This is a genomic window from Methylobacter sp. Wu8, assembly GCF_036440755.1.
In the GTDB taxonomy this organism is placed as follows: Bacteria; Pseudomonadota; Gammaproteobacteria; order Methylococcales; family Methylomonadaceae; genus Methylobacter_A; species Methylobacter_A tundripaludum_A.
The window spans coordinates 1-44,531 of the sequence record NZ_JAZGVT010000060.1 but is presented as its reverse complement, the minus strand read 5'-3'; the positions used below and the strand labels follow the sequence as shown (position 1 = coordinate 44,531).

Annotated in this window: 43 protein-coding genes; 26 read left to right on the top strand and 17 right to left on the bottom strand. The window is 49.4% G+C overall.

Annotation, left to right across the window (positions count from 1 at the left end; translation table 11 throughout):
* Nucleotides 1–30: 30 nt before the first annotated feature.
* The 4 genes from V3O24_RS09190 to V3O24_RS09175 form a co-directional block, all read right to left on the bottom strand.
* On the bottom strand, nt 31–561 hold the full coding sequence (locus tag V3O24_RS09190; RefSeq protein WP_331307026.1) for a WbuC family cupin fold metalloprotein: 531 nt from the start codon (nt 559–561) through the stop codon (nt 31–33).
* Between the two features lie 399 nt (nt 562–960).
* Entirely contained in the window at nt 961–2,169 is a 1,209-nt protein-coding gene (gene nifS / locus V3O24_RS09185) for a cysteine desulfurase NifS (RefSeq protein WP_104424941.1), read from the bottom strand.
* Complete coding sequence (gene nifU / locus V3O24_RS09180) at nt 2,169–3,074, bottom strand: Fe-S cluster assembly protein NifU (protein WP_331307025.1); 906 nt, start codon at nt 3,072–3,074, stop codon at nt 2,169–2,171. Before nifU ends, nifS begins: the two co-directional genes overlap by 1 nt.
* Before the next feature lie 136 nt (nt 3,075–3,210).
* Entirely contained in the window at nt 3,211–3,567 is a 357-nt protein-coding gene (locus V3O24_RS09175) for an iron-sulfur cluster assembly accessory protein (RefSeq protein WP_331307024.1), read from the bottom strand.
* Between the two features lie 202 nt (nt 3,568–3,769).
* On the opposite strand from V3O24_RS09175, the gene V3O24_RS09170 reads away from it, so the two are divergent.
* The 3 genes from V3O24_RS09170 (at nt 3,770) to V3O24_RS09160 (ending at nt 7,130) form a co-directional block, all read left to right on the top strand.
* Entirely contained in the window at nt 3,770–4,033 is a 264-nt protein-coding gene (locus V3O24_RS09170; RefSeq protein WP_104424944.1) for a nitrogen fixation protein NifZ, read from the top strand.
* Between the two features lie 270 nt (nt 4,034–4,303).
* On the top strand, nt 4,304–5,995 hold the full coding sequence (locus V3O24_RS09165; RefSeq protein WP_331307023.1) for a SagB/ThcOx family dehydrogenase: 1,692 nt from the start codon (nt 4,304–4,306) through the stop codon (nt 5,993–5,995).
* A gap of 514 nt (nt 5,996–6,509) precedes the next feature.
* On the top strand, nt 6,510–7,130 hold the full coding sequence (locus V3O24_RS09160; RefSeq protein WP_104424946.1) for a DedA family protein: 621 nt from the start codon (nt 6,510–6,512) through the stop codon (nt 7,128–7,130).
* A gap of 126 nt (nt 7,131–7,256) precedes the next feature.
* Here the strand turns inward: V3O24_RS09160 and V3O24_RS09155 are convergent, their stop codons facing one another.
* Nucleotides 7,257–7,964, bottom strand: a complete 708-nt coding sequence (locus tag V3O24_RS09155; RefSeq protein WP_104424947.1) for a ComF family protein — start codon at nt 7,962–7,964, stop codon at nt 7,257–7,259.
* A 66-nt stretch (nt 7,965–8,030) separates the two neighbouring features.
* Here V3O24_RS09155 and bioB point away from each other — a divergent pair, with 66 nt between their 5' ends.
* The 11 genes from bioB (at nt 8,031) to V3O24_RS09100 (ending at nt 19,678) form a co-directional block, all read left to right on the top strand.
* Nucleotides 8,031–8,999 carry a biotin synthase BioB gene (gene bioB, locus V3O24_RS09150; RefSeq protein ID WP_331307022.1) on the top strand — a complete coding sequence of 323 codons (969 nt, stop codon included), beginning with the start codon at nt 8,031–8,033 and terminating at the stop codon, nt 8,997–8,999.
* A 104-nt stretch (nt 9,000–9,103) separates the two neighbouring features.
* Entirely contained in the window at nt 9,104–10,273 is a 1,170-nt protein-coding gene (gene bioF / locus V3O24_RS09145) for an 8-amino-7-oxononanoate synthase (RefSeq protein WP_331307021.1), read from the top strand.
* Entirely contained in the window at nt 10,270–11,046 is a 777-nt protein-coding gene (bioH, locus tag V3O24_RS09140) for a pimeloyl-ACP methyl ester esterase BioH (protein WP_331307020.1), read from the top strand. The genes bioF and bioH overlap by 4 nt, the downstream gene beginning before the upstream one ends.
* A complete protein-coding gene (gene bioC / locus V3O24_RS09135) occupies nt 11,046–11,819 on the top strand; it encodes a malonyl-ACP O-methyltransferase BioC (RefSeq protein WP_104424951.1) in 774 nt (257 codons plus the stop codon). The genes bioH and bioC overlap by 1 nt, the downstream gene beginning before the upstream one ends.
* Nucleotides 11,819–12,478: a dethiobiotin synthase gene (gene bioD, locus V3O24_RS09130; RefSeq protein ID WP_104424952.1), complete on the top strand. Its 660-nt coding sequence runs from the start codon at nt 11,819–11,821 to the stop codon at nt 12,476–12,478. The genes bioC and bioD overlap by 1 nt, the downstream gene beginning before the upstream one ends.
* Nucleotides 12,479–12,606: 128 nt before the next feature.
* A complete protein-coding gene (locus V3O24_RS09125; RefSeq protein ID WP_104424953.1) occupies nt 12,607–14,460 on the top strand; it encodes a hypothetical protein in 1,854 nt (617 codons plus the stop codon).
* Nucleotides 14,461–14,634: 174 nt separating this feature from the next.
* Nucleotides 14,635–15,033 carry a bacteriohemerythrin gene (locus V3O24_RS09120; RefSeq protein WP_104424981.1) on the top strand — a complete coding sequence of 133 codons (399 nt, stop codon included), beginning with the start codon at nt 14,635–14,637 and terminating at the stop codon, nt 15,031–15,033.
* A 243-nt stretch (nt 15,034–15,276) separates the two neighbouring features.
* Nucleotides 15,277–16,422, top strand: a complete 1,146-nt coding sequence (coxB, locus tag V3O24_RS09115; RefSeq protein ID WP_331307019.1) for a cytochrome c oxidase subunit II — start codon at nt 15,277–15,279, stop codon at nt 16,420–16,422.
* A 65-nt stretch (nt 16,423–16,487) separates the two neighbouring features.
* On the top strand, nt 16,488–18,101 hold the full coding sequence (ctaD, locus tag V3O24_RS09110) for a cytochrome c oxidase subunit I (protein ID WP_104424955.1): 1,614 nt from the start codon (nt 16,488–16,490) through the stop codon (nt 18,099–18,101).
* A gap of 158 nt (nt 18,102–18,259) precedes the next feature.
* On the top strand, nt 18,260–18,802 hold the full coding sequence (locus V3O24_RS09105; protein ID WP_104424956.1) for a cytochrome c oxidase assembly protein: 543 nt from the start codon (nt 18,260–18,262) through the stop codon (nt 18,800–18,802).
* A gap of 12 nt (nt 18,803–18,814) precedes the next feature.
* A complete protein-coding gene (locus V3O24_RS09100; protein ID WP_104424957.1) occupies nt 18,815–19,678 on the top strand; it encodes a cytochrome c oxidase subunit 3 in 864 nt (287 codons plus the stop codon).
* Nucleotides 19,679–19,752: 74 nt separating this feature from the next.
* Here the strand turns inward: V3O24_RS09100 and V3O24_RS09095 are convergent, their stop codons facing one another.
* On the bottom strand, nt 19,753–20,007 hold the full coding sequence (locus V3O24_RS09095) for a twin transmembrane helix small protein (RefSeq protein WP_104424958.1): 255 nt from the start codon (nt 20,005–20,007) through the stop codon (nt 19,753–19,755).
* A 104-nt stretch (nt 20,008–20,111) separates the two neighbouring features.
* Here V3O24_RS09095 and V3O24_RS09090 point away from each other — a divergent pair, with 104 nt between their 5' ends.
* The 6 genes from V3O24_RS09090 to rpoH all read left to right on the top strand — a co-directional run bounded on the left by V3O24_RS09090 (nt 20,112) and on the right by rpoH (nt 26,397).
* A complete protein-coding gene (locus V3O24_RS09090; protein WP_104424959.1) occupies nt 20,112–20,834 on the top strand; it encodes an SURF1 family protein in 723 nt (240 codons plus the stop codon).
* Nucleotides 20,815–21,411, top strand: coding sequence for a hypothetical protein (locus V3O24_RS09085; protein WP_104424960.1), 597 nt, complete (start codon nt 20,815–20,817; stop codon nt 21,409–21,411). Before V3O24_RS09090 ends, V3O24_RS09085 begins: the two co-directional genes overlap by 20 nt.
* Nucleotides 21,412–21,422: 11 nt before the next feature.
* Nucleotides 21,423–23,441, top strand: coding sequence for a signal recognition particle-docking protein FtsY (gene ftsY, locus V3O24_RS09080; protein ID WP_331307018.1), 2,019 nt, complete (start codon nt 21,423–21,425; stop codon nt 23,439–23,441).
* A gap of 360 nt (nt 23,442–23,801) precedes the next feature.
* Nucleotides 23,802–24,458 (top strand): cell division ATP-binding protein FtsE, encoded by a 657-nt coding sequence (gene ftsE / locus V3O24_RS09075; protein ID WP_104424961.1) that lies wholly within the window; start codon nt 23,802–23,804, stop codon nt 24,456–24,458.
* A gap of 3 nt (nt 24,459–24,461) precedes the next feature.
* Nucleotides 24,462–25,457 (top strand): permease-like cell division protein FtsX, encoded by a 996-nt coding sequence (gene ftsX, locus V3O24_RS09070; RefSeq protein ID WP_104424962.1) that lies wholly within the window; start codon nt 24,462–24,464, stop codon nt 25,455–25,457.
* 82 nt (nt 25,458–25,539) lie between these two features.
* Entirely contained in the window at nt 25,540–26,397 is an 858-nt protein-coding gene (gene rpoH, locus V3O24_RS09065) for an RNA polymerase sigma factor RpoH (protein WP_104424963.1), read from the top strand.
* A gap of 165 nt (nt 26,398–26,562) precedes the next feature.
* On the opposite strand, the gene V3O24_RS09060 is transcribed toward rpoH, so the two are convergent.
* The 9 genes from V3O24_RS09060 to V3O24_RS09020 all read right to left on the bottom strand — a co-directional run bounded on the left by V3O24_RS09060 (nt 26,563) and on the right by V3O24_RS09020 (nt 35,068).
* Nucleotides 26,563–26,799: a TIGR02647 family protein gene (locus V3O24_RS09060; RefSeq protein ID WP_104424964.1), complete on the bottom strand. Its 237-nt coding sequence runs from the start codon at nt 26,797–26,799 to the stop codon at nt 26,563–26,565.
* 70 nt (nt 26,800–26,869) lie between these two features.
* Nucleotides 26,870–27,559 carry an O-methyltransferase gene (locus V3O24_RS09055; RefSeq protein WP_104424965.1) on the bottom strand — a complete coding sequence of 230 codons (690 nt, stop codon included), beginning with the start codon at nt 27,557–27,559 and terminating at the stop codon, nt 26,870–26,872.
* 303 nt (nt 27,560–27,862) lie between these two features.
* Nucleotides 27,863–28,744, bottom strand: a complete 882-nt coding sequence (locus V3O24_RS09050; RefSeq protein WP_331307017.1) for a fructosamine kinase family protein — start codon at nt 28,742–28,744, stop codon at nt 27,863–27,865.
* The gene (locus tag V3O24_RS09045; RefSeq protein WP_331307016.1) at nt 28,744–29,247 is read right to left on the bottom strand and encodes a M48 family metallopeptidase; all 504 of its coding nucleotides are present in this window, start codon (nt 29,245–29,247) and stop codon (nt 28,744–28,746) included. Before V3O24_RS09045 ends, V3O24_RS09050 begins: the two co-directional genes overlap by 1 nt.
* Nucleotides 29,248–29,250: 3 nt before the next feature.
* Nucleotides 29,251–30,186, bottom strand: coding sequence for a hypothetical protein (locus V3O24_RS09040; RefSeq protein ID WP_104424968.1), 936 nt, complete (start codon nt 30,184–30,186; stop codon nt 29,251–29,253).
* Between the two features lie 203 nt (nt 30,187–30,389).
* Complete coding sequence (locus V3O24_RS09035; protein ID WP_331307015.1) at nt 30,390–31,274, bottom strand: carbon-nitrogen hydrolase; 885 nt, start codon at nt 31,272–31,274, stop codon at nt 30,390–30,392.
* Between the two features lie 161 nt (nt 31,275–31,435).
* Nucleotides 31,436–32,467 (bottom strand): agmatine deiminase family protein, encoded by a 1,032-nt coding sequence (locus V3O24_RS09030; RefSeq protein ID WP_331307014.1) that lies wholly within the window; start codon nt 32,465–32,467, stop codon nt 31,436–31,438.
* Between the two features lie 5 nt (nt 32,468–32,472).
* Nucleotides 32,473–34,179: a DNA repair protein RecN gene (gene recN / locus V3O24_RS09025; protein WP_331307013.1), complete on the bottom strand. Its 1,707-nt coding sequence runs from the start codon at nt 34,177–34,179 to the stop codon at nt 32,473–32,475.
* On the bottom strand, nt 34,163–35,068 hold the full coding sequence (locus V3O24_RS09020) for an NAD(+) kinase (protein ID WP_331307012.1): 906 nt from the start codon (nt 35,066–35,068) through the stop codon (nt 34,163–34,165). Before V3O24_RS09020 ends, recN begins: the two co-directional genes overlap by 17 nt.
* A gap of 230 nt (nt 35,069–35,298) precedes the next feature.
* Here V3O24_RS09020 and V3O24_RS09015 point away from each other — a divergent pair, with 230 nt between their 5' ends.
* The 5 genes from V3O24_RS09015 to V3O24_RS08995 all read left to right on the top strand — a co-directional run bounded on the left by V3O24_RS09015 (nt 35,299) and on the right by V3O24_RS08995 (nt 38,191).
* Complete coding sequence (locus V3O24_RS09015) at nt 35,299–35,904, top strand: MBL fold metallo-hydrolase (RefSeq protein ID WP_104424971.1); 606 nt, start codon at nt 35,299–35,301, stop codon at nt 35,902–35,904.
* A gap of 63 nt (nt 35,905–35,967) precedes the next feature.
* Nucleotides 35,968–36,402, top strand: a complete 435-nt coding sequence (locus V3O24_RS09010; RefSeq protein WP_331307011.1) for a secondary thiamine-phosphate synthase enzyme YjbQ — start codon at nt 35,968–35,970, stop codon at nt 36,400–36,402.
* 49 nt (nt 36,403–36,451) lie between these two features.
* Nucleotides 36,452–37,465, top strand: a complete 1,014-nt coding sequence (locus tag V3O24_RS09005) for an NAD-dependent epimerase (RefSeq protein WP_331307010.1) — start codon at nt 36,452–36,454, stop codon at nt 37,463–37,465.
* A gap of 274 nt (nt 37,466–37,739) precedes the next feature.
* On the top strand, nt 37,740–37,940 hold the full coding sequence (locus V3O24_RS09000; protein ID WP_104424974.1) for a hypothetical protein: 201 nt from the start codon (nt 37,740–37,742) through the stop codon (nt 37,938–37,940).
* Nucleotides 37,937–38,191, top strand: a complete 255-nt coding sequence (locus V3O24_RS08995) for a hypothetical protein (protein WP_104424975.1) — start codon at nt 37,937–37,939, stop codon at nt 38,189–38,191. Before V3O24_RS09000 ends, V3O24_RS08995 begins: the two co-directional genes overlap by 4 nt.
* Before the next feature lie 69 nt (nt 38,192–38,260).
* On the opposite strand, the gene V3O24_RS08990 is transcribed toward V3O24_RS08995, so the two are convergent.
* Both V3O24_RS08990 and V3O24_RS08985 read right to left on the bottom strand, forming a co-directional pair.
* A complete protein-coding gene (locus tag V3O24_RS08990) occupies nt 38,261–40,417 on the bottom strand; it encodes a zeta toxin family protein (protein WP_104424976.1) in 2,157 nt (718 codons plus the stop codon).
* A gap of 133 nt (nt 40,418–40,550) precedes the next feature.
* A complete protein-coding gene (locus V3O24_RS08985; protein WP_331307009.1) occupies nt 40,551–42,791 on the bottom strand; it encodes a fused MFS/spermidine synthase in 2,241 nt (746 codons plus the stop codon).
* A gap of 479 nt (nt 42,792–43,270) precedes the next feature.
* On the opposite strand from V3O24_RS08985, the gene V3O24_RS08980 reads away from it, so the two are divergent.
* Complete coding sequence (locus tag V3O24_RS08980) at nt 43,271–44,332, top strand: hypothetical protein (RefSeq protein ID WP_331307008.1); 1,062 nt, start codon at nt 43,271–43,273, stop codon at nt 44,330–44,332.
* Nucleotides 44,333–44,531: the final 199 nt, after the last annotated feature.

The window sequence follows — 44,531 nt, the reverse complement described above, 5'->3', positions numbered from 1 at the left end:
TCAACCATCGCCCTCGAAAAACACTCAATTTTAAAACACCTCATGAGGTCTTTTTTCCTGAACAAGAGAGGGATGCCGCATGATTACTAGGATTGCACTTCGGAGTTGAATCCGCCTAAGATAACTTGTAACTAAATCATCGCCTTCGGCTGGAGCCCATGGCGCCTGCTCTTCAGCTTTAATCGGAACAAATGGCCCGGCTTTAGCTTCAAAGAACACTGTTCCATTTTTCAGTGCGAGGACCGTGTGAAAAATACCGTAAGGAATGTCAACGCCAACAGTCTTGCCGCCTGCTTCCAATGTTAGCTGTTGCTCAACGTTACCTGTTGAGTCGAAAACGATTAAGCCCAGTTTACCAGAAAGGCAAATTATAGTTTCCCCTTTGTTTGGGTCGTTATGCTTGTGTGGCCTGACATAGGAATTTGGCTCTATAGCATTCAATAATCGGTGCGCTTGAGCTTCACTGTTTTCATGAAAATTGCGGTTCTTACGACGGCGCGGGGACTCTATAGCCTCCAGACTAAGCTTTTGGAGCAGTTGCTGATCGAGGGGTGTAATCATACGTTTTGATCCTATCTTAATCTTCTCCGTGGATTAATTAAGATTCCAAAAATCAAAACTATATCATTTCTCGGCATCCACAGCTAATGCACTCACCTTGGGGTTTAGCGGCTTAAGCAATATTCAAAACATTTGTTCAAACGATAGTACCCGTCAGCTAATAACGGGCTATAAGCGCTAAGCGCTTAACAACAAATCGCCGTGCGTTTTTGTCAGACTCGTAATATGGTCTAAATGGAAGCGTATCAAATTCATTAGCAAATATGGACTTAGCTTCATTCAGGTCGCCATCCTCCGCGCAAAAATGTGCGGAGGATGGCGAAGCTCTAGCTTCGCGAGACGGGAAGTTAGAGCTTGGGAACGATAACACCGATGTGTGTTGTGTGCTTATTGGGCGTTCTACGAATACGTCGGCGCAAACGCCTGCTCAGGATTAGCCACCGGCCCGTCACCCTCCCAATACGGCGACAGCTTGCGCAAGGTTGCCACAATGCCGGGCATCACTTTCAATACCTCATCCACTTCATGCATCGTGTTATAGCGCGAAAACGAAAAGCGGATCGTGCCGTGCGCTGCGGTGTAAGGAATATCCATGGCCCGCATTACATGCGAAGGCTCCAAAGAGCCTGAAGTACACGCCGAACCGCTTGACGCCGCGATACCGGCTTTATTCAGCAGCATCAAAATCGACTCGCCTTCGATATATTCAAACGCGATGTCCGTGGTGTTGGGTAGGCGGTTGTACATGTCGCCAGTCACGAAACAATGCGGAATCTGTTCGGTAATGCCGCGTTCCAGGCGGTCGCGCATGGCTTTGACTTTGGTGTTTTCATATTCGATATGCGACAGCGCCAGTTCGCAAGCCTTGCCCAGGCCGACAATTGACGCGGTGTTTTCGGTTCCTGCCCGTCTGCCGCGCTCCTGATGTCCTCCGCGCAATAACGGACGATAACGGGTGCCGCGGCGCAGGTACAAAACGCCGATGCCTTTGGGCGCATGCAGCTTATGGCCGGACAAAGACAGCATGTCGATCTTGGTGTCCTGCAACATCATCGGAATCTTGCCGACCGCCTGCACCGCGTCGGTATGGAACATCACGCCTGCGGCATTGGCCAAAGCCGCCATTTCGACGACCGGGAAAATGGTGCCGGTTTCGTTATTGGCCCACATTACCGACACTATCGCCACCTGGTCGGACAACAGTTTTTTGTAGGATTCCAGGTTCAAGCGTCCGGCTTTATCGACCGGCATTCTGTGGATCGTGTAGCCTTCTTTTTCAAGGTAATCGCACAGGCTTAAAATCGCCGGATGCTCCACCGTGGTGGTGATGATTTCCTTTTTGTTCGGTTGCGCCTTGATCGCGGAAAGAATCGCCGTGGAATTGGATTCGGTGCCGCACGAGGTGAAAATGATTTCGGAGTCATGTTCGCAGCCGATCAAGGCTTGTACCTGTTGCCGGGCCTGTTTAAGGCCGCGCGCCACGCCATCGGCGAATTTGTGTATTGATGACGGATTGCCGTATTGCTCAAGGAAATAAGGAATCATCACATCGACCACCGCAGGATCGACTTTGGTGGTGGCGTTGTTATCCAGATAAATGTCAGTCATCACGCCACCTCAATATTGACTAATTTTTTCATTTCCGATGCCGGGACGACTTTAATAAATTCACCCATGACTTCCATCAGCCGTTGTTGAATGCCCGCGATCGTCATCGCCGCCATCTGGCAACCGTTACACGCGCCGGTCATGTTGACGTAAGCGGTGTTGCCGATGACTTCGACCAGTTCCACGTCGCCGCCGTCGGCCATCAACGAAGGTCTTAGCGACTCCAGCACTTCCTCGATTTTTTTGATGCGTTGTAGATTGGTCAGCGGCGCTTTAACGGCCGAGATTTTTGCCGGAGCTTCAACTGGGGCGGCGGTCGGATCGAATTTCTCGCCCTTTTCGGCCAGCACTTTTTCCAGGATCGCTTCGATGTCTTCATGGCAAGCCGCGCAGCCGCCGCCCGCTTTGGTGAAGTTGGTGACGTCTTCAACGGTGCGCAATTTATTGGCCCAGACCATTTCCTCGATCATCACCGCATCAATCGCGAAACATTTGCAAATCAATGCGCCTTCTTCATGATCGTCTTTCCACTCTTCGCCGCGATAATTGGCGATTGCCGCTTGCAGCGCTTCGCGTCCCATGACCGAACAGTGCATTTTTTCCGGCGGCAAACCTTCCAGGTGATCGGCGATATCCTGGTTGGTCACTTTTAACGCTTCATCCAGCGTCATGCCTTTGATGATTTCGGTCAGCACCGATGACGACGCAATCGCCGAACCGCAACCGAAAGTTTGAAAGCCCGCCTCAAGGATTACTTCGCTCTCATCATCGACCTTCAAGGTCAACCGCAACGCATCGCCGCAACTGATAGAGCCCACTTCGCCTGTCGCGTTGGCGTCAACGACCGCGCCCGCATTTTTCGGGTTGAAAAAATGTTCTTTAACTTTGTCTGAATAGTCCCACATGGCTTTTTCCTCGGATTGAGTTTACTGGTGCGTTAAGAAGTCTCTGCTTATGTCCTTCGGCAAGCTCAGGACGAACGGTCTGCGTTGATTCCGTTCGTGGCGAGCCATGAACGGAATCAACTTGTTCAGAGATTTCCTAAGAACAGGTTTTAGTTCCGGTACCTTCGGCACTGGTATTAAACGATGTGCCGCAAGCGCAACTTTTAGCCGCATTAGGGTTGGTAAACTTGAATCCCGAACCGTCGATGCTGTCGAGAAAATCGACCGACATGCCGTCCAGCATCGGCAAACTGGCCGGATCGATAAACACTTTCACCTCGCCGCAATCAATCACGGTATCCTCAGGCGTATGGCTGCCTTCGAGCTTCAAGCCGTATTGATAACCCGAGCAACCGCCGTCGGTGACTTCTATCCGCAGACCTGCCGTGGGCGTTTCCGAACTGGCAATAAAGCGGCCGACAGCGGTGATGGCCTTTTCTGTTAATGTAATCATTTTATGCACTCCTGAATGTATGGCATCGTTCTTGTTAATACCTAAAGCAACCTGTATGCCATATCATTATTTAGATAGTAATGGCTTGTTTAATAAGGCGTTAACAAAACATCCACACAATAAACAATGTATTATCAAACGGGTTTCAACCACATAACCAGCTGACAATGTAAGGTTTGCTACAAAACAAAGGAGATACGAAATGAACGTAGAAGATTTAGAGTTAGGCGACGTCGTTTATGCGGCAAAGACGATTACCGATGATGGCTCAATACCCGGAGGCAGCGAAGGTGAAATATTGGCCGAAGCCGGAACCCGCGGTGTCATTACCCTGATCGGGCATGTGGAAGAAGAGCCGGATCGCAGCGTTTTTCTGGTACGCTTTGAAGACAAGGATATGAATCTGGGCAACCCGATTGGCTGCTGGCTTGAAGATTTGGCTATGGAGCCTAAGTTGGTTAATTAATATAGCTATAGAAAATGGAACACAGATGCCAAAAGTAGGCGCCTCTAGGCGACACGGATTAAATGCTGATTAAAGCGCATAATAAACGGGGCTTCGGATTTCAAGAATCCGTTTAAAGTCGTCCGATCAGTATCATCCGTGTTCCATCAATTATAGTTAGCAGCCGCCAAGCAGTTACATGTAGATCGGACATGCAATGCTATCGATACCACACCCGTTCGCCCTGAGCTTGTCGAAGGGCATTTCGCGCTATGACTTGGATTTAACCCAATGAATAAACAAACCGAAACCGTCCTGAACTACCACAACCGCACCAAGCATAGCCTGGAGCGATACGCCAGAGGCCCTGAATCCATCGACTGGGAAGACCAACCCGATCAATTCCGGCGTTTTTCCGGTTGCGAGATTGTCACGCTGCCCTTACCCGGAACCGGACTTGAACCGTTGTTTGCCGACCTGGACACCCCGGAAACAATACCGGCAAAACCGTTAAATCTGTCTAATGCCGGTTTATTGCTGGAATTGGCCTTCGGCCTGTCGGCATGGAAACAATTCGGCCCCAGCCGCTGGGCATTGCGCTGCAATCCTTCCAGCGGCAACCTGCACCCGACTGAGGCTTACCTGATCAGCGCCGGGAATACCTTTATTAAATCAGGCGTTTACCACTATGTTAGTCACGATCACAGCCTTGAGCAGCGTTGTCGGTTTTCCGACAATTCCTTAGATTCCGGCATGCTGATCGGCTTGTCATCAATCCATTGGCGTGAGGCTTGGAAATACGGCGAAAGAGCCTTCCGCTATTGCCAGCATGACATAGGTCATGCCTTGGGAGCGTTGCAATACGCGGCGACGGCGCTGGGCTGGTCGGTTGAGTTGCTGACCGAATGGTCGGATGGCGACATCGCCAAGCTATTGGGACTTGACCGGGATGATTTTAAAAAGCAGGAACATGAATCCCCCGATATGATTTGCCGGATTCATACGCATGCCGACAGTAAGTCGTTAGATGCCAAGGCCCTGCTGGAAGCCGCGGTATCGGGAGACTGGTTCGGAAAAGCCGACAGCCTTTGCGCCTATCATATGTATAAATGGCCGGTCATCGATGAAGTCTCAGCCGCCGTAAGCAAACCGCGAACTGAAGAACCTGATTGGCAAACCACCCGACGACCGCCAAGGATGGCGGCCGAGACTGCTCCCGGCAGTCCTCGGCATTTCCTCCATCCACGGAGATCAGAAGTGTCGCAACCGGTAGGGAACCGGTGCGACCAGTCACTTATAAAATCCTCCTGCACCAAAACGGCAACGCAAATCATCCGCCAGCGCCGCAGCGCGCAGCAGTTTGACGGCAAAATGCCGCCGATGCCGCAGACCGATTTTTACCGGATGCTGGCCGCCGTTTTGCCGACCACAGCCGCATTTGAACTGTGGCGCTGGCCGCCGAAAATTCACCTGTTTATTTTTGTGCATCGGGTTGAAGGTTTAGCCCCCGGCATCTATGCGCTGCCGAGACATAACGATGCCCTTGAACCATTGCAGGCCGCAACCCTGGCTGATTTCGACTGGCAGAAAGTCTCCGAAGCTTTGCCGCTTTATCATCTGTATTCAGGCGATTGCCGGCAGATCGCCAAAACGCTGTCCTGCCATCAACCCATCGCCAGCGACAGCGCCTTCAGTATGGGAATGATTGCGGAATTTGGCGAAGTCATCGAAACGGAGCCGTGGCTATACCGCCGCCTGTTCTGGGAGTGCGGCCTGATAGGCCAAACGCTGTATCTGGAAGCCGAAGCGGCAAGTCTTCGCGGCACAGGAATCGGCTGTTACTTTGATGACAGCATGCATGAGCTTTTAGGCATCAAGAATGATGAATTCCAAAGCCTCTATCATTTTACCGTGGGCAAACCTTTGGAGGATAAACGGCTGGAAACGTTGCCGGCTTATGGGCATTTGGGCGATGTAGTGTAGGGTTGAGCAGAGATCATAAGTATGTTTGGAGTGCTGCATTTTTTAAAAAACGCATGCCCAATTAGGTTGAGATAAGGCATAGATGCCTGTAGCAAAGTGTCCCCCATTGTCCAGACAAAAATTAAGATAGACCTCAGTTCACACTTCCAAATTGGGCCGAACAATGTCCACGCCACGGAGTCGGTGCGGATAAATTTGTGTTGCGGTTTACGGATATTCGGGCCGGGCGCCATGCCGACCAAGCCTCATTTCTGCATCAATCGCCGCACTCAACCTGGTATTTCTTCATGCGGCGCGAGCCATAAACGCAATAATGTATTTGTTTCTTTTCACTCATGTTCAGTCTCTAATTTAGCTCGGGGCATCGCTTAAACTATTATCCGAATTTCGGGGCTACTATGTTTAAGCTGCTTGCGCGAACTTTTTTGGTGTCCTTGATCGGTGTTCTCTGGTAATGTTTGTCCGCCTTTGTACGGCAAAGAAACTCATTCATTCATCAACATAGAGACAATAAATGCTACACGAAGTAATCAACTGGCTGGTCACAACTATCGGCGCTATGGGCTATATCGGTATTTTTTTGCTGATGGCGTTGGAAAGTTCGGTAGTGCCAATTCCCAGCGAAATCATCATGCCGCCGGCAGGTTATCTGGTGCAACAAGGGAAAATGAGCATGACTTTGGTCATACTCAGCGGCACTTTGGGCAGTCTGTTTGGCGCTTATCTGAATTATTTTGCCGCGCATTATTTGGGAAGACCGCTGCTACTCAAGTACGGACGTTATGTGTTCATAACCGAAGAGCATTTCCGTCGTGTTGAAGATTATTTTGCCAGTCATGGTGAAATCTCTACGTTTATTGGGAGACTGTTACCGGTTATCCGCCATTTGATTTCGCTGCCGGCAGGATTGGCGGGCATGAGTCACATCAAATTTTCTATTTATACATTGCTCGGCGCGTTCATCTGGGTATCCATTTTGACATGGATTGGCTATTTGTTGGGTCATAACGAAGACTTAATCAAGCAATACTCTCATCAAGTGATTATCGATGTGTTGGCGGCCAGCGTTGTTTTGGTGACGGCTTATATTTTTCTACATCGCAGAAAGCTTGCCCGTATCCGAGCCGAAGAATAGAAGATTCTTCGCTTACTGGTGCTCGGGGGCGCATATTTCATTCAGAGTATGTGGGCCGCCTGAATGTTTTGCATATCTTTCCAGCGCCGTTGGCGGCATATTGCCGATTTTTGGCGCTGATGCGAATCAAGCCCTGGCGCACACCCAAACATCAACCCGGCCGACTCCGGCTTTTTTCAATACATAAGCCAATTCATGAGCTGTTGAGCCGGTGGTCATGACGTCATCAAGTATCGCGATATGCCGTGCATGAATAGGCTTGATGACGGAAAAGGCGTTTTTCAGGTTTTTTTGGCGTTTTTTGGCGGGTAACTGGGTTTGATGGGGCGTGTCTCGGTGCCGACTGCAACTGGTTACATCTAACGGGATCTGTAATTCTTTGGCGACGGTTCTGGCGATTTCTATGGCTTGGTTGAAGCCGCGCTGGCGGTAACGGGTTTTATGCAGTGGAACCGGTAAAATCAAGTCGGGGCGTTCTGCGGTTTGTTTCAGGTGGTCGGCCAGCAACATGCCGAGTAAGCGGGCGTTTTTGTAATTGGAGCTGAATTTCAAAGTGCCGATCAGATGCCGGATAGCTCCCTGATGAATGAACGGAGCGTAAGTCTCGTCAAAGGCAGGTTGGCGGCTCAGGCAGCGGCCGCACAGCACGGGAGTGGTGACCGGCGTTTCCAGTATTTCCGCGCAGCGATAACAGCACAGATTATTTCTAGGCAAATGCGTGTAGCAAGAATGGCAGAGGTCGCGCGAATTGCATCCTGGATTGCCGCACAAGATGCAGGTAGGCGGAAGCAAGTAATCCTGTATAATATTGATCCAGTTGTATACCATTTTCATTTGAACAGGTTGACAAGATTATGAATTGTCTTTGTTTAAATATTACCGTAACCGGAGCTTAACAGAATGTCTGCAAACCCTGCAATTCGCCATGACTGGCAGTTGAATGAAGTGCAAGCGCTTTATGCGTTGCCTTTTAATGACTTGATTTTTAAGGCGCAAACCGTACATCGGGAGAATTTCGATCCCAATGAGGTTCAGATTAGCAGTCTGTTGAGCATCAAAACCGGCTCCTGTTCCGAAGACTGCGGCTATTGCCCGCAAAGCGCCCGTTATGATTCCGATTTGACGCCCGAGGCCTTAATGCCGGTCGATAAGGTTTTGCAGGCGGCGCAACTTGCCAAAGATCAAGGCGCATCGCGTTTCTGCATGGGTGCGGCCTGGCGTCAGCCTAAAGACAGGGATGTGGAACGGGTCGTGGAAATGGTTCAGGGCGTCAAGGCTTTGGGCCTGGAAACCTGCGTAACCTTGGGCATGCTGACCGATACCCAAACGATCCGGTTAAAAGAAGGCGGCCTGGATTATTACAATCACAATCTGGATACGTCGGAAGACTATTATTCCGAAGTCATCACCACGAGGACTTACCAGGACCGACTGGACACGCTGGCGCGGGTCAGGGATGCTGGGATTAATGTGTGTTGCGGCGGCATCGTCGGCATGGGCGAGAGCGATGTCGACCGCGCTAATCTGTTGATCGAACTGGCAAACCTGCCCAAGCACCCTGAAAGCGTGCCGGTCAATATGCTGGTGCAGGTTGAAGGCACTCCGCTGATGGGTACCGAATCGCTGGACCCGATCATCTTTATCCGAACCATAGCGGTTGCCAGAATCATGATGCCCAAGTCGCGGGTGCGCTTGTCCGCAGGACGGAATAACATGAGCGATGAAATGCAGGCGCTGTGTTTTTTGGCTGGTGCCAACTCGATTTTTTACGGCGATAAATTATTGACCACCGATAATCCGATGACTAACCGTGATTTGGCGTTGTTTGACCGCTTGGGTGTGCATTCCGGCGGTTCAAGTTACGCTTGATGAATTAAATCATCCTGTTGCCAGTCAAGAAATTATTCACCACGAAGACACGAAGAATACGAAGTTTTATATTTCATTCTTCGTGGTGAGTATTACCGATTTTTATGACACCTCCATTCTCACAATTAACAATCAGCCTAGACGATATTGCCCGGCAAGGCTTGTATCGTTCCAGGCGGGTCATAGCATCGCCTCAAGGCATTAACCTGGAAATTGACGGCAGGCATATCGTCAATTTTTGCAGCAATGATTATCTGGGGCTGGCCAATCATCCCGATGTGGTCAACGCGTTTAAAGCCGGGGCGGATAAATACGGCGTCGGCAGCGGTTCGGCGCATTTAATCTGCGGACACAGTGCGGCTCATCATGCGCTGGAAGAAGAGCTGGCGGAGTTTACGGGGCGCGACCGGGCGTTATTGTTTTCCACGGGATACATGGCAAACATCGGCGTGATCTCGGCGTTGTTGGGCCGCGGCGATGCGGTGTTTGAAGACCGGTTAAACCATGCCTCTTTGCTGGACGGCGGATTGTTGTCCGGCGCACGATTTAAGCGCTATGCCCATGCTGACGCAGTCGATCTTGGCGCAAACCTGGATAAAACCTTGGGCCGCACGCTGATCGTTACCGATGGCGTATTCAGCATGGATGGGGATTTTGCGCCGATGGACGAATTGGCGGTTGCCGCAAAAAAACATGATGCCTGGCTGATGGTTGACGATGCGCACGGGCTGGGTGTGATCGGCGAGCACGGCGGCGGGATTCTGGAGTATTACGGCCTTAATCAGGATGATGTGCCGGTGCTGATGGGGACTTTGGGCAAGGGCTTGGGCACTTTCGGTGCGTTCGTCGCCGGTTCCGAGGTGTTGATTGAAACCTTGATCCAGAAAGCTCGCGCTTATATTTATACCACCGCGTTACCGGCGGCGGTTGCCGAGGCGACGCGGGCGAGCTTGAAAATTGTGATCGCGGAAAACTGGCGCAGGGACAAGCTTAGACAACTGTCCGAGCGGTTCAGACTGGGTGCAGAGCAGTTGGGCATAACATTGATGCCGTCATCGTCGGCCATTCAGCCTATTTTAATAGGCGGCAGTCAGCGGGCCGTAGACATCAGCAATGCTTTATTGGCTGCCGGTTTTCTGGTCAGCGCGATTCGTCCGCCTACGGTGCCTCAAGGCAGTGCCAGGCTGCGGGTGACTTTTTCAGCTTTGCATGAAGAGCAGCATGTCGATCGGTTGTTGGACGCGTTAGCCGAAGCAATTGCAGGCAGCAAGTGACAAAAATCCATTTGGAAACGTTCGGGCAAGGCAAGCCCATAGTGCTGGTGCATGGCTGGGCGATGCATACCGGTATCTGGCGCGAGTTTGCCCGGCAATTGGCACAGCATTACCGGGTGACTTGCATCGATTTGCCGGGGCACGGGCGTAGCGAAGTAATTGATCCGTTTACGCTGGAACGGGTTGGCGCAGAGTTGATTAAAGTGGTTCCCGAGAAGAGTTGTTGGCTGGGCTGGTCGTTGGGCGCGACGGTGGTGCTGGATATAGCCGGTCGTTATCCTGAGCGGGTATCTGCACTGATCTTGCTGGCGGGGAATCCCTTGTTCCCAAGCTCCGGCTTGGGAACGCAAGCATGGCCGGGCATGGATGCCCGGTTACTGGATGATTTTGCCGAGCATTTGAATAATGACTGTCAGGCGACCTTGCTGCGTTTTTTATCCTTGCAGGTCAACGGCATGCCGGATCGGAAAGCGCTTTTGAAGGCGCTTAAAACAGCCGTATTCGAATGCGATGCGCCGGATCAAGCCACTTTGCAGGGAGGCTTGGATATACTTAAACAGGCAGACTTGAGGCCGGTTTTATCAGGATTGAGCGTCCCTGTTTCGGTCGTGTTGGGCGGCCTGGACACCTTAGTTCCTGTAGCCGTAGGTCAAAAAATGCGGCGGTTATTGCCGAGTCTGGAATTGAATATTATCGACAGGGCAGGGCATGTGCCGTTTTTGTCGCACGGCTCGGAAACGGCGGCGATTATTTCCCGATTTATGGATGAATAATGTATTTAGATAAAGCCAAAATCAGGCAGTCGTTTGCTGCGGCCTCGGTGACTTATGACGGCGTTGCCGACTTGCAGCGCAGTGTCGGTAAGGTGCTGCTGGACAGTGTCGATAAAGAGAATCCGGCCGGAACTTTGTTGGATTTGGGTTGCGGCACCGGTTTTTTAACCGCCGGGCTGTTGGCGCGTACAAGGCCTATTATCGCCTTGGATATTGCGTTGCCGATGTTGCAGGTGACGCGAACAAAACTCATCGATACGGCCAATGTCGGCTATGTATGCGCCGATGCCGAACAATTGCCGCTCGCCGGACACGTTGTCGACGGCGTGTTTTCCAATCTCGCGTTGCAGTGGTGCGTCAATCTGGAAGGCGTTTTTGCCGATATTAAGCGGGTATTGAAACCGGGCGGACGCCTTGTTTTCTCGATATTCGGCCCGCAAACGCTACAGGAATTAAAAGCGGCGTGGGCGGAAGCCGACGATTTTAATCATGTTAATGACTTTTACAGTGAGCGGCGGCTAAGACGTTTTCTTCAGCTGGCGGGTTATACAGAGATAGTAGTTGAAACCAATGTTTATATATCAAACTACGATTCGGTTTTGACGTTGATGAAGGAGTTGAAACATATCGGCGCGCATAATGTGCTTGCCGGGCGTAACAAAAGTATCACTACCAAGGCGCAGATGCAGCGGATGGTTGCGGCTTACGAGCGGCATCGAACCGGCGAACTGATTCCGGCGACTTTCGAGGTCATTATGGTTACGGCAAGCTAATGGAAAAAGGGTATTTTATAACCGGTACCGACACCAATGTCGGCAAGACCTGGGCGACGATTGCGCTGATGCGTTATTTTAAAAGCCAAGGGAAATCGGTTGCGGGCATGAAGCCGGTTGCTTCAGGCTGTTTAATACAGGGAGGGCGGCTGAAAAATGAAGATGCGTTGCTGATACAAGCAAATGCGTCATTGCCGATCGACTATGACTTGATCAATCCTTACGCCTACGAGCTGCCGGTTTCGCCGCACATTGCAGGTGTAAATAATCCGGTTAAGCTGGGTCAGTTGGCAGCCGGGTTCGAGACATTGAAAACCCTGGCCGACATCATTGTCGTCGAAGGCGCCGGAGGCTGGTATGCGCCTTTAAATGAGCGCGAAACTATCAGCGATTTGGCAAAATTGCTGGCTCTGCCGGTTATTATGGTTGTCGCTATCAGGCTCGGCTGTATCAATCATGCAAGACTGACTTATCAGGCGGTCGCGCAGTCAGGCGTGAACTGTGTCGGCTGGATCGCAGTCTGTACAGAGCCGGAATTGTTAGGCGGCGACCAGAATATCCAAACCATAAAAAGCACGGTGGATGCGCCTTTGTTGGGTGTGTTGCCCTATAGGGAAGTCGCTGACTTTGATTTTTTCGCCGAACAATTGAAGATGTAACTGTGTATTTGTGATGCTTTTGCCGCTGGCTTGGCAAAATAAAGCATGACAAAGTCTTTGATAAAGCCCTATTATTTTGATTTTTTTTCAGTTTGATTCGCCGTTATCTGACGGCGCAAGGTTAATGCATGTCGATTCGCACTATCTCATCCGTAAAATTCATTTTAGTTGCCGGTACGCTGTTGTCGGGATGTACAACAACCCGGCAAATTGTGGTTGATCACCCGTCAACCCAGGCCAGCCAGTTTCAACCGTTGCAAGGCTTTCAAGCTATTGATGGCGACGACTATTATGTACGGTTGATTTCGGAGTTCGATTTTAAAGGTGACAACGTATTAAAAGGCGGCTGTACTAATATGACGCCGTCTTATGGGAAAGGCGATTTATCGGCCGCCCTTATTTATAACGTGCGTAACGAGGCGCTTAAATTCAGCCGTGAAGCGACCGGCTTTTTGTATCAGGCGACAACAGGCAAATGCAATTTTACCTTCGATGCTAAAAAACTTTACCTGACGCCCTGGATACGCCTGGATTCAGGCAAGGAAACCCTGGTCGATTATAATTTTTACACTAACGCTAACAGCGATGTGGACGTGTCAAGCCTGGTCAATGATGTGAATGCGGCCGGCAATTTATTGGCGTTGACAGGCGTCGGCATGGGGGTTGCAATCATGGGGCAGGTTGCCGGGCAATGGGTAAAGAGCAATCAGCAAGCGGAAGTAACAACGCCTGCGACCCATCAATCGGCCAAACATAGCTCGGAGTCGCATTCGCTGCCTGTCGCCACGGCTTATTCGGGTAAGACCGGAACGCTGAATCAGACGATGTTTAAGGTTTTTGATGTGGCGGAAGGCGGGATGAATCTGTTTGGATCGGATACCAAGCAACTGGGCGAACTGAAGATTTATCCGGAAATTCTGCCTTCTTTGTTATTAAAGACGACTGCCGACGGCATCCCGGACGCGCGCGATTTGTCGTTCGAAGAAATAGGCTATTCGCCGATGAAATCAGCGGCCGGGGAAATCAATCTTCAACAGCTGATCGAGCAATCGAAACATCCGGCAAAACCGAATCTAAAGCCTGACTGGAATAATTACCAGGACGTCGAAGGCAATTGCCGGAAATTGAAGCTGGTGCTGAAAGATTTGGGCTTTAATAAATTTGATCGCAACGCGGTGATTTACTATTTTCTGGCTAAGAATGGCGATTGGAATAATTACAATGTCAGCCGGCAAAAAACGTTGAGTGAAGAAATGCGGCCCAAGGTTTTGGAAGGTTATCGCAGCAAAAACTTTGCTAACTGTCTGGCACCTGATGACTATGCGGTCATGAAAGCGATGGGTTTGCCGGTTAATACGCAGTCCGATTGGGATCAGATGGGTGAGGCGAGCCAGAAAAAAGAGCAACTGTTCACGCCGCTTAAGTCGATTGAACGGCAGTTGGTCGCGGTGCTGAAAAACCCAAACAAGGTGGAAATGGAGCAGCAACTGTTCCCTTTGCTGGCTACGGCGAAAAATGGCGACGGCAGTGTGTTGCTGCAAAACCATTTAGGTGATTTCGGCCTGGAATTGTTATTGAATCCTCCTGTGGTGGCAGCGCCTCCAGTGGATGCTTCTGCTCCGGCTGGACCTGTTGCGGCAGCGCCTTCTCAGGCAGCCATTCCCGGTGAGGGGGTTATCGTCAGCGCCGGCCAATTAGCGCAAGTCTTTTCAGGGTTATTAATAAGCGAACTCAGTTGTGCGCGCCCGGCTCCCGATGGGCTGGGAAAATTTGCCGGCAATGCGGGGATTTTGTTGTTCACTACAAAAGAAGGCAGTCCGCGCGTTAAAGGCGGTGCGATGGAATTTGAATTTTCCGGCGGCAAGATTACGCGTATTGCATTTCAGTTATCGACTTACCGGGATTTTGAACAGAATTTGCTGGATCGGCCGGAGATTGGCGGCTGCCGAGTGGATCCGGCGTTTCTGGCAAAGCTGCACTAACGTTGAAAGTATTCTGATATAGCTCGCTTCGCGCCGAAATTAGCAGGAAATAGATTTTTGATAATCCTGGAAAAAGTTGATTTATAACAAAAATTAAAGATGGATTTGGCGGCGGATATAATCCATAATATTTTTGCGGTATATATCAATAATAAAAACATCAGGAGAAATATTATGGCTTTAATTACTTGGACAGCCGGTCAGTACGGTACAAATGTCGGCTTTGCGGATCAGGAACACCAAATCTTGTTTGATAAACTTAATAAGCTGTATGACTTGGCAACAGGCGGCGCAGAGCGCTCTGCAATCGGTGCGCAATTAGACGATCTTATTTCATATGTAGTGGATCATTTTGCCCATGAAGAAAGAGAAATGCAGGCAAAGGGCTATGCAGGCTATGAACGCCACAAGGAAGAGCATGACGCCTTGGTAGGTATTTGCGGTGGTCTTCAGGCAAAATTTCATGCAGGCCAAGCGGAAGTTGACGAAAGCGTCGGTCAATTGGTTAAAGGGTGGTTGGATAATCACATTCCTAACTTCGATATGGCTTATGCCGATGCGTTAAACAGCTGATCGAATTTCAACGCTAAAAAACAAAAGGCTTGTGAGTTACATTGATTCACAAGCCTTTTCTTTGCAACACATAAAATCAGGAAAAGGACATCTGGTATAGATTGCCCTCATAGGGTAAAATCGAAAAGATTATTTGTGATAATTATTACGTAAATGGAAAAGGGTCGGCCATCCCATGCCCTGAAATTACGAAACGATATAACGCATACAAGAGTTTATAACTACTAACGAGGAGGCTGCTCCGTGAAGAAAGCAAAGCAACTGTTCGCAGGTCTGATCTTAATGGCTTTGGGCCTAGGAACAGCACAGGCGGAATATACGCTCAATTTAATGAAAGGGGTTACAAAGGTCAGTCATGACATTTATGACCTGCATATGCTGATTCTATGGATTTGTGTATTCATAGGCATCGGCGTGTTCGGAACGATGTTCTACTCGATTTACCATCACCGTAAATCAAGAGGACATCAAGCGGCGCAGTTTCATGAAAATACGACCGTTGAAATCATTTGGACGATTATCCCGACTTTGATCCTGGTTGGCATGGCTATTCCAGCCACAAAAGCCATGATGGAACTGGATGATGTGCAAGCATCCGAAATGTCTATTAAGGTAACCGGACATCAATGGAAGTGGGAATATGAATATCTTGATAACGGCATTCATTTTTTCAGTAGCCTGGATGAAGCCAGCAACAAGGTACGTCAAGTCGGTTCGGGTCTTGATCCCAGGTCGGTTCCTAATTACTTGTTGAATGTTGATAAACCGCTAGTTATTCCGACTAAAAAGAAAATTCGTTTCGTATTCACCTCGAAAGACGTAATCCATTCATGGTGGGTTCCCGACCTGGGCTGGAAAAAAGATACCAATCCCGGTTTTATTAACGAATCATGGACGTCTGTAGACGAACCGGGGACTTACCGTGGTCAATGTACCGAGCTTTGCGGTAAAGATCATGGCTTTATGCCGATTGTCGTCATTGCAATGGACGAACCTGACTACAACGCCTGGGTGGAGCAGCAAAAAGCGGCTATGGTGGCTGAAGCCGGTTCGGCCAGCAAGCAATGGACAACTGAAGAGTTGGTTGCTAAAGGTAAAGCTGTTTACGACACCAACTGTTCCTCATGTCACATGGCGGATGGCGCAGGTTTGCCGGGTACTTTTCCAGCTATAAAGGCAAGTCCGGTAGTAACAGGCGACATTAACGCTCAGGTCAAGCTGATGTTGAACGGAAAAGGCATGATGCCGGCTTTCGGAAAAATGTTAAGCGCTGTCGATTTCGCTGCAGTAGTAGCATATACCCGTAATGGTCTGGGTAATTCAGTGGGTGATTCTATTCAGCCTTCAGCTATCCAGACTCTGCAATCGGCATCACCGGCGGCAGATTAAAAAATGAATAAGTCATTGCGTTCTTATCGATCTAATCTTTTTTATATATTCAAGAGGTATGAAATATGTCTGCTGTAGTCGCTGAACATGATGATCATCATGAGCATGATCATGGTCCTGCTAAGGGGCTGTTAAGATGGGTTATTACCACCAATCATAAAGATATTGGCACATTATATTTGTTGTTTGCTCTGGCGATGTTCTTTGTCGGCGGCACCATGGCAATGATTATTCGCGCCGAATTGTTTGAGCCGGGTATGCAGTTTGTTAATCCCCAGTTCTTTAATTCAATGACCACCATGCACGCGTTGGTCATGGTGTTTGGCGCAGTTATGCCTGCTTTCGTCGGTTTGGCCAACTGGATGATTCCAATGATGATTGGCGCTCCTGATATGGCATTGCCGCGCATGAACAACATGAGCTTCTGGTTGCTGGTTGCCGGTGTTTTATTGTTGGCCAGCACCTTGTTCATGGAAGGCGGCGCACCTGCCGGCGGATGGACTTTGTATCCGCCCTTGGTATTGCAAACCGGTAAGGCCTTGCCTTTTGCGATTTTCTCGGTGCATTTGCTGGGTATCTCGTCAATCATGGGTGCGATCAACATTATCGCCACTATTTTCAATATGCGTGCCCCCGGCATGACTTTAATGAAAATGCCGATGTTTGTTTGGACCTGGTTGATTACCGCTTTCCTGTTAATCGCAATCATGCCTGTGTTTGCGGGTGCGGTGACTATGCTGTTAACAGACAAGTTTTTTCACACCAGCTTTTTTGATGCGGCTGGCGGCGGTGACCCGGTTCTTTATCAACACATTTTCTGGTTTTTTGGTCATCCCGAAGTTTATGTAATGATTCTGCCCACTTTCGGCGTGGCTTCCACCATTATCCCTGTGTTTGCTCGTAAGCCTTTGTTTGGCTACAGCTCAATGGTTTATGCGACGGCTGCAATTGCATTTTTGTCGTTTATCGTCTGGGCTCACCACATGTTTACAGTGGGTATGCCGATAGCAGGTGAGTTGTACTTCATGTATGCAACCATGCTGATTGCGATTCCTACCGGCGTTAAGGTTTTCAACTGGACCGCGACCATGTGGAAAGGGGCGATGACTTTTGAAACGCCGATGCTATTTAGTATTGCTTTCGTCGTTTTATTTACAATGGGTGGATTCACCGGTTTGATGATGTCTGTTGCGCCGTCTGATTTTCAATATCACGATACTTACTTTATTGTCGCCCATTTCCATTACACGTTGGTTCCCGCCTCTGTTTTTATATTGATGGCTGCCGGCTATTTTTGGCTGCCTAAATGGACCGGGCATATGTATGACGAAAGAATCGGTCAGCTGCACTTCTGGTTGTCTGTGGTATCGGTAAACATCCTGTTCTTTCCACAGCATTTCTTGGGGCTTGCCGGTATGCCGCGCAGAATTCCTGATTATGCGGTGCAATTTGCGGATTGGAATATGATTTCCAGTATTGGCGGTTTTATATTCGGCGCCAGCCAGTTGTTGTTCCTATACATTGTTATCGATACAATCAAAGGCGGAACAGGCGAAAAGGTAACTGATGAAGTATGGGAAGATGCTGCCAAGCATAGCTTGGAGTGGACTTTGCCGTCGCCCCCTCCATACCATACTTTTACTACGCCACCCACGGTAATACCTACTGAACATATCTAGGCTGTTGCATTCCAGGTTGCTTTAAATAAAGCAACCTGCTTAGATAACGTATCAGGTGAAATAATGAATACCAAACAGAAAAATATTTTGACCGCAGTGGTATTGGTCGCGGTTGCCGTCATTATTTATGTTTTTGCAGTGATAAGAGCCGTTTCCCAATGAGCGAAAGCACCAAGAAAAAAAACGCTAAGTTAGTTCGGATATTGGTGTTTGTGGTGCTGGGAATGTTTGGCTTTGGCTACGCCCTGGTTCCGCTTTATGACGTTTTGTGTGAAGTAACCGGACTCAACGGCAAAGTTGAATCGTCCGCTGTTAAGGAAGTCAGCTACGAAGTTGATAAAAACAGAGAAGTTACCGTAGAGTTTATGACGGCGCTGAATGAGGACACTCCGATGGAATTCCGTTCAGAAGCCAAAAAACTGAAAGTTCATCCAGGCGAATATTATACGGTGAATTTTTATGCGGAAAATAAGACCGATAAAGTAATGGTTGCTCGGGCAATTCCAAGTATTTCTCCCGGAGCGGCCGCTGAATTTTTTAAAAAAACAGAGTGTTTTTGCTTTTCAGAACAGACATTTAAGGCGCGAGAAGGCAGGATTATGCCGGTGCGTTTTGTTGTTAATCCTGAATTACCTGAGCAATATAAAACAATTACACTTGCATATACATTTTTTGATAATACTGAAACATCAGTAAAATGAGAGAGGAAGGCTATGTCTACAAGTAACGAGTATTACATTCCGCATAAAGCCACTTGGCCGGTCGTTGGAACGGGTGGTTTGGTGATGATGCTGGCTGGATTTGCAAATTATTTAAATGGCTCATCGGCCGGTACAGCCTGGATGGCGCTGGGCTTGGCTGTGTTTATTGTCATGCTGGCCGGTTGGTTTACATTGCAGGCCGGGGAAAGCGAATCAGGCATGTACAGTACGCAAGTAGGCATTTCCTACCGTATGGGCATGATGTGGTTTATCTTTTCGGAAATCATGTTTTTTGCCGTTTTTTTCGGCACGCTTTGGTATACACGTAATTTGTCGGTACCCTGGCTGGGCGGAGAAGGCACAGGAGCTGCAACTAAAGAACTATTGTGGCCGTCTTTCGAAGCGGTCTGGCCGACCAATGGCCCTGGTAAAGTCGGCGGCGAGTTTGAGCCTATGGGCGCATGGGGCTTGCCTTTTTTGAATACCTTAATTCTGTTGACTAGCGGCGTTTCTTGCACTTGGGCTCATCATGGCTTGCTTGCAAAAAACCGAGATCAGCTAATTAAAGGTTTGGCCGCTACTGTCGGTTTAGGGCTCTTGTTTGTTGCACTCCAGGCATCTGAGTATCATGAAGCTTATACCGAGATGGGTTTGACGCTGGGCTCAGGCATTTATGGTTCTACTTTTTTCATGCTGACCGGTTTTCACGGTTTTCACGTTTGCGTAGGCGCTATCATTCTGAGCGTTGTTTTGTTTCGCAGCTGGAAAGGCCATTTCCAACCGGAAAATCATTTTGCTTTTGAAGCTGCGGCTTGGTATTGGCATTTTGTTGACGTGGTATGGTTGGGACTGTTTGTATTTGTTTATGTGATTTAATCTAAACAGCCATACTAAAAAAGCGCTGCCTAACAGACAGCGCTTTTTTTTTGTCGAAATGGTTGGGGATGTTTTTATTTAGGAGCGGCCGGCGCTTGATTTTGCGAGTGCATCCGAGCACCCAAGCCATGCGGCTTGAACATGCCGGTTGCAAAAGCTATAAAAATGAAGATGAACAACACGATTGAAAGCGCAATACGAAAAGTCAGCGCTTTGACCGTTTTTTCGGATTGTTCTTCGGTCTTGTGTTTAACCAGATGAAATAGCGCGGAGCCTAGACTGATAATTATCAGGATAAAGGCGATAATAACGATGCTTTTTATAATCATGAATGTAATTATGCTGATGGCTAAGGTTTCTGTATTCTCGGTTATTTAGGTTCTTGTGCCAATAGGATAAATAAAAAAAGCATGATCCAGTCGGACGCTCATTGATGAAGTTTAAAATAATTCCAACATTAGCTTATTTGTGCCTGTTGCCGGTGTTGATCGGGTTGGGAATGTGGCAATTAGACCGATCAGAACAGAAACGGGCATTACTTGAGTTGCAGAAACAGGCGGGCGCAACTGAAACATTGCATTTGTCCGAAGGCATTGAAAATAACGCCGATACATTAAGGTACAGGCAGGTTGAAGTTACAGGGCGTTACGATGTCGCCCATCAGTTTTTGATAGACAACCAAATCAGCGGCGGGAAAGCCGGCTATTTTGTGTTGACGCCGTTTGTGTTGACCGGGGAAACCAAGGCGGTTTTGGTGAATAGGGGTTGGATTCCTTTAAATCATGATCGCTCGGTGCTTCCTGACTTGCAGATTAATCAGGCCCAAGCCATTATTGCCGGGCGGATTAATCATTTTCCCAGCGTTGGTATAAAATTAGCGGGAGCGGAAATCCCAACAGAGGGTTGGCCATCGGTGGTGCAGGTGGTCGATAGTCATGTTCTGGCTAAAAAATTGGGCTATTCGTTGCTCCCATTCCAGATCGAACTGGCTAAAAATTTGCCTGATGGATTTAAACGGGAATGGCAGACGCCGGCCATCATGCAGCCCGAACAACATACGGCCTATGCAATTCAGTGGTTTGCGCTGGCATTGACACTAACGATACTATTTATTTGGTACAGCTTTAAAAAATACGATGCAGAATCAAAAGAATAAAAATCATATATTAATCCTGGTTATTTTTGGCATGTCTATCATTCCGTTTTTGATAGCGTGGGGACTAAAAGAGAATCCGCAGCTGGTAAACGGGCGAACCAACAATGGGCAGTTAATTACGCCGCCGCTGACAACCGAACGCAAAGACCTAAGCGGTTTTGATCCGTTTTCAACTGATAATATGTCCGAGCTTCCCGGCCACTGGTTGTTGGTAAATATCATTCCGACCGGCGAGTGCAATGAAACATGCCTCGAAGCCATGCATAAAACCAAACAGTTGCGGCTGATGTTGAATAAAGAATTGACCCGTACCCGCCGTATAGTCCTGCTGTTAAAGGATGTTGCGCCGGAAACGGCGGGCAAATGGTGGGCGGGTGACGATACCTTGTTAAGGGTTAAAGCCAATGACGCCGTCATCAAGAAAATTGCCGAAATCAGGCAAGGCGATATTCCTGACGGGATGCTGCTGTTAATGGATCCGCTGGGTAACTTAATGATGCAGTACGAGCCGGGTTTCGATCCCTACAGCGTAAAGAGCGATCTTATGCATCTTTTGCGAATTTCACAAATAGGATAGTGGAAAATAAAATGTTTAGAAAAATAACTCTCTTTGGCGTTCTTTTAGCTTTAATAGTTATCGTTGTAGGTTCATACGTCCGCTTATCCGGGGCAGGGCTGGGTTGTCCTGATTGGCCCGGATGCTATGGGCAGGCTATCCCCTTCGACTTCGCTCAGGGCGGGGTTAGCGATCATGCTGATTTTATCGCGCAGGCGGCGGAGGCTTTCCCCGGTCAGACGCCCGATATTGCAAAAGTCTGGAAGGAGATGGGGCATCGTTATCTGGCCGCGCTCTTAGGCGTGGTCGTTTTATTGCTGGCCTTGCTGTCGTGGCGCGAACAACAAAGTCGTCCGGTGGTCGTAACAGCCGCATCGATGCTGGCGGTTTTGATAGGATTGCAGGCGGCCTTGGGCATGTGGGCCGTAAAGTTTCACGTTATGCCGATTGTTGTGACCGGGCATTTGCTGCTGGGGATGATGACTCTATGGCTGCTGTTCTGGCTGTATTTGCGGGTTAATCCGAAAGTTTCGCCGTTAGCTTTGCGAAGGAACGGTTTAGCCTTGTTTGTCAGGTTGGCAATGTTGGTGTTGTTTTTAGAGATTGTTTTGGGCGGCTGGGTCAGTACCAATTACGCCGCTTTAGCCTGTTCGGATTTTCCGGCGTGTAATGGCTCGTGGTGGCCTAAAGCCGACTATCGGACTGCGCTGGACTTATTCAGCGGATTAAGCTCGGGTTATACCGGCGTTATCGCATTCGATGCGCAGGTTGCCGCGAACTGGCTGCACAGGGTCGGTGCGTTGGTTTGTTTTATCGTGCTCACGTTGGTGATGCTGAGCGCAACATCGGCGCATCATCCGAGACCGGTAAGAAGAGCCGGTTTGGGATTGAGCGTGTTGCTGTTGCTACAGATCGGTTCCGGCGTTATCGGCGTCAAATTCGGGATGCCTTTGTGGGCGGCGGTCGCGCATAACGCTTTTTCAGCATTGCTGATGCTGCCGTTAATCGCTATCGGTTTTTACTGCCGGTACGCTTATGTTGAAATGCCAAAGCCCGCCGTAGAAATTGAGCTGCAACCGGAAGGCACGGTTGTCGAAGCGGAGGAAGCATATCCTGTAGTAACAGAACCCGAGTCGTTATACCTGCGGCTTAAATCGCAGCTGAAGCGCACCCGCTCCGGGCTTAGCGGGGTATTGGCCCAGATTCCGTTAGGCCAGAAAGAAATTGACGAAGATTTGCTGGAAGCCATTGAAGCCAGCTTGTTAATGGCCGACATAGGCGTGGACGCGACCACCGAAATCATCAAGCGCTTGACCGAGAGTGTTGAAAGGCACCAGCTTAATGATGGCGAGGCGTTAACGGCAGCCTTAAAGCAGGAATTACGGAGTATGCTCCAGCCCTGTAATAAACCCCTGCATATCCCCAAGCAGGACAAACCTTTTGTTATTCTGGTCGTCGGCGTCAATGGCGCGGGCAAAACCACCACTATCGGCAAACTGGCCAAACGATTGCAGGCACAGGGCCATAGCGTCATGCTGGCCGCCGGAGATACGTTCAGGGCGGCGGCGGTCGAGCAATTGCAAACCTGGGGCGAGCGCAATAATATCCATGTGGTGGCTCAGCATACCGGGGCCGATTCGGCATCCGTGATTTATGACGGCGTACAGTCCGCACAAGCTAAAGGCATCGATGTGTTGATTGCCGATACGGCCGGCCGCCTGCATACGAAATCCAACCTGATGGACGAGTTGAAGAAAGTAAAGCGGATTATCAGCAAGTTGGATGAAACGGCGCCGCATGAAGTATTGCTGGTCTTGGATGCCGGCACCGGGCAAAACGCGCTGTCGCAAGCAAGATTGTTCAATGAGACCGTTGCCTTGACCGGCTTGGCGCTGACCAAACTTGACGGCACCGCAAAAGGCGGCGTTATTTTTGCGCTGGCCAAACAGTTCGGAATTCCGATCCGTTTTATAGGGATAGGCGAAGGAATTGATGATCTGCAGGATTTTGATGCGGATGCTTTTGTAGATGCATTGTTTGTCAAAGACTAAAACCCGTAACTTGATTCTATAATAGAACACGAATGACGCTGATGAAACGGATCCGCACGGATTTTAAAGGTCGTTCTTAGGTAAGCGCCGATTTAATCCTTCGACAAGCTCAGGATGAACGGTAAGTTTTTGATTTTGTTCGTGGTGAGCTTGTCGAACCACAAGCGAAATCAATTTATTCAGCGCTTCCTTAGGTGGCTATAGGCCATTTTTATAACGGCTGAATAGTGGGCAATAATATATTTTTATCAAGAAGTTCAAGTTTATCAGTGATTATCAGTCAAATCCGTGTCGCCTGGAGGCGCCTACTTTTGGCATCCGTGTTCTATTGTTTTAACTGCTGAATAATGCAAAAAACCTATGTTAAAGTTCGATAATGTCAGTATGAGGTACCCTGGAGCCGGCGATGTATTACGCAATGTCAGTTTTCATCTGGAGCGTGGTGAAATGGCTTTTTTGACGGGGCATTCAGGGGCGGGAAAAAGCACGTTATTGAAATTAATTGCGGTCATCGAGCGTTGCACCCGGGGCCGGGTTTTATTGGACGGCGAGAATCTCAACCAAGCCAAGGACAGGCAGGTTCCTTATATACGCAGGAAAGTAGGCCTGATTTTTCAGGATTACAAACTGCTGCAGGACAGAACGGTTTTCGATAATGTGGCATTGCCGCTGGTGATAGCCGGTTACGGGCACCATGAAGTCTCCCGGCGGGTACGGGCATCATTGGATAAAGTCGGCCTTCTGGGCAAAGAAAAAAAATATCCGCTAGTCTTGTCCGGTGGTGAACAGCAGCGGGTCGGGATTGCCCGCGCAGTGGTTAATAAGCCGCCGTTGATTGTGGCCGATGAGCCGACCGGGAACCTTGACCCGGAGCTGTCCGCCGAAATCATGCATTTGTTCGAGCAGTTTCAGCAGGTCGGCGTCACCATATTGATTGCCTCGCATGATATTTCATTGATTGCTCAAATGAATCATCGGATCTTAAAGCTGGATCACGGTCAACTGGTTGCGAGTTAAGTTATGAAACAGGTGAATAAGAAACCGGGTAAACAGGAGCCGCGCTGGCAAACCAAAATTTCCGGCGGTAATTTTGTCGATAAATTCCACGCCTATCGGAATCTCCATGCCCATGCATTGTTTTCAAGTCTTGGCCGATTAGTCGCGTCGCGGTTCTCGTCTGCGATGACGATAACGGTGTTGGCGATTGCGATTTCGCTGGCCAGCGGATTTTATATCCTGGTGGCGAATCTTCAGCAGTTGGCGGGTAATTTGGAAGCCAGCAATCAAATCTCATTATTTCTTAAAGATGAAATCTCAGAGGCAAGGGCAAATAAGTTTGCTAATACCATCAGGCAAAATCCCGATATTCAGGACGTCAAAGTAATCACCAAGGAGCAGGCGCTGGCGGAGTTTCAGACCTACAGCGGATTCGGTGACGCGGTAAAAGCGCTGGAAAAAAACCCGCTGCCTGTTGTCATTCAGGTGTTGCCCAAAAATTCATTGAAAAATGAGCTGGTTCTTGAAACATTGCTTGATGATTTTAAGCGCTCGACGGAAGTTGATTTTGCCCAGATGGATATGCAATGGGTTAAGCGCCTGCAGTCGATTATGGACGTGGCGCGGTGCGGCGTTACCATATTAAGTTTATTGCTGGGGGCCGGCGTGTTGTTTATTACGGCCAATACCATACGCCTTGAATTGCATAATCGCCGCGATGAAGTCGTGATCGCCAAACTGGTCGGCGCGACCAATAGTTTTATTCATAGGCCGTTTTTATACGGCGGTTTTTGGATCGGTTTTTTTTCCGGTGTGGCTGCATGGTTTATTGTCACAACGATCATGCTGATTCTAAAACAACCGATCGAAAGGCTTTCCGGGCTTTATGACGACGGTTTTCATGTGCTGTTTTTAGGCTTTACCGAAACGCTGGCATTGTTGGTCATTTCATCGGTACTGGGTGTCGTGGGTTCATGGATCGTGCTTCATTTCCAGCTTCGGCAGCTAAAACCCGAGTAGAAAACAGGGGCTGATAAAATTATTAGCACTCTTGCTTTTAGAGTGCTAGAATTCGGAAAAAGTTTTCTTACAAGGGGGTTCAATGAGCAATGCTTTAGCTTTACCGGTTAATTTATCGGTTGGAACATTTGATGCCTATTTAAATGTCGTCAGGCAAATGCCTAAATTGACGGTAGAACAGGAACGCGAGTTAGCTTTAAAATTCAGAGATAACGGCGATTTGGAAGCCGCACGCGAATTGGTGATGACCAATCTGCGCTTTGTGATTCACGTTGCCAGAGGTTATAGCGGTTATGGCTTGTCCATGCCGGATATTATTCAGGAAGGCAATATCGGCTTGATGAAAGCCGTTAAACGATTCGATCCTGATGTTGGTGTGCGTTTGGTTTCTTTCGCCGTACATTGGATTAAAGCCGAAATTCATGAGTATGTGATCAAAAACTGGGGCATCGTAAAAGTTGCGACGACCAAGGCGCAGCGTAAGTTGTTTTTCAATTTGCGTAAATCGAAGTCGGATTTGGGCTGGTTATCAAATGACGAAGCGACGGCGATTGCAAAAGATCTTGATGTCGATGTAAGCGCCGTTTACGAAATGGAAAAACGCCTGAGCAGCCACGATACGTCGTTTGATATGCCGGTCGATGAGTCAAGCGAAGAAACCTATGTTGCCCCGGCCAGCTATCTTCACCAGCATGGTGCAGACCCTGCTGTACTGCTTGAGAACTCCGATTGGGAAGGCCATGAGCAGGATTTGCTGGCGGATGCGATGGCGGAGCTGGATGAACGCAGTTTGGATATTCTTTCAAGCCGTTGGTTGTCCGATGAAAAAGCCACATTACATGAGCTTGCCGCACGTTATAGTGTGTCAGCCGAGAGAATCAGGCAGTTGGAGCAAAATGCGATGAAAAAATTGAGAGCGGCGGTTGAACTGGCCGCTTGATTGGTAAATCCGTTCGTCCTTGTCGAACGGCCGAAAAGCAAAAAAGGCTTAACGATTAAATCGTTAAGCCTTTTTTATTGCCTTATGGTTTCACGCCGGGTTGTTCTGCGACGTAAATGCAAATCTGCCCCAGACAGATTGGTGAGGCAACGGTAACGGCGATTTTTACAGCGGCCTGAGTATGTCAAGAACCGCTTGGGCCTGTTTCGCCGTTTCAAGGCCGAGATTGGTCAGATAGCCGCCGTCTTCCTGCGAGACCAAGCCTTTTTCGAATAGCCGGCGGGTGGCGGCGATGGTTTCCGGTGAAGCGGTTTTATGTACTTTGATTCCTTCTTGCGTGGTGGTTAGATTGTAGCGAACCAGAATGTTCAGTTCTTCTACAATATCTTGGGTATAGGGCATAGTAAATTCTCATGATTCATTGATTTAAGACGCTAGCATAATGCTATTTATAAAGAAGGAGTATCTTTTTTTACGCCGTCTTCTTTCTGGCAACAATCACGCCGTCACGGGTCGGATTGATAAACGTGTCAAATTCAGGATCGTTAAAAATTAATTCATTGTGTTCCATAATCGCTTCAGTCCAGCCGGGGAAAATATCGCTAGGGTTTTCCACTGCGACCCGGCCGCGCCACAGCACATTATCGGCGATATACAGCCCGCCGGGGCGAATCCTGTCTTTAGCCAGCTTCCAAATCTCAGGATAATCGCCCTTGTCGACGTCGTTGTAGCAGATGTCGAATACCCCCTTAGTCTGGGCAAAAACGTCCTGAGCCATGCCTGCGCGAAAATCGACTCGATCCCACAACCCGGCGGCGCTGAGATATTGTTCGGCTTTTTCCTGATTCAGAAAGTCGGCGTCGGTGCAAATGACTCGGCCCTTTGAGCCGACCGCTCTGGCAAACCAATACGCCGAATAACCGTAACCGCTGCCGAATTCAAATACCTGTTCGGCATTGATCATTTTGGCCAGAGATTCGATAAACGCTCCCACCAAGCGGCCAATGATAGGGAAGTTGTTTTTCTGCGCCAGCGCTTCCATCTCGGTCAACACCGGATGATCGGTGTGCCGCAGCAAACCGTGCATATAATTCTCAATGGCCGGGTTGACCGGGATTAATATGCCGGGATTTAAAACGGTTGGGGATTTTATGTCGGCCATTAGCTGTTCCTCATGTGTATGCTGTTGGAGTTGACCTCCGTTACCCGTGTATCAGGTACGAAAGGCGGGTTGTGATTTAAAAAGGTGAGGGCTAAAACAACTCAACCCACGGAATATCGGTAAGAATGGCTAAAAATTCATGTGTTAACGCTTGGTAATCCTAAGTTGTGTAGACCAGGAAAAAATTTGCCGTGCTGATAGAGTGAGACTCACCGGTACTCAGTCGCAATATGAAAGGTTTGATTATGCAGCGTTTATGTCAAAAATGGGATTTTTTTCGAGAATGAAAATTAAGCGGTTTGCCTATTCCACTGCTTTTAATAATGTAGCGATCATATTTTCCGCCTGATGCAGATAGCTTCGCCCGAACAGGTTCAGGTGATTGAGTATATGGTACAGGTTGTACAGCGTTTTTCTTCGGGCATAGCCCGGATCCAGCGGATAAACGGTTTTATAGGCCTGATAAAAGGCAGGGCCGAAGCCGCCGAATAACTCGGTCATCGCCAAATCCGTTTCCCGGTCGCCGAAGTAGCAGGCCGGATCGTAAATGACCGGATTGCCCTGATCGTCTGCCGCGGCATTGCCGCCCCATAAATCGCCATGCACCAAAGCCGGTTGCGGCCGGTAGCCGGAAAACAACGGCTTTAAATTCGTACAGAGCTTTTCGCCCAGAGTTTGCAAGTTGCCGCCATACCCCTTGGCGGCCGCCAGTTTTAACTGATGTTCCAGGCGTTGTACGGACCAGAAGCTGATCCAGTCGTCATAACGGCCGTTGATTTGAGCGGTGCTGCCGATGGTGTTGTCCCTATGCCAACCGAAATAGGGCTGTTTTTGCCGATGCAGCTCTGCGAGTTGTTGCCCCAGCAACTGTTCCGAGCGGGTGGACAACCTATTTAAAGGGATATGCTCAAGCACCAAAAAGGCATGATCGGTTGTTTTGCCGCAAATAATAGGTTCCGGTACGCGGATAGCTTGAGCTTGCGCCAGAGCTTGCAGACCGGAGGCTTCGGCTTCGAACATCGCGACTTGTTCCGGGCGGTTCAGCTTGACAAAAAAGCTTTGGTTTTCCGCCAGTAACCGGTAAGCCGCATTAATATCGCCGCCCGCGAGCGGCTCGGCCTCCCGCAAGCGGAAAGGCTGCCCGGTTACCGATTCTATTTGTTGAGCAATGGCCTGCCAATTCATCAGTAGAGCTTGCCGAATAAATCCAAGTGAGTCAGATAAAGCCGCATATCCAGTTCAAACTGATGATAAGCCGGTTCCATGTGCAGGCATAGTTTGTAAAACGCCTTGTTGTGGTCCTTCTCTCTTAAATGCGCCAGTTCATGCACGACAATCATCCTTAAAAATTCCAGCGGCACATTCTTAAACAGCGAGGCCACCCGGATTTCGTTTTTTGCCTTGTGCTTGCCGCCCTGTACCCTGGATATAAAAGTATGCAGGCCCAAGGCATGATGAAGATCTTTAATCTTGTCGTCATAAATCACCTTGCTGAGCGGCTGGGATTGCTTCAGCAAAGCATTCTTCAGCTCAACGGTATAAGCATAAAGCGTCTTATCGGTCCTGATCGTATGGGCAAGCGGATATTTTTTCAGCAGCGTTTCGCCCAGCTTGTCCTCGTCGATCAACAGGCGGACTTGATCGGTTATATTGTCGGGATAGCCGAGTAGATATTTAAATTCTGGCATGGCTTATTGCTTCAGCGATTTCAGTATTTGCTCTAACGGAGCGAGCGAGATCAGCGCCCGGTAAAGCACTGTTTTATCTTCCAGCAGACCGTAACATTCGTAGTGATAAGGCGAGTCTATCGTGCGGCCGATGCCTTCCTTCCTGGATTCCGGCGGGATTTGCCTGATTAGTATATACAGCGCATCGCCGGATTTCAGTTGAGCCAGATAGGTGCGATCAATGCTGATTTTATGCGACATATACACCAGCGGATTACGTTCAAAATCATGTTTTTCTATAACTGCTTTTTCCAGCAAGGCGCTGGATATAAGGCTGCATGGGAATATTTCAGGGAATATGGCTTTATTGTTGAACGGATCGAAAAAAGCATCCTGATCGACCAGGGAGCCGCATAAAAAGTTTTTGGCATTGCTGGTTGTGATGAATTTTCGTTTCAGGAAATAACTGCTGCCGGATATAAAAGACCGGTCGGGGTGCTGATTCAGTACGCCAAACTGCGGAATATCGGGGTTGGGCAGAACCAATGCAAATTTGGATTCTTTTTTGTAGCCCAGCAAGGCCAATGCGCCGCCGGATTTAACGGTAACCCTGTTGCTGAGAACCGTTTCCGGTTCTTCCGTAAATTGCGATTTTTTTATATCGACCGATACCACTTGTCCAGGCTTGACCGCGTTAACAAAAGAAAACTGGTAGTTGCTAAAACGCAGGTTCCTGTCGCTGATCAGCGCATTTTCATTATGCAGCTTGCGATAAAGAAAAATCTTGTGCTCAAGCAATGATTCCAATTGAAACCCGAGTGCAATCGGGCCCTGGAACGGATTGTGATTGATGCGCAGCCACCTGTTCCTGTCGTGGAACAGGTTGAAATCGTCGGTCGCATTACGTGCAACATCAATATGTATTTGATTGAAAACATCCGAACTGTCTGATGTATGCATAGCGCCTCAACGATTAAATTTCCGGTAACTATTTAGCGCCATCAAACACAATGAAATACGGATGACGCAGATGAATATGATGGGCACAGATTTAAAGGCGAGAGTTGAATCGCGCAATGATTTGTAACCTTATTTAATCATAATTATCAGCGTTCTATTTTTTTATTTGGAGGCTGAATGGCGGTTTATTTTGCGATAGTGCTTTAATCGATGAAGCGCCGGGTCAAGTCGCCAAATTCATCGATTCGGCGGTCACGCAGGAACGGCCATATTTGCCTGACCCGCTCGGCTCGAGCTCTATCAATCGTACAACTTAGCAGTTTGGTTTCGGAATCATCGGCGCTGGCGATGATTTCTCCCTGCGGTCCGGCGATAAAGCTGTTGCCCCAGAAGTTGATGCCGGACGCCGAGTCCGGCGCCTGTTCAAAGCCGATGCGGTTGCAGGAAATGACCGGAATGCCGTTGGCGACCGCATGGGAGCGCTGAATGGTAATCCAGGCATTCAATTGGCGTTGCTGCTCTTCGGGAGTATCTTCAGGATCCCAGCCTATCGCAGTCGGGTAAATCAAAAATTCGGCACCGGCCAAAGCCATCAGTCTGGCTGCTTCAGGGTACCATTGATCCCAGCACACCAATACGCCTAACTTGCCGATAGACGTTTCGATCGGCTTAAAGCCCAAATCGCCGGGCGTAAAATAATATTTTTCATAAAAACCCGGGTCGTCGGGGATATGCATTTTCCGGTACTTACCGGCAATGCCGCCGTCCTTGTCGAAAACAACGGCGGTATTGTGATAAAGCCCAGGTGCTCTTTTTTCAAAGATGGTCGAGACGATGACGATTTTCAGCTTTTTAGCTACAGCGGACAGAATTTCAGTGGCCGGGCCGGGAATAGGCTGGGCGAGATCGAAGTTATTATAGTCTTCGCTCTGACAGAAATACGGTCCCAGATGCAGTTCGGGCAATACCACCAAGTCGGCATTGCCGGCTGCGGCCTCATGGATTTTGGCTATGGAAAAATCAAGGTTGGTTTGTCTGTCTGCATTGCAGGGCTGTTGAACAGCGCTAACGAGTAATGTCGATTTCATGATTGGGAGAGTGTAATGGTTTTTAATGGGCGTTATTTTATAACGATTTAGCGACAGTAAATAACCAAACTGCATTTTCGTTGTGAAAATGGGACGAACGCGATGCCGGAGCCGATCCCACGCCGGAGCGTGAGATCGATGTGAATGTATGGGGCTTTCGTTTAAACCGCAGCGCGCGCTCCCAGAGCCCCTTCAGGAAACTGCATCGTCATGCAGTGCAAGCTGCCGTACTGATGCACCAAGGGTTGGCATGGAACGCCGATGATCTCGCGGCCAGGAAAACAACCGGCCAAACGTTCCAACGCAACCGCATCCATCGGGTCTCCGTAAACCGGCACCATGACGGCGCGATTGATGATCAGGAAGTTGGAGTAATTGGCCGGGAGTTGCTGCCCGTCCTCATCGTAAATCGGTTTCGGCAACGGCAGCGGCACCAGATGATAGACATCGCCATCCTGGGTTCTCAGCGCCTGGAGTTGCGTTTCCATGAATTTCAGGCTGGTGTAGTGCGGGTCATCGGCGTCGTCGCAGCTGGTGTAGGCGATGGTGGTGGCGGAGCAAAAGCGCGCCAGGGTATCGATATGGGCATCGGTGTCGTCGCCGGTCAGGTTTTCCTGGTCCAGCCAGAATACCCGTTTTGCCCCAAGATGCTGGAGCAGTTGCTGTTCTATATCTTGTTGGCTCAGGCCTTTGTTACGGTTCGGGTTTAACAGGCATTGTTTGGTGGTCAGGATGGTGTCTATGCCGTCGCTCTCAACGCTGCCGCCTTCCAGAATAAAGTCCACGTCGGTATGGCTGGCGCCTTTAAAGGGTTTGGCGTTCAGCAGCTTATGATTGAGAGCGTTGTCGTTTTGGTGCGAGTATTTCTCGCCCCAGCCGTTGAACAGAAAGTTCATGTGTGTGATGGCGCCGTCTTTTTCGACGCTTAGAAAAACGGTGTCCCTGACCCAGATGTCATTCACAGCGGCGTGGATAAAGTCGATATTGTCGGGCTTGCTGATCAAGGTCTGGATATGCTGCTGATGGCTGTCATCCCTGCATACGATAAGCAGTTTTTGATATTGGCTGATGGTGTCGGCTATAACGCTGTAGGATTGTTCTACGGCTTCAAGATTACGAAAGTCGCCGGTTTTATGCGGCCACGCGATTAAAACAGCGGATTGTTTTTCCCATTCTGCTGGAAATCTGTTCATAAGTTTTAGTTTCCTGTAATTGTATGTTCCGGTTGTTTGTCGAAATTTGAGTGGAGCAACATTTCTTTGGCATGCGCCAGGGTATTGGCGGTGATATTGACGCCGCCGAGCATTCTGGCGATTTCTTCAACGCGCTCTTCGGGTTCCAGTAACCGGACATTGGAAGAAGTAATATCGGTTTGGTTGTTCTTTTCAACGTAGAGATGGTGGTGCGCTTGTGCAGCGACTTGTGGAAGGTGGGTGACGCACATGACTTGCCTATTATGGCTTAAGCTACGCAGTTTTTGTCCGACGATTTCGGCAATGCCTCCTCCTATGCCTGAGTCTACCTCATCAAAAATCATGGTCGGGGTGGTTTTATCACTGGACGTGGTGACTTGAATCGCGAGGCTGATGCGCGACAGTTCGCCGCCGGAAGCCACTTTAGCCAGTGGTTTTGCTGGCAGGCCGGGATTGGCGCTGACCAGGAATTCGATTTTATCTTTGCCGTTCAGTTTGGGGGACTCGCTATCCAGCGTGCCTATGTCGATTAGAAATTCGCCTTGCGGCATGCCCAGTTCCTTGATCATCGCTGAAATTTGCTGTTGCAGTTTTTTGCCGCTAAGAAGGCGTTGCCCGGACAATTCGGCGGCCAGTTGGTGGTATTGGTCGTGCAATTGCTTGGCGCTTGCGGTTAAGGTCTCGATGCGCTCGCTGCTGTGAGTCAGCCCGTCGAGTTCCTGTTCAAGCTTGCTGACCAGTTCCGGCAGCTCGTCCGGGGTAACGTGATGTTTGCGGCTGAGGTTGTGAATAATGCCGAGCTGGTTTTCCAATTCTTGCAGGCGGTGCGGGTCGGCCTCTTGCGATTCGAGAAAACGGCGCAATTGCAGCGACGCCTCTTCGACCTGAATTTGGGCTTCGGACAGCATGGTGCAGATTTCGTTTAATTCGGGCGCAAATTGGGCAATGTAGTTTAATTCGACCAGGCTGTGGTTCAGTATTTGATTGACCGATTGCCGGTCGTCTTCATACAGCAGGTCGACCTGAGCCTGTCCGGTGATTAATATCTGCCCCAGATTGGCCAGCTTGCCGTGCTCTTCGGAAAGCTCGGCATAGCTGAAATTCGCCAGATCCAGCTGCTGCAATTCTTCAATCTGGTAGCGCAGCAATTCTTCGCGTTCGGTTTGGTCGACGCCGGCTTTAATCAGGTTTGCCAGCTCTTTATTGGTCTGGTGCCATTCCCGGTAACAGGCATTGACGCTGTCCAGCAGCGGCTGGTTTTTTGCGTAGGCATCCAGCAGGCGGCGTTGCTCGTCGGCGTTGAGCAGGGTCAAGTGCGCATGTTGGCCGTGAATTTCAACCAGCTTTTCGCTAAGCTCCTGCAAGGCCTGCAAGGTGACCGGGCGGTTGTTGATATACGCTTTGGAACGGCCGTCGCTATTCACAACGCGGCGGATCAGGCATTGATGATCGGCATCCAGCTCGTTGTCCTTCAACCATTGCTGCGCCAACGGCGCATCGGCCAAATCGAATTCCAGGTTGATCTCGGCGCGATTGCTGTCCGGGCGCACATAGCCCGAATCGGCCCGGTCGCCCAAGGCGAGCCCCAATGCGGTCAATAAAATGGACTTGCCCGCCCCGGTTTCGCCGGTCAGCACCGACATGCCTTTTTCCAGGTCGAGATCCAGTGATTTAACGACGGCGAGGTCGATGATATTAAGGTTCAATAGCATGATTGTCTGTGTGGTAACCACTGCTCCAGTTTAATTTTTCCCTGAGGATATGAAAGAAATCATGGCCTTCAGGATGCAAAATTCTAATCGGTTTGGGTTCTTTCTTTATCAAAATCTTGTCGCTGATTAAAACTTCGGGAATTTCAATATGATCGCAAGTCACCAAGGCGTTGATTTGTTTGGTCTGGCAAAAGCTGATTTCAATTTCAGCCGAATCGTTGATTACGATAGGCCGGTTCGACAAGGTATGGGGATTAAGCGGCACCAGTACCAGCGCGTTTAACGCAGGATGCAAAATCGGCCCGCCGGCGGACAGGGAATAAGCGGTCGATCCGGTCGGCGTGGAAATAATCAGGCCGTCGGAGCGCTGGGAATTTAAAAATACGTTATCGATTTTGGTGATGATCTCTATCATGCTGGGCGTTACCCAGCGGTGGATAACCACTTCATTGACCGCGGTTTCTTCGTGGATAACGTGCCCTTCACGGATGATCTTGGTGCGCAATAAATAGCGTTTTTCCTCCGTGTAATGGCCTTGAAGGATGTGCAGCAGCTTATCGGACAGCTCGTCGGGCGATATGTCCACCAGAAAGCCAAGACGCCCCAGGTTGATGCCGATCAACGGAATATCGTATTCGACAATCGCGCGGGCGGCGGCAAGAAAAGTGCCGTCGCCGCCAACGGCGATAACCAGGTCGCAATGCCGGCCCAGTGTGTCTATGGAGCAGGATTTAACGGACGGATTGCCAATAAAATGCGCGCTGTCTTTCGCAATAATGACCGTGTACCTGTGTTGCTTTAAAAAAACATGCAGCGAGGTCAACGTCGCGGCTATGCTTGGGTCGCTGGGTTTGCCTATGATGCCGATGGTCTTAAAAGGAGTCTGCATTGTTTGGATAACAATCATGAAATGAATTTGATTATACAAAAAATCCCAGGCAAGCCAACGAGTATTACTGATTCCCCGGATATTTCGGATGCCGTGCGGCGCGGTCTTGCCTTTTAACTTGATATTTTTCAACAATAGACACAATCTATGTAAACGGCTTGATGGAATCGGTTGGCAAAGCTGTGAAGACTGTAAGGCCGGTGTGAAATTATTAATTAAGGGGATTAACAATGAAACTATTGCACAGAAAAGACCTGTTCGGCTGGTCGGAATTCAATCGGGAGCGCAACCTCGATTTTCATAGCGTGCTTTGGGTACGCGAGGACGGTAATGTCTTGATCGATCCGTTGCCGATGTCCGAACACGATCACAGTCACCTGCAAAGTCTGGGCGGGGTCAGTTTTATCGTGATCACCAACAGCGACCATTGCCGCGACGCCGAACATATAGCCGAGGTGACCGGTGCTGCGATTTACGGGCCGGCAGCCGAGGAAGAAACTTTTCCGCTGGCATGCGCCCGCTGGCTCCACGATGAGGAAGAAATCGTTCCGGGGCTGGTAGCGTACCAGCTTAACGGTTCTAAAACGCCGGGAGAATTGGCCTTGCTTTTGAAGCACAGCACGTTGATAACCGGGGATTTAATCCGCTGCCATATCGGTGGCGAATTGTGCATGTTGCCGGACGAAAAGCTGAAGGATAAAGCCAAGGCCGTTCAATCGGTCAAACGCATCGCCGATTTGCCCGATATTAAAGCCGTTTTAACCGGAGACGGTTGGCCGCTGTTCAATCACGGCGGCGAAGCCTTGCACCGTCTGGCAAGATCGTTGAACCAATAGGTGACTTTTTCTTCTACAATATGCCGCTTGGCGGCGTCTTAAGACATACAGCGGGTTTTGTTAATGTGGGTACAAAAAGAGTTTTCATTGCCGGAAAAAAGCCGGGGCTTTCACCTGATCACCGGTGAAATCCTGAGCGTTATTCCCGAATTGGCTGCCGTCAAGTGCGGATTGCTGCACCTTTTTATCAAGCATACTTCGGCGTCGTTGACGGTTAATGAGAATGCGGACCCGACGGTGCGTCAGGATCTGGAAAGCCACTTTAATAGATTCGTGCCGGAAGGCGCGCCTTATTATAAGCATGCCTATGAAGGCGACGATGACATGCCGGCCCATATCAAAAACACCCTGCTGGGTTCCAGTTGCAGCATTCCGATTACCGATGGCAAGCTTAATTTAGGAATCTGGCAAGGCATTTACCTGTGCGAGCACCGCAACCGGGGCGGCGGCAGGCGTATCGTAGCCACTATACAAGGACAGGCTAGAGCCACTGGGTAGGCCGACCCGGCGGTTGGTAGTCAATAGTTCAGGACATTGAGAGAGCATTTTGAAGATATTAGTAACAGGCGCTGCCGGGTTTATAGGTTCAAGCCTGAGCCTGAAATTGCTGGAGCGGGGCGACGAGGTTGTCGGCATAGATAATCTTAACGATTATTACGATGTTAATTTGAAACTGGCAAGGCTGGAACGCTTGCGCAGCTATGACCGGTTTAAATTCATCAAGCTTGAAATTGCGGATAAAAATGCAATGGAAGATCTTTTTGTCCGGGAGAAGATTCAACGCGTCATGCATCTGGCGGCTCAAGCAGGTGTGCGGCACTCGATAGCCAATCCGCATACCTATATCGATTCAAACATAGTCAGCTTCATCAATATACTGGAAGGGTGCAGACAGTCAGAGGTCGAGCATTTGGTCTATGCGTCATCCAGTTCGGTTTACGGCGCGAATACCAAAATGCCGTTTTCCGTCCATGACAATGTCGATCATCCTGTTTCCCTTTATGCGGCCAGCAAAAAAGCCAATGAATTAATGGCGCATACATACAGCCATCTTTATCAGCTGCCGACCACCGGCCTGCGTTTTTTTACCGTTTACGGCCCCTGGGGACGGCCGGACATGTCGTTGTTCAGGTTCACCCGTAACATCCTTGAGGGTAAAGCGATAGACGTGTTTAATTACGGTAATCACCGCCGCGATTTCACCTATATAGATGACATCGTTGATGGGGTGGTCAGGGTTATCGATCAACCGGCAAAAGTTAATCCCGACTGGTCGAGTGACAACCCGGATCCGGCGACCAGCTTTGCCCCCTACCGTTTATATAACATCGGCAACAATAATCCGGTGCATTTGTTAGCGTTCATCGAAGCGCTGGAAAAATGTTTGGGCAAAACGGCGACCAAGAATTTATTGCCCATGCAGCCGGGCGATGTGCCCGATACCTACGCGGACATTTCGGATTTAGCGCGTGATTTGGGCTATAAACCCGTCACGCAGCTGGAAGACGGTATTAGGAATTTTGTTGAGTGGTATAAGGATTTTTACTGGGTAGATTTGTAGGTCGGGCAACGAAAAGCTGTTGCCCTGCTTTATATCTCGATTTTATCCGATCCCACAGATAAAATCCCCTGATGATCACCGGGCGGAAGACGGAGAAGCAGAGCCCGCCTGAGGCTTCGAGCCTGACGCGTAGAGTACGCTCTACTTGGCTGGAAATCTTGATATTCGACATGGATTGACTATTAAAATGCGTTAGAATTGCCCGGCCATTCCGGCATTCGTAAATGGTGCGCGGTGGCGCACCCTACCTGATTTTATATAAGGAGCTACCAACATGAGTGAAGTTGAAGAGCTTGAAACCCGCGTTCGCAACCTACCTAAAGAAGAATTCTCAAAGTTTCGAGACTGGTTTTTTGAACTTGAAAACGAAATCTGGGATAAGCAGATTAAATCGGATTTTCAAGCCGGGAAATTTAAACGGCTAGTTGAGAAAGCGCGAGAAGAATTTGCTCAAGGAAAGGCCCGCGAACTTTGAAGCACTACACCTCATCGGACTTCTGGATACTGTACGGGAAGCTTCCTGGCGAAATTCGAGAGCTTGCTGATAAAAATTACGAGTTGCTTAAAGAAAACCCTCGTCATCCATCTCTACAGTTGAAACGCATTGAAGAACTGTGGTCGGTGCGTGTAGGGCAGCACTACCGCGCTATTGGAATTGATGCTCCAGACGGGATTCAGTGGATTTGGATCGGCTCTCATGCCGACTATGACAAAATCATCGCCTAATGCCTAAAGGTACGCACGCGTACCCTACGGCTTGTCAGCTTGCCCGTCGTCAGCCCGCTCCCTCAATAATTAAGGCAACGGCGCATCCTGCAATCGGGTAATCCAGGCTTCTTTGGCTTGCGGGTCAACGTGGAAGGCAAGATTTTCCGATTTATGCAATAAGCCTTCTTCGCCTGAGGCATTAGGATTGAGTTGGCGTTTTTCGATAAAATCCGCCATGCGGCGCACGTTATAAATCAACAAGCCCCGATAGTGATTTTGGGTGCGATAAATTTGATAACCGACATTGCTTTCTTTAAACACGGGGTTGCGTTTTAGCCATTGTTCGATGCTGTCCGCATCATCATTGGCCAATTTCTTTAAAACTGACTGCGGATGTCGTTCGATAATGGTTTTAAAGTGGCTGCTCAAGCTGCTCGATAACTGATTGCGGTGCAGGGCGCGAATGTCCTCATCGTTTAAGTCGAAACTCTCGGCGACTAAATAATGTTTGTCGCGGTCGCCGTCATTGGCGAATAACGATATTTTTTCCAACGCCGAGTGTTGCAGCGCGGTCAGAAAAGAATCGGGGGCGCGAATGTGTTTATCGATTGTGACCACCCACGGCAACGCGCGTCCGGTTTGTTCAAAGCGTTGTTTTACGCTGCATACCACCGCGGAACGCGGTAATTCGTCTTCACGCCCTTCGGGTTTTACCAGGAACGCATCCACTGCGGTAATTTGCGTTTGAAACCCCGCCGCTTTGAATTGTTCGACGATGGCGGTGTAGCGCGGTTTGTACGGAATACCCGTGCCGTCATAAAGAATGTTGAAGCCGTGTGCGATGGCATGTTCCGCGACTAAGCTACGCAGACGGGTCGCAAACGGTTCGACGTAGACATAATCATCGCTATGGTGGCTGGCGGCAGTCAGCACCTGATATAAGTCGCTTATTTTGCGGAATTCATCCAATGACGTAATCACGAAATTATCGCCGCATTGGGCGGCGGCAATTTCTTCGACCGCCGTTTTACCGGAGCCTGCGCCGCCCATCGACATAAATAACTTGGGCTGGGGATCGGGTGTTTTGCCTGCAAAAATCGCCTGTTTCGCCAGTTCCAGTTTTTCAATGATGACGCTTAAGCGGTCATAGGCAATCTCCACCGCCCGCGCCAGGCGCTCATCGCCATCGGAGGCCAGCATTAGGGCGTCTTTTAAACCGTTTTGGCTTACCAAATCGAAAATGCCGGCCTTGTTGCCTGCGCACCGGCGCAACAATTCCATCAACTCGGTATGCGCGGGCGAGCGCAAGCCGGTCAATAAATTAATATCCAGGCAAAATAACGGCGCTGCGCCGTCGGCATCGATGCTGATACCGTCAATGTCGTGCTTGCCCGGAGCGCGCAAGGCTTCGGTGTTCGGCAAGTAACCGATCACATTATCCGCCGCACTGCGGGGATAATCGGCTAAATGCTTGCCGGCAAGGAACAGTTCTTTTTGAATGCCGGCGAACGGCACCAGGCCGCCGTTAACGGAAACCAGGCATTCAATGCCGTCGGCGGTTTTTTGCGATAAAAACGGAATGCCGAAGATGAAAGTTTTATTTTCGGGCCATTGGCCGTAACCGTTCGCGATGTTGTTTAGGCTTTGGGTGCGCGTTGGATCGAGCGCGTGCTGAAAAGCCAAGGTCACCGCTTCATGGGAGCTTTGAGTATCATGGAGCGAGATCGCATCAGTCGATTCCAGGCGCCTGAAATCAATGCCCGGTTCATAGACGCTCTTAAAAGCGGGCAAATTGCCTAAGGCGGTCATAAAAAAATCCAGGGTCAAGCGGTTGCCGTAGGAAAACGGGCGAACATTGCGCATTTGTCGATAAAACCGCGCCAAGCGTTCGCCGATGTTTTCGGTATGCATCACAAAACCGTTCTTATCGAAAACGGCGCTGTCGATATTATTCTCATCATTTAACACCAGGCATTCGATGGCTTCCCGAAAGGCTTTGCGCTTGGCGGCGTCGGTCATGGCTCCGGGACGATGATTGACGGTCGCCTGTTCTTTCCAGTCGCTGAATATCTCGCGGTGAATGCGGGAAAACAGCTCCGTCATATAGGTCACGCGCTTGGCTTGGTCATGAGAAACCGTTTCTTCGGCTTCCTTGTGCAGTGTGGACAACAGCTTCGTCCCTTGAGCGATTGCCAACACCGTGCGTAATTTTTTTAATTGGGCATAGCTTGATAATTGAGGCATTGTTTTGTCTCTAGTGCCGGTATTGATATGTCGTTTAGCTCAGCGTAAATCCGCTCATCCTTCGACAGGCTCAGGACGAACGGATTTACTTTTGCCCGTCAAAATAGGATTGATTGAGTACTAGCGTTTTTTCCTATTTCCAAATGCTGACAATATTGGTGAAGTCGTCCGTCCAGGGCTTCATGTCGAAGTATAAGGGCATTTTTTGCCAGTTGCCGAGACGGCTCAGGCGTAGCGGTTCCAATGTTTCGGCCTGTTTTGCCATGACCACCCAGTCGGTCGCAACGACCAGCGGGATGTCCTGTTGCGGCTTGAATTCCTGAATCAGCGCAGCCAAGTGCAGGGCTTCCGCGTTAATCGACAATACTTTTTTCAGCGACAAATGGCGGTTGGTCATATGGAATGCCAATATGCCGCCCGGTTTGAGTTTCTTGAAATAAAGCTCCAGCGCTTCCTTGGTCAGCAGGTGAGTCGGCACCGAATCGGAACTGAACGCATCCATGATTAATAAATCAAAATGCTGGTCGGGCTCTTTTTCCAGCGACAAGCGGGCGTCGCCGACGCGCATCGTAGCATTGCGGGCGCATTGGCTCAGGTAGCTGAAATAGGCCGGGTTGCCGGCAATGTCCACCACCAGCGGGTCGATTTCGTACAGCGTCCAGTTTTGCTGGTCTTTGGCATAGCAGGCCAAGGCTCCCGCGCCCAGTCCGACTACGCCGATATTCCAGCTTTGATCGCTATTATCGTATTCCTTAAACAGCTGCCCCATCGGCCCAGGGCGGCTGTAATAGGTCAGCGGTATTTGGCTTAGGTTGGCAGCCAGGCGCTGCGCACCGTGTTTGGTCGTGCCGTGGAACAGTTCATGATAATGTTCGGGCTTGCCTTGTTCATCGGTCAACACGGCGTCACGCACGGCCAGTACGCCAAAAAAGGTGCGCTCCTGATACAGCGTATGCGAGGACAGGCCATGCACGCCGAGCGCAAGGAAGATGATCGCGCCGGTCGTTAACGCGAAACCGACCGGGCGCGTCCTGAGCAGATAGGTCAACAAGGTCAAGCCTATCAGGCCGATGACGATGGCGTCGAAATACTGGAGTAAATCGCCGACGGCCGCATGAAGAACCAAAGCGGCAATAACCAGCAGGGCGGGGGCTATTACCTGCAACGCTAATCCGGCGTTCAATGACGGCTTCAGGCCGGGGCGCAGCAGCAGGGCCGCAACAATCATGATCGGGTATTCGTAAACCGCATTGAATACGAACGGCGCGACAAAAGTGTTGAACATGCCACCCAACATGCCCGCAAACGACATGATCAGGTAGAAAGTCGTTAAATGCCGGGTATGCGGCCTTAGTTTTGCCAGTTCGCCGTGGCAGACCATCACCGCAAAGAAAAAGGCGGTCAGGTGCAAAATCAGGTAGGCCCAGTAAGGCAAATCGGCCGGATTAATGAACGCGTAGGCGATAAACGGCAGCAGGAAAAGCGGTTGCAGCTTCACCATCAGCGGATGAATTTTGTCGTTCCATTTGGAAAAGACGATTACGAAAGACAGTAAGTACAGCGTTAACGGGATGATCCACAGCAAAGGCACCGACGCAATGTCGGTGCTGATGAAGTTGGTCAGGCCCAGCAGCAGGCTGGACGGCACGAAGGCCAGAGCCAGCCAGTGCAGTTTGGTGGTCAGGCTGAGATCGTTTTTATCGGCAACGGCATCTATGTCTTCTTGTCGCTCGTTCGCTTGCCGGTTTTTCCATAGCGCAAAAGCGCAGCCCGCAATCAACAGGCAAAGCAGTAGATAGCCGACGCCCCAGTAACTCTTCTGATTAGCCAGTCCGATATTGGGTTCAAGCAGGAACGGATAACTCAGCAACGCAATCAGGCTGCCGGTATTGCTGGCTGCATACAGATAATAAGGATCATGGCTGGTGTGGTGGCCGACATGGGCGAACCATTTTTGAATCAGCGGCGCGGTCGTGGATACGACGAAAAAAGGCAGGCCGATCGCAAGAAACAAAGTCCAGAGCAGCCAGAAGGTTGGGTTGCTCTCTGTCGGCGGGACGGTGTTTTCAGGCAGAGCCAACGGCAGCGCCAGAAAGCTGATCAGTATGACCGCAGTATGAATCAGGATTTGGCGGTGCCGGCTATAGCGCGTAGAAAGATAATGGGCGTAAAGATAACCCAGAAACAAAACACTCTGGTAAAACACCATGCAGGTGTTCCATACCGCAGGGGAGCCGCCCAGTAAGGGTAATAAAATCTTGCCGAACAGCGGTTGCAGCACAAACATTAGCGACGCACTGGTAAACAAGGTCGCGGCAAACAGGAAGATCAGGGATAAATTGCGGTCGGTTGTGGCTTGTGAATGGTGGCTCATTATTTTTATAGGTAGCCCTTTGGGCTTTTAATTTTTAATGGCTTAATGATAAAGCATTTGCCGCTGTAGAGGGCAGTTCAAAATTAAAAAAGGCGGCGTGAATCGTTCATCTACGCACCGCTTGCTCTTGGCTGAATTATTCCGCTTAGGAACGTGCATGAAATAACTTGAACAAGTTTTATTTTTCATTTTTTAACCATGAAGGACATGAAGCGGCATGAAAGGTTTAAGTCTTCATGTCCTTCATGCTCTATGGTAATTGCCTAAATTAATTTATGCACGATCCTTAAGAGGGTGTGTCCCATCTGTGCGCGGTTGTTTCAATCATTCCCATTGTGTACCATGTCACTGCATTACCAAACAACGTGCGCCCGAAACGTATCGTCACTCACTTCAAATAATATAAATCAATTGCTTACTTAAATAACGCTCATCATTCTGGCTGGGAATATAACAATAATAAATAGGAGGACAGTTTCATGTCTGCTAGACCTTTTTCAGATCAAGCCATTGCCGCTCAAGATATACCCGACGATAGCCGACTGGCCGTTTCGTTCCGGTTGTTGTTGGGCTTGTATGCAATCATTCCCTTGTGTTTATCGTTGCAGTTGCTTGACAGTTGGTTTTGGCAGGGATTTTTACAGGAACATTTGCCGAGCAGTCCCAAGCAGTTTCTATTGTTTCAAATCATTTTCGGCACGCCGCATATCGTAGCAAGCTCCATATTACTGGCCAGCAATACCGAATACCTGAAATTTTATAAGTTGAAAATCATTTTGATGACGCTTGCCATTATGATGATTTTTGGCGTCGGCAGTCTGTTTATTTCCTATAAAGCGCTTTATGTGACGGTGGCGGCCTGGACCGTATACCATGTGCTTAAACAGCAGCTAGGCGTTGGGCGCGGAGTCTATCGTTTGCCCGATTGGGCTTTTTATCTGATATTGTGGCTGAGCGTTGCGGCGGGCATTTTTGTTTACATCGGCATATTCCTGAAAAACAGCCTGGATGCGCAGCAGCTGGAGTTGATAAAGCTTGTTGCGGGCGGCTTATGTGCCGGGTTGGTGTGCGGCGCGCTGCTATGCCGGCGCTATGTGACCACGCAATTGGGCCGGTATTTTTTGTGGTCCAATGTTTTATTGGTATTAAGCAGTTTTTATCTGTTTGTTCAGCAGTATTATTTCCTGGCGATTTTAGTGCCGAGACTGGTGCATGACGCGACGGCCTATATTTTCTATGTGGTGCATGATTACAACAAGCACCACAGCCATCCGCAGAATTTTATGTACCGCTATGCGGCGCGTTGTCATGTGCCGGTTTTTATCGTGTTGCCCCTGTGTTCGTTTGTGCTGGCGTTTGTGTTGCAGTCATACGGGGACGGTGCGTTCAATGCGTTAACCGAGTTCTTGTTCGGGGTTGAGATTAACAAGGCTGTTACCCTGGGTTTTCTGGGTTATCTGGCGTTGATGCATTATTACACCGAGGCATTTACCTGGAAGCAGGGTTCGCCGTATCGGCGGTTTATTGCGTTTTCGAAATAGGAAGAAAGACGGAAGATAAAAGATAAAAGGCAAAAGGCAAAAGGCAAAAGGCGAAGGGCGAAGGGCGAAAAAAACTTGCATTTAAGTTTAAGGGGTATTTCAATTTTTAGCCTTTAGCCTTTAGCCTTTAGCCTTTAGCCTTTAGCCTTTAGCCTTTAGCCTTTAGCCTTTAGCCTTTAGCCTTTAGCCTTTAGCCTTT

Coding starts and splice junctions, on each gene's coding strand:
- V3O24_RS09050 (WP_331307017.1), bottom strand. CDS start 28,744: ATGAATTGGCAGGCCATTGCTCAACAAATAGAATCGGTAACCGGGCAG.
- nifS (WP_104424941.1), bottom strand. CDS start 2,169: ATGACTGACATTTATCTGGATAACAACGCCACCACCAAAGTCGATCCT.
- V3O24_RS09015 (WP_104424971.1), top strand. CDS start 35,299: ATGAAACTATTGCACAGAAAAGACCTGTTCGGCTGGTCGGAATTCAAT.
- bioB (WP_331307022.1), top strand. CDS start 8,031: ATGTCTGCAAACCCTGCAATTCGCCATGACTGGCAGTTGAATGAAGTG.
- V3O24_RS09165 (WP_331307023.1), top strand. CDS start 4,304: ATGAATAAACAAACCGAAACCGTCCTGAACTACCACAACCGCACCAAG.
- nifU (WP_331307025.1), bottom strand. CDS start 3,074: ATGTGGGACTATTCAGACAAAGTTAAAGAACATTTTTTCAACCCGAAA.
- V3O24_RS09155 (WP_104424947.1), bottom strand. CDS start 7,964: ATGAAAATGGTATACAACTGGATCAATATTATACAGGATTACTTGCTT.
- V3O24_RS09175 (WP_331307024.1), bottom strand. CDS start 3,567: ATGATTACATTAACAGAAAAGGCCATCACCGCTGTCGGCCGCTTTATT.
- bioC (WP_104424951.1), top strand. CDS start 11,046: ATGTATTTAGATAAAGCCAAAATCAGGCAGTCGTTTGCTGCGGCCTCG.
- V3O24_RS08980 (WP_331307008.1), top strand. CDS start 43,271: ATGTCTGCTAGACCTTTTTCAGATCAAGCCATTGCCGCTCAAGATATA.
- V3O24_RS08985 (WP_331307009.1), bottom strand. CDS start 42,791: ATGAGCCACCATTCACAAGCCACAACCGACCGCAATTTATCCCTGATC.
- V3O24_RS09020 (WP_331307012.1), bottom strand. CDS start 35,068: ATGCAGACTCCTTTTAAGACCATCGGCATCATAGGCAAACCCAGCGAC.
- V3O24_RS09105 (WP_104424956.1), top strand. CDS start 18,260: ATGAGCGAAAGCACCAAGAAAAAAAACGCTAAGTTAGTTCGGATATTG.
- V3O24_RS09125 (WP_104424953.1), top strand. CDS start 12,607: ATGTCGATTCGCACTATCTCATCCGTAAAATTCATTTTAGTTGCCGGT.
- V3O24_RS09030 (WP_331307014.1), bottom strand. CDS start 32,467: ATGAACAGATTTCCAGCAGAATGGGAAAAACAATCCGCTGTTTTAATC.
- ftsX (WP_104424962.1), top strand. CDS start 24,462: ATGAAACAGGTGAATAAGAAACCGGGTAAACAGGAGCCGCGCTGGCAA.
- V3O24_RS09090 (WP_104424959.1), top strand. CDS start 20,112: ATGAAGTTTAAAATAATTCCAACATTAGCTTATTTGTGCCTGTTGCCG.
- V3O24_RS09040 (WP_104424968.1), bottom strand. CDS start 30,186: ATGCATACATCAGACAGTTCGGATGTTTTCAATCAAATACATATTGAT.
- bioD (WP_104424952.1), top strand. CDS start 11,819: ATGGAAAAAGGGTATTTTATAACCGGTACCGACACCAATGTCGGCAAG.
- V3O24_RS09085 (WP_104424960.1), top strand. CDS start 20,815: ATGCAGAATCAAAAGAATAAAAATCATATATTAATCCTGGTTATTTTT.
- V3O24_RS09035 (WP_331307015.1), bottom strand. CDS start 31,274: ATGAAATCGACATTACTCGTTAGCGCTGTTCAACAGCCCTGCAATGCA.
- V3O24_RS09190 (WP_331307026.1), bottom strand. CDS start 561: ATGATTACACCCCTCGATCAGCAACTGCTCCAAAAGCTTAGTCTGGAG.
- ftsE (WP_104424961.1), top strand. CDS start 23,802: ATGTTAAAGTTCGATAATGTCAGTATGAGGTACCCTGGAGCCGGCGAT.
- V3O24_RS09000 (WP_104424974.1), top strand. CDS start 37,740: ATGAGTGAAGTTGAAGAGCTTGAAACCCGCGTTCGCAACCTACCTAAA.
- V3O24_RS09100 (WP_104424957.1), top strand. CDS start 18,815: ATGTCTACAAGTAACGAGTATTACATTCCGCATAAAGCCACTTGGCCG.
- ftsY (WP_331307018.1), top strand. CDS start 21,423: ATGTTTAGAAAAATAACTCTCTTTGGCGTTCTTTTAGCTTTAATAGTT.
- ctaD (WP_104424955.1), top strand. CDS start 16,488: ATGTCTGCTGTAGTCGCTGAACATGATGATCATCATGAGCATGATCAT.
- recN (WP_331307013.1), bottom strand. CDS start 34,179: ATGCTATTGAACCTTAATATCATCGACCTCGCCGTCGTTAAATCACTG.
- rpoH (WP_104424963.1), top strand. CDS start 25,540: ATGAGCAATGCTTTAGCTTTACCGGTTAATTTATCGGTTGGAACATTT.
- V3O24_RS09120 (WP_104424981.1), top strand. CDS start 14,635: ATGGCTTTAATTACTTGGACAGCCGGTCAGTACGGTACAAATGTCGGC.
- V3O24_RS09160 (WP_104424946.1), top strand. CDS start 6,510: ATGCTACACGAAGTAATCAACTGGCTGGTCACAACTATCGGCGCTATG.
- V3O24_RS09095 (WP_104424958.1), bottom strand. CDS start 20,007: ATGATTATAAAAAGCATCGTTATTATCGCCTTTATCCTGATAATTATC.
- V3O24_RS09055 (WP_104424965.1), bottom strand. CDS start 27,559: ATGGCCGACATAAAATCCCCAACCGTTTTAAATCCCGGCATATTAATC.
- V3O24_RS09010 (WP_331307011.1), top strand. CDS start 35,968: ATGTGGGTACAAAAAGAGTTTTCATTGCCGGAAAAAAGCCGGGGCTTT.
- bioF (WP_331307021.1), top strand. CDS start 9,104: ATGACACCTCCATTCTCACAATTAACAATCAGCCTAGACGATATTGCC.
- V3O24_RS09060 (WP_104424964.1), bottom strand. CDS start 26,799: ATGCCCTATACCCAAGATATTGTAGAAGAACTGAACATTCTGGTTCGC.
- V3O24_RS08990 (WP_104424976.1), bottom strand. CDS start 40,417: ATGCCTCAATTATCAAGCTATGCCCAATTAAAAAAATTACGCACGGTG.
- V3O24_RS09170 (WP_104424944.1), top strand. CDS start 3,770: ATGAACGTAGAAGATTTAGAGTTAGGCGACGTCGTTTATGCGGCAAAG.
- V3O24_RS09045 (WP_331307016.1), bottom strand. CDS start 29,247: ATGCCAGAATTTAAATATCTACTCGGCTATCCCGACAATATAACCGAT.